Annotated in this window: 47 protein-coding genes, 1 tRNA gene and 3 pseudogenes (1 of these 51 running past the window's edge); 33 read left to right on the forward strand and 18 right to left on the reverse strand. The window is 65.6% G+C overall.

All coding sequences use genetic code 11. From position 1 onward, the window contains the following. A partial coding sequence (locus tag FFS13_RS09720; RefSeq protein ID WP_305956017.1) for a multicopper oxidase family protein occupies positions 1 to 1,657 on the forward strand: 1,657 nt, incomplete at its 5' end. 38 nt (positions 1,658 to 1,695) lie between these two features. Then, positions 1,696 to 2,322, forward strand: coding sequence for an SCO family protein (locus FFS13_RS09725; RefSeq protein ID WP_137818908.1), 627 nt, complete (start codon positions 1,696 to 1,698; stop codon positions 2,320 to 2,322). 150 nt (positions 2,323 to 2,472) lie between these two features. Here the strand turns inward: FFS13_RS09725 and FFS13_RS09730 are convergent. After that, a pseudogene (locus FFS13_RS09730) lies at positions 2,473 to 2,610 on the reverse strand (IS4 family transposase); the annotation flags it as partial. 352 nt (positions 2,611 to 2,962) lie between these two features. Between FFS13_RS09730 and FFS13_RS09735 the strand changes: the two are divergent. The 8 genes and pseudogenes from FFS13_RS09735 (at position 2,963) to FFS13_RS09770 (ending at position 8,308) form a co-directional block, all read left to right on the forward strand. Continuing rightward, positions 2,963 to 3,736, forward strand: a complete 774-nt coding sequence (locus FFS13_RS09735) for an ABC transporter ATP-binding protein (protein WP_137818909.1) — start codon at positions 2,963 to 2,965, stop codon at positions 3,734 to 3,736. A gap of 17 nt (positions 3,737 to 3,753) precedes the next feature. Beyond that, on the forward strand, positions 3,754 to 4,506 hold the full coding sequence (locus FFS13_RS09740) for an ABC transporter substrate-binding protein (protein ID WP_137818910.1): 753 nt from the start codon (positions 3,754 to 3,756) through the stop codon (positions 4,504 to 4,506). 56 nt (positions 4,507 to 4,562) lie between these two features. Continuing rightward, positions 4,563 to 5,258, forward strand: a complete 696-nt coding sequence (locus tag FFS13_RS09745; RefSeq protein ID WP_137818911.1) for an ABC transporter permease — start codon at positions 4,563 to 4,565, stop codon at positions 5,256 to 5,258. Beyond that, a complete protein-coding gene (locus FFS13_RS09750) occupies positions 5,255 to 5,944 on the forward strand; it encodes an ABC transporter permease (protein WP_137818912.1) in 690 nt (229 codons plus the stop codon). The genes FFS13_RS09745 and FFS13_RS09750 overlap by 4 nt, the downstream gene beginning before the upstream one ends. Positions 5,945 to 6,041: 97 nt before the next feature. After that, complete coding sequence (locus tag FFS13_RS09755) at positions 6,042 to 7,283, forward strand: methyltransferase (protein ID WP_137818913.1); 1,242 nt, start codon at positions 6,042 to 6,044, stop codon at positions 7,281 to 7,283. A gap of 270 nt (positions 7,284 to 7,553) precedes the next feature. Then, positions 7,554 to 7,629, forward strand: a tRNA-Thr gene (locus tag FFS13_RS09760). A gap of 231 nt (positions 7,630 to 7,860) precedes the next feature. Further along, positions 7,861 to 7,989, forward strand: a pseudogene (locus FFS13_RS20080) (restriction endonuclease subunit S); the annotation flags it as partial. After that, entirely contained in the window at positions 7,982 to 8,308 is a 327-nt protein-coding gene (locus tag FFS13_RS09770; RefSeq protein ID WP_137818914.1) for a hypothetical protein, read from the forward strand. The pseudogene FFS13_RS20080 and the gene FFS13_RS09770, both read left to right, overlap by 8 nt. Positions 8,309 to 8,523: 215 nt before the next feature. Here FFS13_RS09770 and FFS13_RS09775 read toward each other — a convergent pair whose 3' ends face one another. The 3 genes from FFS13_RS09775 to FFS13_RS09785 all read right to left on the reverse strand — a co-directional run bounded on the left by FFS13_RS09775 (position 8,524) and on the right by FFS13_RS09785 (position 11,924). Beyond that, the gene (locus tag FFS13_RS09775; protein WP_256657859.1) at positions 8,524 to 9,219 is read right to left on the reverse strand and encodes a TetR/AcrR family transcriptional regulator; all 696 of its coding nucleotides are present in this window, start codon (positions 9,217 to 9,219) and stop codon (positions 8,524 to 8,526) included. Positions 9,220 to 9,361: 142 nt separating this feature from the next. Beyond that, entirely contained in the window at positions 9,362 to 10,690 is a 1,329-nt protein-coding gene (locus FFS13_RS09780) for an OprD family porin (RefSeq protein WP_137818915.1), read from the reverse strand. Between the two features lie 61 nt (positions 10,691 to 10,751). Continuing rightward, the gene (locus FFS13_RS09785; protein ID WP_171006461.1) at positions 10,752 to 11,924 is read right to left on the reverse strand and encodes an aromatic ring-hydroxylating dioxygenase subunit alpha; all 1,173 of its coding nucleotides are present in this window, start codon (positions 11,922 to 11,924) and stop codon (positions 10,752 to 10,754) included. Positions 11,925 to 12,425: 501 nt separating this feature from the next. Between FFS13_RS09785 and FFS13_RS09790 the strand changes: the two genes are divergently transcribed. The 8 genes from FFS13_RS09790 (at position 12,426) to FFS13_RS09825 (ending at position 22,695) form a co-directional block, all read left to right on the forward strand. After that, positions 12,426 to 13,595, forward strand: coding sequence for an acyl-CoA dehydrogenase family protein (locus FFS13_RS09790; RefSeq protein WP_137818917.1), 1,170 nt, complete (start codon positions 12,426 to 12,428; stop codon positions 13,593 to 13,595). Positions 13,596 to 13,691: 96 nt separating this feature from the next. After that, complete coding sequence (locus FFS13_RS09795; protein WP_137818918.1) at positions 13,692 to 14,819, forward strand: ABC transporter ATP-binding protein; 1,128 nt, start codon at positions 13,692 to 13,694, stop codon at positions 14,817 to 14,819. Next, entirely contained in the window at positions 14,816 to 15,733 is a 918-nt protein-coding gene (locus tag FFS13_RS09800; protein WP_137818919.1) for an ABC transporter permease subunit, read from the forward strand. Before FFS13_RS09795 ends, FFS13_RS09800 begins: the two co-directional genes overlap by 4 nt. Next, a complete protein-coding gene (locus FFS13_RS09805) occupies positions 15,730 to 16,659 on the forward strand; it encodes an ABC transporter permease (RefSeq protein WP_137818920.1) in 930 nt (309 codons plus the stop codon). The genes FFS13_RS09800 and FFS13_RS09805 overlap by 4 nt, the downstream gene beginning before the upstream one ends. Further along, positions 16,656 to 18,080, forward strand: a complete 1,425-nt coding sequence (locus FFS13_RS09810; RefSeq protein WP_137818921.1) for an aminotransferase — start codon at positions 16,656 to 16,658, stop codon at positions 18,078 to 18,080. The genes FFS13_RS09805 and FFS13_RS09810 overlap by 4 nt, the downstream gene beginning before the upstream one ends. 17 nt (positions 18,081 to 18,097) lie before the next feature. Then, complete coding sequence (locus FFS13_RS09815; protein WP_137818922.1) at positions 18,098 to 19,588, forward strand: aldehyde dehydrogenase; 1,491 nt, start codon at positions 18,098 to 18,100, stop codon at positions 19,586 to 19,588. A 27-nt stretch (positions 19,589 to 19,615) separates the two neighbouring features. Further along, a complete protein-coding gene (locus tag FFS13_RS09820; RefSeq protein WP_137818923.1) occupies positions 19,616 to 21,679 on the forward strand; it encodes an acetate--CoA ligase family protein in 2,064 nt (687 codons plus the stop codon). Between the two features lie 140 nt (positions 21,680 to 21,819). After that, the gene (locus tag FFS13_RS09825) at positions 21,820 to 22,695 is read left to right on the forward strand and encodes a DMT family transporter (RefSeq protein ID WP_137818924.1); all 876 of its coding nucleotides are present in this window, start codon (positions 21,820 to 21,822) and stop codon (positions 22,693 to 22,695) included. A gap of 48 nt (positions 22,696 to 22,743) precedes the next feature. On the opposite strand, the gene FFS13_RS09830 is transcribed toward FFS13_RS09825, so the two are convergent. The 3 genes from FFS13_RS09830 to FFS13_RS09840 form a co-directional block, all read right to left on the reverse strand. Beyond that, positions 22,744 to 23,373, reverse strand: coding sequence for a TetR family transcriptional regulator C-terminal domain-containing protein (locus FFS13_RS09830; RefSeq protein ID WP_171006462.1), 630 nt, complete (start codon positions 23,371 to 23,373; stop codon positions 22,744 to 22,746). 158 nt (positions 23,374 to 23,531) lie between these two features. After that, positions 23,532 to 24,626: an extracellular solute-binding protein gene (locus tag FFS13_RS09835; protein ID WP_137818926.1), complete on the reverse strand. Its 1,095-nt coding sequence runs from the start codon at positions 24,624 to 24,626 to the stop codon at positions 23,532 to 23,534. Between the two features lie 249 nt (positions 24,627 to 24,875). Continuing rightward, positions 24,876 to 25,415, reverse strand: a complete 540-nt coding sequence (locus FFS13_RS09840; protein ID WP_137818927.1) for a helix-turn-helix domain-containing protein — start codon at positions 25,413 to 25,415, stop codon at positions 24,876 to 24,878. Positions 25,416 to 25,674: 259 nt separating this feature from the next. Here FFS13_RS09840 and FFS13_RS09845 point away from each other — a divergent pair, with 259 nt between their 5' ends. The 4 genes from FFS13_RS09845 (at position 25,675) to FFS13_RS09860 (ending at position 30,596) form a co-directional block, all read left to right on the forward strand. After that, on the forward strand, positions 25,675 to 27,735 hold the full coding sequence (locus tag FFS13_RS09845) for an FAD-dependent oxidoreductase (protein WP_137818928.1): 2,061 nt from the start codon (positions 25,675 to 25,677) through the stop codon (positions 27,733 to 27,735). Between the two features lie 16 nt (positions 27,736 to 27,751). Beyond that, complete coding sequence (locus tag FFS13_RS09850) at positions 27,752 to 28,117, forward strand: cupin domain-containing protein (RefSeq protein WP_171006463.1); 366 nt, start codon at positions 27,752 to 27,754, stop codon at positions 28,115 to 28,117. Between the two features lie 51 nt (positions 28,118 to 28,168). After that, positions 28,169 to 29,374, forward strand: coding sequence for an NAD(P)/FAD-dependent oxidoreductase (locus FFS13_RS09855; protein WP_137818930.1), 1,206 nt, complete (start codon positions 28,169 to 28,171; stop codon positions 29,372 to 29,374). Positions 29,375 to 29,492: 118 nt separating this feature from the next. Continuing rightward, a complete protein-coding gene (locus FFS13_RS09860; protein WP_137818931.1) occupies positions 29,493 to 30,596 on the forward strand; it encodes a polyamine ABC transporter substrate-binding protein in 1,104 nt (367 codons plus the stop codon). A gap of 13 nt (positions 30,597 to 30,609) precedes the next feature. Here the strand turns inward: FFS13_RS09860 and FFS13_RS09865 are convergent, their stop codons facing one another. The 4 genes from FFS13_RS09865 to FFS13_RS09880 form a co-directional block, all read right to left on the reverse strand. Then, positions 30,610 to 31,575 carry a helix-turn-helix transcriptional regulator gene (locus FFS13_RS09865; protein WP_218568609.1) on the reverse strand — a complete coding sequence of 322 codons (966 nt, stop codon included), beginning with the start codon at positions 31,573 to 31,575 and terminating at the stop codon, positions 30,610 to 30,612. A 137-nt stretch (positions 31,576 to 31,712) separates the two neighbouring features. After that, positions 31,713 to 32,684, reverse strand: a complete 972-nt coding sequence (locus FFS13_RS09870; protein WP_137818932.1) for a PDR/VanB family oxidoreductase — start codon at positions 32,682 to 32,684, stop codon at positions 31,713 to 31,715. Between the two features lie 70 nt (positions 32,685 to 32,754). Continuing rightward, the gene (locus FFS13_RS09875; RefSeq protein WP_137818933.1) at positions 32,755 to 34,203 is read right to left on the reverse strand and encodes an NAD-dependent succinate-semialdehyde dehydrogenase; all 1,449 of its coding nucleotides are present in this window, start codon (positions 34,201 to 34,203) and stop codon (positions 32,755 to 32,757) included. Between the two features lie 64 nt (positions 34,204 to 34,267). Then, a complete protein-coding gene (locus tag FFS13_RS09880; RefSeq protein WP_137818934.1) occupies positions 34,268 to 35,389 on the reverse strand; it encodes an aromatic ring-hydroxylating dioxygenase subunit alpha in 1,122 nt (373 codons plus the stop codon). A gap of 348 nt (positions 35,390 to 35,737) precedes the next feature. Between FFS13_RS09880 and FFS13_RS09885 the strand changes: the two are divergent. From FFS13_RS09885 to FFS13_RS09900, 4 genes and pseudogenes are all read left to right on the forward strand, one after another. Continuing rightward, a pseudogene (locus tag FFS13_RS09885) lies at positions 35,738 to 35,860 on the forward strand (IS110 family transposase); the annotation flags it as partial. 225 nt (positions 35,861 to 36,085) lie between these two features. Then, positions 36,086 to 37,894 carry an ATP-binding protein gene (locus tag FFS13_RS09890; protein ID WP_137818935.1) on the forward strand — a complete coding sequence of 603 codons (1,809 nt, stop codon included), beginning with the start codon at positions 36,086 to 36,088 and terminating at the stop codon, positions 37,892 to 37,894. Then, on the forward strand, positions 37,891 to 39,300 hold the full coding sequence (locus FFS13_RS09895) for a sigma-54 dependent transcriptional regulator (protein ID WP_137818936.1): 1,410 nt from the start codon (positions 37,891 to 37,893) through the stop codon (positions 39,298 to 39,300). The genes FFS13_RS09890 and FFS13_RS09895 overlap by 4 nt, the downstream gene beginning before the upstream one ends. Positions 39,301 to 39,674: 374 nt before the next feature. Continuing rightward, positions 39,675 to 41,582 carry a beta-ketoacyl synthase gene (locus tag FFS13_RS09900; RefSeq protein WP_137818937.1) on the forward strand — a complete coding sequence of 636 codons (1,908 nt, stop codon included), beginning with the start codon at positions 39,675 to 39,677 and terminating at the stop codon, positions 41,580 to 41,582. An 86-nt stretch (positions 41,583 to 41,668) separates the two neighbouring features. Here FFS13_RS09900 and cysQ read toward each other — a convergent pair whose 3' ends face one another. Together cysQ and nudE are read right to left on the reverse strand one after the other, a co-directional pair. Next, entirely contained in the window at positions 41,669 to 42,505 is an 837-nt protein-coding gene (gene cysQ / locus FFS13_RS09905) for a 3'(2'),5'-bisphosphate nucleotidase CysQ (RefSeq protein WP_137818938.1), read from the reverse strand. Continuing rightward, a complete protein-coding gene (gene nudE / locus FFS13_RS09910; RefSeq protein ID WP_137818939.1) occupies positions 42,502 to 43,080 on the reverse strand; it encodes an ADP compounds hydrolase NudE in 579 nt (192 codons plus the stop codon). The genes cysQ and nudE overlap by 4 nt, the downstream gene beginning before the upstream one ends. A gap of 146 nt (positions 43,081 to 43,226) precedes the next feature. Between nudE and yrfG the strand changes: the two genes are divergently transcribed. The 6 genes from yrfG (at position 43,227) to FFS13_RS09940 (ending at position 49,376) form a co-directional block, all read left to right on the forward strand. After that, entirely contained in the window at positions 43,227 to 43,919 is a 693-nt protein-coding gene (gene yrfG, locus FFS13_RS09915) for a GMP/IMP nucleotidase (protein WP_137818940.1), read from the forward strand. Between the two features lie 35 nt (positions 43,920 to 43,954). Beyond that, positions 43,955 to 44,851: a LysR family transcriptional regulator gene (locus FFS13_RS09920; protein WP_137818941.1), complete on the forward strand. Its 897-nt coding sequence runs from the start codon at positions 43,955 to 43,957 to the stop codon at positions 44,849 to 44,851. A 131-nt stretch (positions 44,852 to 44,982) separates the two neighbouring features. Further along, complete coding sequence (gene fdhD / locus FFS13_RS09925) at positions 44,983 to 45,843, forward strand: formate dehydrogenase accessory sulfurtransferase FdhD (RefSeq protein ID WP_137818942.1); 861 nt, start codon at positions 44,983 to 44,985, stop codon at positions 45,841 to 45,843. Next, a complete protein-coding gene (locus FFS13_RS09930; RefSeq protein ID WP_137818943.1) occupies positions 45,840 to 48,170 on the forward strand; it encodes an FdhF/YdeP family oxidoreductase in 2,331 nt (776 codons plus the stop codon). The genes fdhD and FFS13_RS09930 overlap by 4 nt, the downstream gene beginning before the upstream one ends. 275 nt (positions 48,171 to 48,445) lie before the next feature. Next, positions 48,446 to 48,937, forward strand: a complete 492-nt coding sequence (locus FFS13_RS09935; RefSeq protein WP_137818944.1) for a hypothetical protein — start codon at positions 48,446 to 48,448, stop codon at positions 48,935 to 48,937. Between the two features lie 19 nt (positions 48,938 to 48,956). Continuing rightward, entirely contained in the window at positions 48,957 to 49,376 is a 420-nt protein-coding gene (locus FFS13_RS09940; protein ID WP_137818945.1) for a glycine zipper domain-containing protein, read from the forward strand. 131 nt (positions 49,377 to 49,507) lie between these two features. Here the strand turns inward: FFS13_RS09940 and FFS13_RS09945 are convergent, their stop codons facing one another. Genes FFS13_RS09945 through FFS13_RS09960 form a run of 4 tightly spaced genes read right to left on the reverse strand, consistent with a single transcriptional unit; the run spans position 49,508 to position 54,730 of the window. Beyond that, a complete protein-coding gene (locus FFS13_RS09945; protein WP_218568610.1) occupies positions 49,508 to 49,750 on the reverse strand; it encodes a formate dehydrogenase subunit delta in 243 nt (80 codons plus the stop codon). A 34-nt stretch (positions 49,751 to 49,784) separates the two neighbouring features. Continuing rightward, positions 49,785 to 52,628, reverse strand: a complete 2,844-nt coding sequence (fdhF, locus tag FFS13_RS09950; RefSeq protein WP_137818947.1) for a formate dehydrogenase subunit alpha — start codon at positions 52,626 to 52,628, stop codon at positions 49,785 to 49,787. Positions 52,629 to 52,643: 15 nt separating this feature from the next. Next, positions 52,644 to 54,233 (reverse strand): NADH-quinone oxidoreductase subunit NuoF, encoded by a 1,590-nt coding sequence (locus tag FFS13_RS09955; protein ID WP_137818948.1) that lies wholly within the window; start codon positions 54,231 to 54,233, stop codon positions 52,644 to 52,646. Beyond that, positions 54,230 to 54,730 carry a formate dehydrogenase subunit gamma gene (locus tag FFS13_RS09960; RefSeq protein ID WP_137818949.1) on the reverse strand — a complete coding sequence of 167 codons (501 nt, stop codon included), beginning with the start codon at positions 54,728 to 54,730 and terminating at the stop codon, positions 54,230 to 54,232. The genes FFS13_RS09955 and FFS13_RS09960 overlap by 4 nt, the downstream gene beginning before the upstream one ends. Positions 54,731 to 54,927: 197 nt before the next feature. Between FFS13_RS09960 and FFS13_RS09965 the strand changes: the two genes are divergently transcribed. After that, a complete protein-coding gene (locus FFS13_RS09965; protein WP_137818950.1) occupies positions 54,928 to 56,016 on the forward strand; it encodes a substrate-binding domain-containing protein in 1,089 nt (362 codons plus the stop codon). A 211-nt stretch (positions 56,017 to 56,227) separates the two neighbouring features. On the opposite strand, the gene FFS13_RS09970 is transcribed toward FFS13_RS09965, so the two are convergent. Continuing rightward, a protein-coding gene (locus tag FFS13_RS09970) for an AMP-binding protein (RefSeq protein WP_137818951.1) crosses the window boundary here: on the reverse strand, positions 56,228 to 57,155 show its end. It continues 1,907 nt past the right edge of the window; the window shows 928 of its 2,835 coding nt (coding positions 1,908–2,835); its start codon lies beyond the right edge, outside the window; the stop codon is at positions 56,228 to 56,230.

Genomic DNA, 57,155 nt, shown 5'->3' on the forward strand with positions numbered 1-57,155 from the left:
CACCAGGCCCTGGCTGGAGGAGCTGCCCAGGCAGATCGTGCCGATCGAAAGCGTCAGCACCCTGAGCCCAAGCCCCACGGTGGCGCCGAATGTCGCCGGCGGCGAAGCCGGGCGAGCGCCGCACCAGCGTTACGCCGAGCTCACCGGCGTGCTGGGCGCGCCGGAACTCTATGAGTTGAGGGCCGTGGAGAACACCGCATGGGTGACCCATCCGGATCTGCCCTTACAGACCGTTTGGGCTTACCGAGGCGCCACACCGGGCGCGACCGTGCCCGCCACCATCTTCGCGCACTACGGCAAGCCAGTCCTCTGCCGCATCCACAACGACCTGCCGCAGGATCACGTCGGCTTCGGCAGCCCGGAGATCTCCACCCACCTGCACAATCTGCATTCGCCCTCGGAGAGCGACGGCTTCCCGGGCGACTTCTATAGCCCGAATATCGCGGGCCCGACCCTGGACGACTCAGGGCCAAGGCAAGGGGCCGGGGAATTCAAGGACCACTTCTACCCCAACATCTATGCCGGCTACGATCAGCTGCAAAACGGCATCGGCGACTTTCGCGAGGCCCTGGGCACGCTGTTCTACCATGACCACACCCTGGACTTCACCGCGCCGAACGTCTACCGCGGCCTGGTCGGCTTCTACCTGCTGTTCGACCACATCGACTCGGGCGACGAGCGTGATCCGAACCCGAGTGCGCTGCGGCTGCCGAGCCATCCCTACGACTACCCGCTGGCCTTTGGCGACCGGCGCTTCGCCCCGCTGCCGGACGGCAAGCTGTTCTTCGACCAGCTCCACGCCGAGGGCGTGCTGGGCGACAAGGTGGTGATCAACGGCAAGGTCGAGCCGGTGTTGCGCGTGGATGCCCGCAAGTACCGCCTGCGCCTGCTCAACAGTGGGACCAGCCGCATGTACGAGTTCTATCTGGTCACCCCGGGCAACGTCGTGCAGCGCTTCACCTATATCGCCAACGACGGCAACCTGCTGCCGGCCCCGCTGCGCAACCAGACCAAGGTGCGGCTCGGCGTGGCCGAGCGCGCCGACATAGTGGTGGACTTTTCCAAGTACCCGGTCGGCACCGTGCTCTACCTGGTCAACCGCCTGCGCCAGGACAGCACCCGTGGGCCCAAGGACGTCAAGGCGCCGGGCACCCGCGTGCTCAAGCTCATCGTCGATCGCTTTCCGCCGGAGCAGGACCTGAGTCAGGTGCCGGACCAGTTGCGGGAGTTGCCGGACCTACCCCCCCCTGAAGAAATCGCGGCATTGCCGGTGCGGCGCTGGGAGTTCGATCGCAAGAATGGCCTGTGGGTGGTTAACCAGCAGCTGTTCGACGTGGACAACCCGCGGGCCAAGATCAAGCAGGGCGGCGCCGAGGTCTGGGAATTGGTGGATGACGGCGGCGGCTGGACTCATCCCATCCACATCCACTTCGAGGAAGGCCGCATCCTCAGCAAGACAGTCGATGAGATCGAGGTGCCCGTGCCGCCGCACGAGCGCGGCCGCAAGGACGTCTACGTGCTGGAAAAAACCATGAGCATGCGGGTGTTCCTGCGCTTCCGCGACTTCAAAGGCAAGTACGTCATGCACTGTCACAACGTGATCCACGAGGACCACGCGATGATGGTGCGCTGGGACATCGAGGGCGAGGACGACTAGTGCGCGACAACGAGGCCCATGAGCCCGGAGGAATGCAGATGAACACCCGCAGAGATCTACTGGCCGGCCTCGGCGCCCTGGGCGCCGCCGCGCTCGGCTGGGCCGCCTGGCACGGGGTCGGCGCAGCACCGCGGTTCGTTCGCGGCGCTACTGCCGCAGACGGCCGCTTGCCAAACACGCCGCTCTTTACCCACGAAGGCAAGGCGGTGCGGTTCTACGACGACCTGGTGCGCGGCAAGGTGGTCGCCATCAACATGATGTATGCCTCCTGCGCCGGGATCTGCCCGACCGCGACGGCCAACCTGCGGCTGGTGCAAAAGCTGTTGGGCGAACGCCTGGGCCGCGACGTCTTCATGTACTCGATCACCCTGCAGCCCGAGCTGGACACGCCGCAGAGCCTGAAGGCCTACGTCGAACTGCACCGTATCGAGCCGGGCTGGCTGTTCTTGACCGGCGCGCCCGCCGACATCGAGCAACTGCGCTATAGCCTCGGCTTCTACGATCCCGACCCGTTGGTCGATGCTGACAAGGCGAGCCACTCAGGCATGCTGCGCATCGGCAACGACGCCTACCAGCGCTGGACCATGGCGCCAGCGCTGGCCTCGCCCAGGCAGATCCTCGCCACCATCAATCATGTGGACAGCACCGTCGTGCGCAGGGTTTAGGGCGACAGGGCGCCGCGGGTACGCGCAGGGTTGAGAGCGGCGCGGTGGCTAGTCCCTGGCGCGCGGCTTGATGCGCTCTGCAACCACGCTGCCGTCCGCCCGGATGCGGCCACGCACTTGCACAGAGTCCCCCTCAACCGGCAATGCTGTTCACTTAAGCGGTGCGGCCTCGCGGTTGACGGGAAAGCGGGTCTTGGAAGTCTTCACCGCCCTGGGGCTTGATGGCCTGGGGCGGCGAACGATGAACAGGGCTGCGATACTGCCGCGCAGCTCAGCCAGTCGCTGGGGATGTGCGCGGTCAGGGCCGCCAATCGAGTGAGTGGCTGCTCGGTTATTTCGAGGACAGCCGCAAAATCTTCCGTGAGGGACATAAAAAATCCGGAGCCTGTGAGGGCTCCGGATTTTCGTGCCCGGCGCTAGTTGGAGCAATGAGTCCTTAAACGAACAGCATTGCGCCAATCGGCGGGTTTTTTTGTGTCTGCGCGACAGGCAGCTGTAGCGATGCGACAACCTCGCCATCGTGCCCCATTTACCCGTGTTCGCCTGCTTGGCGCCCATCTAAGCGCTATGCTAGCTTGGCGCCTCGCCAGGAAGGCCACCCTAAAGCCTGAGCGCATTCGAATAAGAAAGAGGACACCCCATGGCCGAGGCCACGCCCGCGCTGGAAATTCGCAATCTGCACAAACGCTACGGCGACCTTGAGGTGCTCAAGGGCATTTCCCTCACCGCCCACGACGGCGCTGTGATCTCGATCCTCGGCTCTTCCGGTTCCGGCAAGTCCACCTTCCTGCGCTGCATCAACCTGCTGGAGAACCCGCACCAGGGCCAGATACTGGTGGCCGGCGAAGAGCTCAAGCTGAAGCCGCGCAAGAACGGCGAACTGGTCGCCGCCGACAATAAGCAGATCAATCGCCTGCGCAGCCAGATCGGCTTCGTCTTCCAGAATTTCAACCTGTGGCCGCACATGAGCGTGCTCGACAACATCATCGAGGCACCGCGCCGCGTGCTCGGCCAGAGCAAAGCCGAAGCCACCGAGGTGGCCGAGGCGCTGCTGGCCAAGGTCGGCATCGCCGACAAACGTCACGTCTACCCGGCCCAACTGTCCGGCGGCCAGCAGCAGCGTGCCGCCATCGCCCGCACCCTGGCCATGCAGCCCAAGGTCATCCTGTTCGACGAGCCCACCTCGGCCCTCGACCCGGAGATGGTACAAGAAGTGCTTAACGTGATCCGCGCGCTCGCCGACGAAGGTCGCACTATGCTGCTGGTCACCCATGAGATGAACTTCGCCCGCCAGGTTTCCAGTGAAGTGGTTTTCCTCCATCAGGGCCTGGTGGAAGAGCAAGGGTCGCCCGAGCAGGTATTTGACAACCCGCAGTCGGCGCGCTGTAAACAATTCATGTCCAGCAATCGCTAATCACGGAGCAACACCGCATGAAGAACTACAAGAAGATCCTGCTAGCCGCGGCCGCCACCTTGGCTTTCGGCACCGGCGCCGTTGCCGCTGACAAACTGAAGATCGGCACCGAAGGCGCCTACCCGCCCTTCAACCTGATCGACTCAAGCGGCCAAGTCGGCGGCTTCGACGTCGAGATCGCCAAGGCCCTGTGCGCCAAGATGAAGGCCGAGTGCGAAGTGGTCACCTCCGACTGGGACGGCATCATCCCGGCGCTGAACGCCAAGAAGTTCGACTTCCTCGCCGCGTCTATGTCGATCACCGATGAACGCAAGCAGGCGGTGGATTTCACCGAGCCCTACTACACCAACAAGCTGCAGTTCGTCGCCCCGAAAGCGGGTGACTTCAAGACCGACAAGGCCAGCCTGAAAGGCAAGGTGATCGGCGCCCAGCGCGCCACCATCGCCGGCACCTGGCTGGAAGACAACCTGGCCGACGTGATCGATATCAAGCTCTACGACACCCAAGAAAACGCCTACCTCGACCTGACCTCGGGCCGCGTCGACGGCGTGCTGGCCGACAAGTTCGTCAACTGGGAATGGCTGAAGAGCGAGGCCGGCAAAGGCTTCGAATTCAAGGGCGAGCCGGTGTTCGACAACGACAAGATCGGTATCGCCGTGCGCAAAGGCGACCCGCTGCGCGAGAAACTGAACGCTGCGCTGAAGGAAATCGTCGCCGACGGTACCTACAAGAAGATCAACGACAAATACTTCCCGTTCAGCATCTACTGACCCGCCTGAGCGGCGGCGCCCAGCCGGGCGGCGCCGCTCCTTAGTAGTAGTCTCTCATGACCCTCGATCTCTACGGATTCGGCCCGGCCCTAGCCGCCGGCACCCTGATGACCATCAAGCTGGCGCTTTCGGCGCTCTCGGTGGGGCTGGTGCTCGGCCTGCTCGGCGCGCTCGCCAAGACTTCCCCGCACAAGTCATTGCAATGGCTCGGCGGCACTTATTCGACCCTGGTGCGCGGCATTCCCGAGCTGCTCTGGGTCCTGCTGATCTATTTCGGCACCGTCAACCTGATGCGCAGCCTCGGCGAGGTGATCGGCTACCCGGAACTGGAACTGAAGGCCTTTGCCGCCGGCACCATCGCCCTCGGCCTGTGTTTCGGCGCCTACGCCACCGAGGTATTCCGCGGCGCCATCCTGGCCATCCCTCGCGGCCACCGCGAAGCGGGTCAGGCGCTGGGCATGTCCAAGCCGCGGATCTTCTGGCGGATCATCCTGCCGCAGATGTGGCGCATCGCCCTGCCCGGCCTGGGCAACCTGTTTATGATCCTGATGAAGGACACCGCCCTGGTTTCGGTGATCGGCTTGGAAGAGTTGATGCGCCGCTCGCAGATCGCCGTGACCGCGAGCAAGGAGCCCTTTACCTTTTTCCTGGTCGCCGCCTTTATCTACCTCGGCCTGACGATCATCGCCATGATCGGCATGCACTTTCTTGAGAAGCGCGCCGGCCGCGGCTTTACCCGGAGCACGTCATGAACTGGGAAGTCATCCTCAAACACCTGCCTCGCCTGCTGGATGGCGCGGCCCTGACTCTCGAGCTGGTCGCCATTGCGGTGGCCGCCGGCCTGATTCTCGCCCTGCCCATGGGCATCGCCCGCGCCTCGCGCCACTGGTATGTGCGCGCCGTGCCTTACGGCTATATCTTTTTCTTCCGCGGCACACCGCTGCTGGTGCAGCTGTTTCTGGTGTATTACGGCGTGGCGCAGTTCGAAGCGATTCGCCAGGGCCCGCTCTGGCCTTACCTGCGCGACCCGTACTGGTGCGCGATCCTGACCATGACCATGCACACCGCCGCCTATATCGCCGAAATTCTGCGCGGCGCGATTCAGGCCGTGCCACCGGGCGAGGTGGAAGCCGCACGGGCGCTGGGCATGGCGCGCTGGCAGGCGATGTTCTACATCATCCTGCCCCGGGCCGCGCGTATCGGCCTACCGGCCTACAGCAATGAGGTGATACTGATGCTCAAGGCCAGCGCCCTGGCCAGCACCATCACCCTGCTGGAACTGACCGGCATGGCCCGCACCATCATCGCCCGCACCTACCTGCCGGTGGAAATCTTCTTCGCCGCCGGGATGTTCTACCTGCTGATCGCCTTCCTGCTGGTCAGAGGCTTCAAGCTGCTGGAACGCTGGCTGCGGGTCGACGCTACCCAGGCTCGTTAAACCCTGGCCACCCCTCTCTCGCGCGAGAGAGGGGTGGCGCAGCAATCACCGACGCCCGCGCTATAATCGGCAGCCGTTTTCACAGCTACAAAGCCCAGTGCCCAACCCTATCCCACTCCATGGCCCCCAACTGCTAGAGCGCTTCCAGGCACTGGATAGCTTTCTGCTGGCCCATCAATATCTCTGGCGCCCCAGACCCTTCACCTATCTAGATGTGCCTTGGGAAGCCCAGCATCCACAACTGGCGACCTGGCTACGACAACGCTCCCTCGCCGACGCCGAGGCCGCGCACAACCCGCCCGAGCGACTCCAGGCGCCGCCACCCTTTCCCGAGTTGGCCGCACAAGCCGCCGCACTCAGCGCCATTGGCGACCTGCCGCATAAGGTTCTGGCGAAGCTGCCCGCGCGTTTTGCCGTGGATGTACCGGGGCGTAAGTGGGAGCAAATCCAAGCCTTCGCCAGCCGCCTGCAGTTTCGCCAGCAACCACAGCACTGGCTCGATTGGTGCGCAGGCAAAGGCCACCTCGGCCACCTGCTGGCCCATGGCGGTAACGCCCTCACCTGCCTGGAATACAACCCGGAGTTGGTACAAGCCGGCCAGCACCTGAGCCAGCGCCTCGGCCTACAGACCCAGCACCTGCAGCAGGATGTGCTGGCCGTCGATGCCGGACCACAGCTCCGCGCCGCACACACAGCTGTCGCTCTGCATGCCTGCGGCGACCTGCATGTCCGCCTCATTCAGCTAGCCAGCGCCGCCGGTTGCGCGCAACTGGCCATCGCACCCTGCTGCTACAACCGGATCAGCACGCCTAGCTATCAACCGCTCTCAGCAGCTGCACAAGCTTCATCCCTCGCGCTGTCAGTGGACGACCTCGCTCTGCCCCTCAGCGAAACCGTCACCGCCGGCGCACGCGTGCGTCGCCAACGCGACAGCTCAATGGCGCGCCGGCTGGCCTTCGACCTGCTGCAGCGTGAGCTGCGCGGAGCCGACGACTACCTGCCCACCCCCTCACTACCCCCAGCCTGGCTGAACAAAGAGTTCGCCACTTACTGCACCGATTTGGCCGCACTGAAGAACCTGGCAACCCCCACTCCGCGCGACTGGTCGCAACTGGAAGCCCAGGGCTGGCAGCGCCTGGCCGAAGTCCGCAATCTCGAACTGGTTCGAGGCCTGTTTCGCCGCCCACTGGAGCTCTGGCTGCTACTGGATCGCGCCCTATACCTGGAGCAGCAGGGCTACCAGGTGCAGCTAGGCGGCTTTTGCCCCAGCCAACTCACCCCACGCAACCTCATGCTGCTCGCCGAACGCAATCAAGTTGCCCACACAAACTGTGGATAACTGTGTTGATAGTTTCTGGGCAATCCCACACAAAGCCGGCACAGCAAGGCTCAGCGGCAGTTGATGATTTTTTAACCAGAAGTAAAAATGCAATAAAACCATATAGTTACGAATAACCGAGAAGTACCGCACAAAATTTGAGCACGCCGGTCCTACACACCTCCCCATTGTGCATAAACCTTTTGCTGCTGATGCCCAAGCCATCCTCAAACTGCTCTGCGCAGGGCCTTTACTCGCGCGAACTAATGGATATAATGGCGGCCCTGAAATGCCGGTATAGCTCAGCTGGTAGAGCAACTGACTTGTAATCAGTAGGTCCCGAGTTCGATTCTTGGTGCCGGCACCATACAAAACAACGAATTAGGCTCACCGCAAGGTGGGCCTTTTTCGTTTCTGGGTTTCTGAAGCCGTAGCTTTCCCCGTTCGTTCCCCGTTTCGTTGACGTCCCCCTCGCTTGCCTGTTGTGCACCCGCTCCTTTCTATTCGGTTTCACGACGGGATGGTTGAGGTTTTACGATATATCACCTCGTCTTCCGCGATCTTCGAGCAAGGAATATCCGATTGCGAGCACGCAGCTGGACTGCTTCAAGAACGCTGCTCCGCCCTAATCTCCGCCGCCGTCACCGGCAAAATCGACGTACGCGGCTGGCAGCCACCGGCCAGCGCGCAAGCCCCTGCCCCAGTACATGAGGTCGTATATGGCTGACAGCAAGGAAGCCGTATTCCAGCAGGACATCATTGACGCCCTGGCCGCCCGGGGCTGGCGGGTCGGCAAGGCCAGCGGTTACGACCGGCGCACGGCCTTGTATACCGAGGATCTGCTGGGCTACTTCAAGGACGCCTGGCCTTGGGTTGTATCCGCGATCTGCAGAAGATGGAAGACACCCTGCTGTCGGGTGATGCCCCCCTTGCGCAGCACCTGGGAGGAGATCTGCGTCCAACAGCAATGCGAAGAGTCGCTTTATTGGGATGACCGCAGAACAGCATTAGCTATAGGCCGGGGATGTCTATCGTTCCGGGGGTAGTCCAAGGACGGGGAAGTAAGGTATACGGGCGGATTTCTGGGTTGGGGATTTGCGCAATCAATCAGGCATTACCTGCCCCATGCAGATAAAAAAGCGCGACTCCCCGCAACGGAGCCGCGCTACACGCTCAATCGACAGACCAACCAGGGCTTATGCATGCCCTGCCCCGCTCCCGAATCAGGGGTCGCAGGATTTGCTGAAGCAGCGTGGCAGGATCACGGGCCGGAGCCTTTGGCCCGTAATGGCGCAAGGGTGTCGATGCCCTGGTCGCAAGGCGGCTTGTTGAGCACGCCGGCCAGTGCGCCATGGACGATCCCGACTATCACCTGTTGTCGCTCGGTCGGAGGCAGGCTGGACTCTGTCAACCAGTTCGGCAGGTTGTTGAGCCAGGCGATGACCCCCTGGACAGTAGCCCTGAGCAGCGGCAGATGAGCCGTTGCGCCGCCGGCGAGCAACAGAGCCAGCACATGATCCTCGTAGCGCAGGCGCATCTGCCGGATGCGCTGCTGGTGTTGCGGCGAGAGGCAGCAGAACTCACGCTCGGCGACCATAAACTGCAGGCTCAACCGTTCGTGCAGGGCTATATGGGTACGCAACAGCGCCGGCAGACGGGCATCGCCCCTGTCCTTGGCTGCATACTCAGCCGCTTCGAGCAGCTCGTCATAGAGTTCCTCGATCAACTCGAACAGCAGACTCTCCTTGCTCTGGAAGTGGTGATACAGGGAGCCGGCACGGATGCCCAGGTGCGCAGCGAGTTCGCGCATGCCGACCTGCGCGAAGCCGCGCTCGGCGAACAGCTCCAGTGCCTTGTAGCGGGCCTGTTCCAGCCGCGAGGCCGGTGTCGCGCCCGAGCTTGCGGCCGGTGCACTGGCCGGGCGGCTGACGGGTGAGCAATGGCTGTTCAATTTCACACACTCGCGGAAAAGAATGATCGACCTGCACGCAGAGGGACATCAGGGCCCTGAAGCCCTGACATCGAGATAGTCGGCAATCACCAACCCGCCCCACTCAGGCAGCGGGTCGATGGCCGCCAGTACCAGTCACAGCGTTGTTTCAGAGCACTTCCAGCGGGTACTCGATGATCAGCCGCACTTCATCGATATTGCCCTCGCCCTGATCGCTGTTGGCCCGGTGCGTGGCCTGGCGAACACGCAAAGACAGGTCCTTCGCCGCGCCGGCCTGCACCACATAACTGACCTCCAGGTCGCGCTCCCAGTGCTTGCCGTCGGCGCCCTGCAGCGGCACGAAATCTCCGGTTTCCTCGTCGAAGGGGTTGTAGGCGCCCCCTTGCTCGGCGTGGGTGCCATCGATGTCGGCGCCGCTGATGTAACGCGCCATGAAGCTCAGGCCGGGTACGCCGAAGCTGCTCATATCGAGGTCGTAGCGCGCCTGATAGGACTTTTCGTTGGCGCCGTTGAAATCGGAGTACTGCACCGAGTTGGCCAGGTAGATGGCGTCGCCGCCGACGTAATCGAAGGGGGTATCGCCGTTCACCCGCTGGTGCGCCAGGGTGAAGGTCTGCGCGCCGAGGCTGTAGGCCAGCGCCAGGCTGTAGGTGGTGTTGTCGATCTCGCCGGCCAGCGCATCGCCATGGTCGTTGGTGCGGTAGAGGTTGGCGTCGAAGTTGAGGCTCTGCTCGTCGCCGATCGGCAGATTGTAGTTGAAGTTGCCGTAGTACTGCCGCCAGGTTTGCGCGAGCTCCGAGGCGAACAGCGAGACGCTGAGGTTGTCGTTGACGGTATAGCTGCCGCCGGCGAAGTCGATGCCGCCGGCCGAGGTGTCGACCCCGTAGCCGAAGAACTCGTCCCCGCGGTTGGTCGAATCGCGGTTATTGAAGGCGGTGAAGTGGCCGGCGGTCAGGTCCAGCCCCTCGATCTCGCTGCTGGTCAGCAGGAAGCCGGTGGCGGTTTCCGGCAGCAGGCGCAGATCGGCCGTGTCGAAGACCGGGGTCGCGACCTGCATTTCACCGTATTTGAGCACGGTACTGGACAGGCGCAGCTTCACCACGCCGCCCGCTTCCGAGTAGTCGTCCTCGGCACGCCCCTCGCTATCCAGGGGCAACAGGCCGGTGCCGGCGCGGCCACGGCCGCTGTCCAGCTTCAACCCGAGCATCCCGTAGGCGTCGACGCCGAAACCGACGGTGCCCTGGGTGAAGCCGGACTCGAAGGTGCCGATGAACGCCTGACCCCACTCTTCCTGGTAGCTCTGCTCGCCGGGCGCGGCATCGCGGAAATCGTGGTTCATATAGAAGTTGCGGTTGAGCAGGACCAGGCTGGCGTCCTCGACGAAGCCCTGGGCCTCATCCTGCTGGCCAGCCACGGCCAGCTGCACCCCGACCGCGGAAACGGCCAGGGCGAGGGCACTCCACTTCATTGCATGCATGTCGCAGGTTCCTTTTTTGTTGTTGTCATGCGTGGGGGAATTGCGCTGCTAGCGCTCGGCCTCAGCCGAGGCGCACCAGGTGCTGCGACGGCCGCGCCTCTTCGCGGGCGATCGGCAGGCGCTGGCGGATCCAGTCGCGGAAGGCGCGCACGCCGGTTTCCCGCGGCGACAGGTAGCCGAACTGGTAGACAGAGCCTTGCAGCCCTTGCTGCACGGAGGCGGTGAGCTGGTTGTCCTCTTCCTGCACCTCGGTCCAGATGCGCCCGGCGGCCACCCGCGCGGCCTGCACTTCGGGGCTGGCGTTGGGCAGGGAGAAGCTGGCGGTGCGGAAGGTCGCCTTGCCCGGACCCTGCGGGTAGAAGATGAAGTAGTCGATGCTGTCCGGCTGCAGGCCAATATTCACGTTGGGGAAGATCGACAGGTAGCTCCAGCGCCGGCCGTGGTCGCCCGGCAGGTGGTCGCCGGCGGAGCGGATGCTCAGGTAGGCGAACTCGTCCGGGCCGCCGGCCGGGTAGTCCTTGAGCAGGTGGGTGGCGTAGCTGGTGCCGCGCTCGACATCGGCCGTGACGTCGTAACCGCCCTCGACCATCTGGTTCAACCCCGGATGGCCCATGGCGACGTGATAGCCCTCCAGGTAGTTGTCCATCATGTTCTTCCAGTCGATCGGGTGCTCTTCGACGCACAGGTCGTCGTTGGGCACCATCTCCTCGATGCGGTAGGCCGCCAGCAGCTCGGCGAACGGCGCCAGGCGCTCGGCCACCGAGGGGCCCTCGGCCTTCAGGCGAACCCAGACGAAGCCCAGGTAGACCTCGTGATCGACCGGCAACAGGCCATGGCCGACCTGCTTCAGGTCCTCTTCGCTGCCGCCGGGGATGCCGCGGATGGCGCCGTCCTGGCCATAGGTCCAGCCGTGGTAGGGGCACACATGCACGCGTTTACAGGTGCCGCGCTCACCGCTGATGACCTGGTGCGCGCGGTGCCGGCAGGTGTTGTGGAAGGCGCTGATGCTGCCGTCCTGCAGGCGCGCCACGGCGATCCGCTCGCCGAGAAAGGTCAGGGTGATGTAGTCGCCGGGCTGGGCGATTTCGCTGACATGGCAGGCGATGTGCCAACTGCGCGAGAAGATCTCCTCGCGCTCCAGCTCGAAGAAGCGCGCGTCGTTGTAGATCCAGCTCGGCAGGGTGTGGTTGTCGCTGTCGTCGGCGACTGGATGGGAGGCGCTGCGCTCGTACATGGCTATTTCCTTCTTGTTATCGACTGCACATGGATGCCTGCCAGGCCCGCCTCGGGACTGGCTCGCCGCCTTGCGGCCTGCACGGGCAGGTCGGGTGGCGACTCGATCACTGCTATATGATCGTTCAACAAACGATAAAACGATCATTCAATAAGCGTCAAGCGTTATCGACCAAGCGGTCACAGCCAGCCAGCCGAGCCATAAAAGCCCGCCAAGGCCCAGCAAACACGGCGCGCAGCCCAACTCGAAGCGCGACCTCACCCGGCATGTTCCGACCAGCGGCAGGCGCCGCTCGCGAACCTGTCGAGGCCGAGCTTAGACGGCACTCGTGAAAAACGAAATATATTTTTCACAAGATAAAAAGACTTATATTTCAATTAGATAATTAAATAACGCAGCCTCCTTACGCTAGATAGACGGCTAGATCGCTGTTGACCACGCGACCTTGCTGTATTAGCGTTCAATAACACCTGACAAGTACAACAAGACAGGAGACCCGTAATGTCGTACGCCCTCTCTACCGAAACCCTGGAATGGCAACGCAAGGCGCGCGAGTTCGCCGAAGTGCTGATTCCCCACGAAGAAACCGCCGAGTTCAACGACGGCCTGCTGCCCAAGGAGCTCACCGCCAAGCATCGCGCCATGGGCATCGAACTGGGTTTCAGCCGCCTGGACGTGCCCCGCGACCAGGGCGGCCTGCAGCTGCCGATGCTCGACCAGGTGATCGTCTGGGAGCAGCTCGGCCGGGTCACCAACGCGCTGAGTTGGTGCATCTCCGAAGCCCACTCGTGGATGTACGAAGCCTGCGACGCCGCGCAAATCGAGGCCTATATCAAGCCGATCTGGACCGGCGAGAAGACCGAGTGCTATGCCATCACCGAGCGCGAGGCCGGCTCCGACACCCATATCGAGACCACTGCCGTGCGCCACGGCGAGCACTACCTGATCAATGGCGAGAAGTGGTTCGTCACCAGCGCCAACAAGGCCCAGTTCATGTTCGTCCAGGCGGTGGTGCCGAATGCCGACGGAGGCCAGGAAGATGCGTTGTTCTTCGTCGATATCGACAGCCCGGGCATCGAGATCATCGACAACCCGCTGTTCGGCCATAACTTCGCCTCGCACCACCCGACCTATACTTTCACCGACGTCCGCGTGCCGGCGGCCAACCGCATCGGCGCAGAAGGGGCCGGCATGGGCTATACCCGCAGCTGGTTCCGCCGCGAACGCCTGATGATCGCCGCCCGCTCCCTCGGCGCGGCCCAGCGCATGCTGGAGATGGCCAGCGAGTTCGCCCAGCAGCGCGTGGTCGGCGGCCAGCCGATCAGCGAGCACCAGATGATCCAGTCCATGCTCGCCGACTGCGTCACCGATATCTGGGGCGCGCGCCTGATGACTTACGAAGCGGCCAAGATGCAGGACCGCGGCGAAGACCTGTCGGTGATCCACGCCCACTGCTCGATGGCCAAGCTGGTCGCCTCGGAGATGGTCAACCGCGTGGCCGACCGCGTGGTGCAGATCTTCGGCGGCCGCGGCTACATGCGCAGCAACGCCGCGCAGCGCTTCTACCGCGAAGTGCGGGTCGACCGCATCTGGGAAGGCACCAGCGAGATCCAGCGCCTGATCATCGCCCGCAGCCTGTTCAAGCGCGGTGCCGAGCGCCTGATCGGCTGACCCCGTCGCAACGGCAGGGCCGCGCGCCCTGCCTGGCGGCCTGCAGCTCCGTGGCTGCAGGCCATTCCGCCAGCCTGAATAAAGCAGAACGCCAAGATGAACAACACAACCAGCGTGCAGAAATCGCCCAGCGATATCGGCCGACCCGACTTCCTCCAGGTGGTCGACGTGGTCAAGGATTTCGAGGGCAATACCGTCGTCAAGAGCCTCAGCCTGTCGGTGGCGAAGAACGAGATGTTCGCCCTGCTCGGCAGCTCCGGCTGCGGCAAATCCACCCTGCTGCGGATGATGGCCGGCCTGGAAACCCCGACCTCCGGACGCATCATCCTCGACGGCGAGGACATCACCGACCTGCCGCCGCACCGCCGCCCGGTGAACATGATGTTCCAGTCCTACGCCCTGTTCCCGCACATGACGGTGGCCGACAACGTCGCCTACGGCCTCAAGCGCGAAGGCGTGGCCAAGGCAGAAATCCACGAGCGGGTCGCCGACGTGCTGCAACTGGTGCAGATGCAGGACTACGCCAAGCGCAAGCCGCACCAGCTGTCCGGCGGCCAGCAGCAGCGCGTAGCCCTGGCCCGCACGCTGATCAAGCGGCCGAAACTGCTGCTGCTCGACGAACCGATGTCGGCGCTGGACAAGAAGATCCGCCAGCAGACCCAGTTCGAGCTGGGCAGCATCCTCTACAAGGTCGGCGTGACCTGCGTGATGGTCACCCACGACCAGGAAGAGGCCATGACCATGGCCGATCGCCTGGCGGTGATGGATGCCGGCTGCATCGTCCAGCTCGGCTCGCCGGAGGAAGTCTACGAGTACCCCACCTCGACCTTCTGCGCCGGTTTCATCGGCTCCACCAACATGCTCCAGGGTGAACTGCGCGGCGATTACCTGACGCTGGACTGCGCGGAGATGCCGGCGCCGCTGGAGCTGTGCAGCGCGCTCAACAGCTATCCCGGCATGCCCGTCAGCCTGTCGCTGCGCCCCGAGCGCATCGCCATTTCCAGCCGCCCCTTCGCCCAGACCAGCAACACCTGCAATGGCCGCCTGGAACAGATCGCCTACATGGGCAGCTACACCCTGTTCTACGTGCGCCTGGACAGCGGCCGCCTGCTCGGCGTGCACGTCTCGCACCACGCCCTGCACGCCCTGGAACAGCGCCCCACCTACGGCGACCGCCTGCACCTGGCCTGGCAGCCGGACAGCCTGGTGATGGTCAACCAATGACCAGCCAAGCCCTCGCCCTCCGTCTGCAGAGATGGGTTCCGTCGGGCCGGACCCTGGTCATCGCCATTCCTTTCGCGTTCCTCACGCTGTTCTTCCTGGTGCCCTTCATCGCGGTACTGAAGATCAGCCTGGCCGACCAGCAATTCTCGATTCCACCGTACAGCGACCTGACCTCGGTCGAGGACTACGCGCTGAACATCCGGGTCAACTTCGAGCACTACCGGACCATCTTCACCGACAACCTGTACCTGGCGTCCTACCTCAGCTCGCTCAAGGTGGCGGCGATCAACACCCTGATCTGCCTGCTGATCGGCTACCCGACGGCCTACCTGATCGCCCGCGCCAACCCGCGGCACCGCAACGTCCTGCTGATGGCGATCATCCTGCCGCTGTGGACCAGCTACCTGATCCGCGTGTACGCCTGGATCGGCCTGCTCAAGGACCAGGGTCTGATCAACCAGTTCCTGCTCTGGCTCGGCCTGATCGACTCGCCGCTGCGCCTGTATCGCAACGACATCGGCCTGCATATCGGCCTGGCCTACTCCTACCTGCCCTACCTGATCCTGCCGCTCTATGCGCACCTGGTGAAGATGGACATGCGCCTGCTGGAGGCCGCCCACGACCTCGGTGCCAAGGCCTGGCAGAGCTTCCTCACCATCACCCTGCCGTTGTCCACCCGCGGGATAGTCGCCGGCTCGCTGCTGGTGTTCATCCCCACCGTCGGCGAATACGTGATCCCGGAAATTCTCGGCAGCTCCGACTCGATGATGATCGGCCGGGTGATGTGGGACGACTTCTTCAACAACACCGACTGGCCCGTGGCCGCCGCCGCCACCTGCGTCATGGTGCTGCTCCTGCTGCTGCCCATGGCCTGGTTCCAGACCGTCCAGAACAAGGAGCTGAAGCGCATATGAAACGCCCCGGCAAGATTTTCGGCGCCATTTTCCTCGGCCTGGTGCTGCTGTTCCTCTACGGCCCGCTGCTCAGCGTGATCGTCTACTCGTTCAACGAGTCGAAGATGGTCACCCTGTGGACCGGCTTCTCCCTCAAGTGGTACGGCGAACTGTTCCGCGACCAGGAACTGCTCGACGCCGCCTGGTTGAGCTTCAAGCTGGCCATGGCCACCGCCTTCGCCGCGGTATTCGTCGGCACCTGGATCGGCTTCGTCCTGGCCCGTTACCGCAAGTTCAAGGGCTCGACCCTGTTCACCGCGATGGTCAGCGCACCTATGGTGCTGCCCGAGGTGATCGCCGGTCTGTCCATGCTGCTGCTGTTCCTCACCATGCAGCAGTTGCTCGGCTGGCCCAGTGGGCGCGGCATGCTGACCATCTGGATCGGCCACATCATGGTCTGCCTGTCCTACGTCGCCATCACCATCCAGTCGCGCCTGGCGTCGATGGACCAGTCGCAGCTGGAGGCCGCGCAAAACCTCGGCGCCACGCCATTGCGGGCCTTCTTCGACATCACCCTGCCGCAGATCTCCCAGGCGCTGCTGGCCAGTTGGCTACTGTCCTTCACCATCTCGCTGGACGACGTGATCATGTCGGCCTTCCTCTCCGGCCCGGGCTCCACGCCGCTGCCGCTGGTGGTGCTGTCCCGTGTGCGGCTGGGGCTGAACCCGGAAATCAATGCCCTCGGCACCCTGTTTATCGCCGTGGTGACCGTGCTGGTGCTGGTCAACAACCACTACATGCTCAAGCGCGAACGCCGCCGCGAGCAGGAAATCCGCCAGGCTCTGAGCGCCGGCGACGCGCCCGCCGCTAGCCAGCCGGCCGCACGCAGCGTGGCCGCCAGCCAGCCGGTCGGCACTGCCACGCCACTGCGCCAGGAGCCCGCATGAACCGTCGAGAAAGCAGCCTCGACGCCGTCGAGCAGATTCGCCACGCCGACAACCACACCTGGTTCCACCCCTGGGAATACCTGGGCGATGCCGGCCAGGCCAACCGCACTCAGGTGCAGCGCGCCGAAGGCATCCATGTCTATGACGAGCAGGGCCAGCGCCTGATCGACGGGCCCGGCGGCATGTGGTGCATGCAGATCGGCTACGGCCGCCACGAGATGGCCGAGGCCATCGCCGCACAGGCCCTGCAGCTGCCCTACATGAACCCCTTCTCGCTGACCAGCGCGACGCCGGTGCGGCTGGCCGCCAAGCTGGCCGAGCTGGCGCCGGGCGACCTCAACCACGTGTTCTTCACCACCGGTGGCTCCACCGCGGTGGATACCGCCCTGCGCTTCGTGCACTTCTACAACAACCTCAAGGGCCGCCCGCAGAAGAAGCACATCATCTCCCGCGAACTGGCCTACCACGGCAGCACCTACCTGTGCGCCACCGTCACCGGCAAGGATCGCGACCAGAACTGGTTCGACATCCAGAGCCCGTTCAGCCACTTCCTGCCCGCGGTCAATCCGGCGCGCCGCCCTGCCGGCATGAGCCTGGAGGCGTTCTGCGACGCGCGGGTCGCCGACCTGGAGAACAAGCTCCGCGAGCTCGGCGCGGAGAACGTCGCGGCCTTTATCGCCGAGCCGGTACAGGCCTCCGGCGGCGTCATAGTGCCGCCGGAGGGTTACCTCAAGCGCTGCTGGGACATCTGCCGCCAGCACGACGTGCTGTTCATCGCCGACGAGGTGGTCACCGGCTTCGGTCGCCTCGGCCACTGGTTCGCCTCGGAGGCGGTGTTCGGCATCCAGCCGGATATGCTCACCTGCGCCAAGGGTCTCACCTCCGGCTACCTGCCGCTGGGCGCCCTGCTGATTTCCGAGCGGCTGTTCCAGGAGGTTTCCGGCGACAACGCCAAGGGCGCCAGCTTCGGCCACGGCTTCACCTACTCAGGGCACCCGGTGTGCTGCGCCGCGGCGCTGAAAAGCATCGAGATCATCGAGCGGGAGAACCTGCTGCAGCACGTGCGCGAGGTCAGCCCCTACTTCCTCGAACGCCTGCACGCTCTGCGCGAGATCCCGCTGGTATTCGATACCCGCGGCATGGGCCTGGTCGGCGTGGTCGAGTGCACGGTGCGGCAGATGCTCGAGTCCGGCGTGCCGGAGGCGGAGCTGTACGCCTTCGAGACCGAACTGGGCCTGCGCATCGACCAGCACTGCCACGAGCTGGGCCTGATGGTGCGACCACTGACCAACCAGTGCGTGTTCTCCCCGCCGCTGGTGATCAGCCGCGAGGAGATCGAGCAGATGTTCGACATCCTCCACGAAGCCATCCTGCGCACCCAGCGCGACCTCGAGCGCGAACTGGGCCTGGCCCTGCGCTGAACACAGGAAGACTCCCCATGACCGACACCCGCGACACCTGGGCCGCCCGCGCGGCGACCCTGAATATCGAAGGCCGCGCCTTTATCGCCGGCGAATACTGCCAGGCGGCGGACGCTGCACTGTTCGCCTGCCACAGCCCGCTGGACAACCGTCTGCTGCAACAGGTGACGCGCTGCTCGGCCGAAGAGGTCGAGCGCGCCGTGGGCAGCGCGCGCAGAAGCTTCAACAGCGGCGCCTGGGCGCAGGCCACCGCGCGCGAGCGCAAGGCCGTGCTGCTGCGCTGGGCCGCGCTGATCGAGGCGCACAACGACGAGCTGGCGCTGCTGGAAACCCTGGATGCCGGCAAGCCGATCACGGACACCTGCGAGGGCGATATCCCGGCCGTGGTCTATTGCCTGCAATGGTTCGCCGAGGCCATCGACAAGCTGCACGACGAGCTGATCCCCAGCGAGCGCGACTTCCTCGGCATGGTCAGCCGCGAGCCGATCGGTGTGGTGGCGGCCATAGTGCCGTGGAACTACCCGCTGCTGATGGCCGCGTGGAAGTTCGCCCCGGCCCTGGCCGCCGGCAACAGCCTGATCCTCAAGCCCTCGGAGAAGTCGCCGCTGACTGCCATCCGCGTCGCCGAACTGGGTCGCCAGGCCGGCCTGCCGGCCGGGGTGTTCCAGGTGCTGCCGGGCTTTGGCGACGTCGGTCAGCGTCTGGCCGAACACCCGGACGTGGACTGCCTGGCCTTCACCGGCTCGGGGCCGACCGGCCGGCGCATCCTGCATGCCGCCGCCGACTCCAACCTCAAGCGGGTGTGGCTGGAACTGGGCGGCAAGTCGCCGAACATCGTCCTCGCCGACTGCCCGGACCTGCCGCGTGCGGCCAAGGCCGCCGCCGCCGCCATCTACAGCAACATGGGCGAGGTGTGCAGCGCCGGCTCGCGCCTGCTGGTGCAGCGCGGCATCCAGGCCGAGCTGAGCGCGCTGATCCGCGCCGAGCTGGCCGACTACCAACCCGGCGACCCGCTGGACCCGGCCACGCGCATGGGCGCGCTGATCGACCAGGGCCAACTGCAACGGGTGCTGCAGTTCGTCGACAGCGGCCGCGACGAAGCCGAGCTGCTCGGCGGCGGCCAGGTGGCCCGCGCGAGCAGCGGCGGCTTCTACCTGGAGCCGACCCTGTTCGCCTGCGCCGACCAGCGCCCGCGCATCGCCCGCGAGGAAATCTTCGGCCCGGTGCTGTCGATCATCCCCTTCGACGAGCCGGACGAGGCCGTGAGCCTGGCCAACACCAGCGAGTTCGGCCTGGCCGCCGCGGTGTGGAGCGCCGACTTCGCCCGCGCCCATGAGCTGTCGCGCCAGCTGCGCGCCGGCACCGTATGGATCAACTGCTACGACGAGCTGGCTGACATGAACTTCCCCTTCGGCGGCTACAAGCAGTCCGGCAACGGCCGCGACAACTCGCTGCACGCGCTGGAGAAGTACAGCGAACTGAAAACCACCATCGCCCGCCTGCGCTAGCGGCACCGCCTTTTCCCGGAGTCTCCGATGTCCCAACACACCCGTAACCTGGAACGCCTGCTGCACCCCAAGAGCATCGCCGTGGCCGGCGGCAGCGTGGCCGCCGAAGTGATCCGCCAGTGCCGCAAGATCGGCTTCCAGGGCCAGATCTGGCCGATCAACCCGCGCCGCGAGGAGATCGAGGGCCTGCCCTGCTACGCCGACGTGGCCGCCCTGCCCGGCGTGCCGGACGCCGCCTTCCTCGCCGTGCCGCGCGCAGAAACCCTCCCGCTGGTGGCCGGCCTGGCCGCGCGCGGTGCCGGCGGCGCGGTGTGCTACGCCTCCGGCTTCGCCGAAGTCGGTGGCGACGGCGTGGCCCTGCAGCAGGAGCTGCTGGCCGCCGCCGGCGACCTGGCCCTGCTCGGCCCCAACTGCTACGGCCTGCTCAACTACCTGGACGGCTGCGCCCTGTGGCCCGACCACCAGGGCGGCCAGCGCGTCGAGCGCGGCGTGGCGATCATCACCCAGAGCGGCAACCTGGCGCTCAACCTGTCGCTGCAGCAGCACCACCTGCCGATCGCCTACATCATGGCCCTGGGCAACAAGGCGGTGACCGATTTCCACCACTGCATCGAGGCCCTGCTGGAAGACCCGCGCGTCACCGCCATCGGCCTGCATATCGAGGGCCTCGGCGACGTCGCCGCGTTCTCGCGCGCGGCGCACAAGGCGTTGCAGCGCGGCGTGCCGATCATCGCCCTGAAAGCCGGCTCGTCGAGCATCGGCGCCCAGCTCACCGCCAGCCACACCAGCTCCCTGGCCGGCGCCGACGCGCTCTACGACGCGCTGTTCCAGCGCTTCGGCGTGGCCCGCGTGGAGGACCTGGCGGGTTTCCTGGAAACCCTCAAGCTCTTGCATGTCTGCGGGCCATTGCACAGTCGCCGGGTCGGCGCCCTGGCCTGCTCGGGCGGCGACGCCTCGCTGCTGGCCGACCTCGGGCAGAGCTGTGGGGTGGACTACCCGGCGCTGGACGCCGTCACCCGCGAACGCCTCGGCGCGGTACTCGGGCCGCTGGTGCCGCTGCACAACCCGCTGGACTACCAGACCTATATCTGGGGCAACGTGCCGGCGCTGACCGACTGCTTCGCCGCCATGGCCCAGGCCGACACCGACCTCAACCTGCTGGTGATGGACTTCCCCGACAGCCAGCAGGAAAGCATCGAGGGCTGGGACGAGTCGGTCAGCGGCTTTATCCAGGCCCATCGGCTACAGCCCAAGCCGGCGGTCTTCGTCAGCAGCATGGCCGAACTGATGAACCGCCCCGCCGCCCAGCGCCTGCTGGCCGCCGGCATCGCGCCGATGCAAGGCATGCGCGAAACGCTGCGGGCGATCGCGGCCGCCGCCGCTATCGGCCAGCGCCGCGCCCAGCTGGCCGCGGTCGATCCGCTGCCGGCGCCGACGGCCCTGCGCCAGGGCGAGGCCGGCATGCTCGACGAGTACAGCGCCAAGCGGCAGTTGGCCGCCTGCGGTCTGGCGATTCCCGCCGGGCATCTGGTGGTCACGCTTGAGGCAGCGCTGCAGGCCGCCGAGCTGATCGGCTACCCGGTGGTGCTCAAGGCGGTGTCCAGCGAGCTGGCGCACAAGACCGAGCTGGGCGCGGTCAAGCTCAACCTGCGCGATGCGCAGCAGCTGGCCGGCGCATTCAGCGAGCTGGCGGCGAACTTCGCGCAGTTCCTGGTGGAGAAGATGGCCGCCGGCGTGGTCGCCGAGCTGCTGGTCGGGGTCACCCGCGACCCGCAGTTCGGCCTGGCCCTGACCCTGGGTGCCGGCGGCATCCTGGTGGAGCTGCTGGCCGACGCGCGCACCCTGCTGCTGCCGGCCTCGCGCGGCGAGATCGAACAGGCGCTGCGCGAACTGCGCTGCTTCGCCCTGCTGGACGGCTACCGCGGCAAGGCCAAGGCCGATATCCCGGCCCTGGTGGACGCCATCGAAGCCATCGCCCGCTACGCCCAGCGCAACGCCGAGCGCCTGCTGGAACTGGACGTCAACCCGCTGCTGGCCCTGGAGCAAGGCGCGGTGGCGGTGGATGCGTTGGTGCGCCTGGTGCAGGACTGAGCAGCCGCCTCCACGGCTTTGCGCTCGGTGCCGACAGAGCCCCTCTCCCTCTCCCTCTCCCGTAAACGGGAGAGGGAGAGGGAGCAGACCGCGCCAGGCATAGGCCATGCACGGCCTCCTCCCCAGACCGCAGGCCCTCCATGCATTCGATCTCCCTCGAACAACGCCAGGGCATCCTGCTACTGCTGCTGGCCTATTTCGTCTACGCCTGTGGCGATGCCGCGGCCAAGTGGCTGGTGGCAAACATCAGCGTGTGGCAGATACTCGCCATGCGCAGCCTGTTCGGCCTGACCTACGGCCTGGCGCTGGGACGCCGCGCCACCCTCGCCCGCCTGGGCGATGCCGGGGTGCAATGGCGGCTGCTGCCGATGAACCTGTGCAACCTGGCCGGCTGGGCCTGCTTCTACAGCGCCGCCAGCGGCCTCGACCTGACCCAGCTGTACAGCCTGTATTACCTGACCCCGCTGATCAGCACCCTGCTGGCCGGTCCCATGCTCGGCGAACGGGTGGCGCCGCTGGCCTGGTTCAGTTGCGCCCTGGGCCTCGTCGGGGTGTTGCTCGCCGGGCCGCCACTGGCCAGCCTGCCGGCCCTGCAAGTACTGCTGCCGGGACTACTGACGCCGCTGTTCTGGGCGCTGACCGCGGTGCTCTACCGGCGCAACGTGGCCAGCCACAGTGATGCGCAGCTGATGGCCAGCAATAACCTACTGATGCTGCTGGTCTGCGCCCTGCTGCTGCCTTGGGTCTGGCAACCGTTGCGGGTGTCGGACTGGCTGCTGTTGCTGCTGCTCGGTGTGCTCGGTGCGACAGCTAACCTGCTGTACATCATGGCCATCCGCCGCCTGCCGCTACCGCTGGCCAGCCCGATCTCATTCTCGTCGCTGCTCTGGTCGCTGCTGCTCGGTTATCTGATCTGGGATGCCTGGCCGAGCTGGAATCTGTGGCTAGGCGCGGGGTTGGTACTGACGGCCGCGGTGCTGTCACTGCTGGGCAGCCGCCGCCAAGCACGCGCGTAGTAGAGGAGGGGGCTTGAGCGCCCCCTCCCAGTTGGAGAGGGGAAGCGGCTAGGCGTAGAGCCGCTCGACGAAATCGGAGCAGGCCTGGGCGGCCTCTTCGCCGGTGAAGGCCGAGGGGTCGAGGTACCACTGATTCCAGAAGCCATCGATCATCGCCAGCAACGACAGGGTCGCGAGGCGGCTGTTGATGGTCTTGCCGCGCTTCTGCGCGATGGCCTCGAAGATCTTCTGGTAAGTCGCGATGTCTTCGGCGAAGAGCTCGCGGTTGAGGCGCTTGAGGGTCGGCGACTTGGCGATCACGCTGCCGAAGCCGACCCAGACGCCGATGTAGTCATGCTTGAACAGGGCCGGGCCGAAGGAGGCGCGGATGATCGAGCGCAGCTTGTCCTCCGGGTCGCGCTCGGCGCCGAGCAGCATACCCTTGGTCTGAAAGCTCCATTCCTCGCAGAGTTCCTTGTAGGCCTGGCGGATCAGCTCGTCCTTGCTCTGGAAGTGATGGTTGATCAGCCCGCGCGACACCTGGGCCTCACCGCAGATCTTGTCGATGGTGCTGCCGGCATAGCCATATTTGGCGATCGAGCGCATGGTCGCCTGGATCAGCGATTTGCGCCGTATTTCGACCACCTCGCGCACACGTGGCTCGGTGGTCCGCTTAGGCTTGGCTCGGGTGGGTTCCATGCTGGTCATAGAGTTCAATTCACTGCTGCGCCTGGGGCATGGCCGCCAGGCATATCCATTCGGGGGCGAAGACGTGGCTGGCGGCACCTTCCTGTCGGCCGCCAGTCGGCGCACATGATAGCGCGGCCGCGCTCGACAAGCGCGGCCGGCTACTCGCTTCAGCTGTCAGACTTGAAGCGCAGCCAGTACTTGTTCATCACCTTCTGCACCTTGGGGGCGATGGGCAGGAAGATAAAGGCCGAGGCGATGTCCTCGTCCTTGGGGAACACCGTGTTGCTGGCCTGCAACTCCGGGCTCACTAAGGGTTTGGCAATCAGCACAGCGGTGGTGTAGGTGATGTGGTTGGTGGTGCTGGCGGCAATTTCCTTGCTCAGCAGGTGGTTGATCCACTTGTAGGCGTTGTCCTTGTTCGGCGCGTCCTTGGGGATACCCATCAGGGTGAACCACACACCGGTCGCCCCCTTGGGCGTCAGGTAGACGATCTCGTCCGGCAGCTTGGCTTCGGCCATGCGTTGCTGGATCACCGTGGCATCGCCGGACCAGCCGGCGGCGATGCAGATGTCGCCGCTGACCACGTCGTTGAGGTAGGAGGTGCTGAACTGGGTGATGTAGGGGCGCACCTTCTTCAGTTCCGCATAGGCGGCCAGGTAGTCGGCCACGTCGGTGCTGTTGGGGTCGCGCCCCAGATGGGCGAGGACGATGGGGAACACGTCGCTGGCCGAGTCCATCAGCGAGATGCCGCACCGGCTCAGTTTCTGCGCGTTGACCGGGTCGAGAATCAGGTCCCAACCCTCGATCTTGGCATCCGCGCCGAGCACCTCGCGGACCTTGGTCATATTCACAATCAGGCCGTCGGTACCCCACACATAGGGCACCCCGTACTGGTTCTGCGGGTCCTGCTGGGCCAGCTTTTCCATCAACACAGGGTCGAGGTTGGTGCGGTTGGGAATCTTCGACCAGTCGAGCTTCTCGTAAACCCCGGCCTCGATCTGCTTGGCCATAAAGGTCGAAGAGGGATAAACCACGTCGTAGCCGGTGTTACCACCGAGCAGCTTGGCCTGCAGGGTCTCGTCGCTGTCCAACACGTCGTACTTGACCTTGACTCCACTGCTGGCCTCAAAGCTTTCCAGAGCCTCCGGCGAAACGTAGCCGGACCAGTTGACGATGTTCAGTTCGTTGGCGGCCAGCGCCGTAGCGGCGCAGGTCGACAGCAGCGCGCCGGCGAGCCAGTGGTTGAGTCGGCGATCGTTCATTGTTGTTGTCCTCGCACTTGCATCTAGTGAGCCACAGTGCCTGGCCGGCAGAACCACCAGAACACCTCGACGACCCCCTGCGCCCGAGCATTCAGCCGCGGCAAATTGGGTCTTTCATCACCCTACTACTAAATAAACGTTCAATCAATTAGCCAATTGCGACTTGCGACCAGCGTGCACAGCCCGCAGCAGCGCTGGCCTGAAGGGCGTATCAAGGGGTGCAGCGGTAGCGCAAAAAGCCCGACAGGCTCAGGAAAACACCCAGAGAATGCGCGTCGGCGTGTCGCCAGGGTTGAGGTAGTGGTGTGGCCGCGAGGAGAGAAACTGGAAGCTGTCGCCGCTGCGCAGCTCCAGGCATTCGTCGTCCACCCACAGGCGCAACTGGCCTTCCAGCACGTAGCCGCCCTGCTCGCCCTCGTGGCTGCTGGCCTCATCGCTGGAGCGCGCGCCCGGCTCCAGTTCGGTCAGCAGCATGTGGAACTTGCCGGACATCAGCGGCGACAGCAGTTGGTCGCTGATACCGCCGCGGTAGCTCAGCGAGCGCCGCTCGCTGGGGTGTACCACCAAGCTGTGGGCCGGCTCCGCGGTGGGCGTGAAGAAGAAGCGGTAGTCCACCCCGAGCAGCTCGGCGATCGCCGAGACGTCCTCGATGCTGGGGTTCGACAGGCCGCGCTCGATCTGCGAGACGAAGCCCACCGAGCGACCGATGCGGTCCGCCACCTGTTGCAGGCGCACGCCGCGCCGCTTGCGCAGATCGCGGATGCGCAGGCCGAGGCCAGAGTCAGTCATAAGGTTGTTCCACATCGGTCAGAGACCCCCATTCTAAGCCAGCAAGGGAAACTTGAAGAATTGCAAAATTTACTGAACAATCGTTCAATACAACGAAAGCAGACTCCGGACAACCCCGCCTAGCGGCCACCCCGAATCGATATGAAAATTTTATATACTTTTTCATGAAAATGTTTTTATATTTTTCATAACAGCAAAAGCGCTGCCCATAACAATAGGGTGCCTGCCTGCAGGCGCACCGCAGCCGAGGAAGCCTCACATGCCTACCGATCCGCGCTATTCCATCCTCTTCGAGCCAGTCAAGATCGGCCCGGTGACGGCGCCCAACCGTTTCTTCCAGGTGCCGCACTGCAATGGCATGGGCCACCTGCGACCGAACATGCTGGCGGCCATGCGCGGGATCAAGGCCGAAGGCGGCTGGGGTTCGATCTGCACCGAGGTCACCGACATCCACCCGACTTCGGACCAGAGCCCCTACGCCGAGGGCAAGCTCTGGGACGACGGCGACATCCCCGCGGTGACGGCCATGACCAAGGCGGTGCATGCCCACGGCGCCCTCGCCGGCATCGAGCTGGCCCACCTCGGCCTGGCCTTCGGCAACCAGGATTCGCGCATGGCGCCGCTGGCCCCTTCGCACCGCTCCATCGTCCTCGACGAGCCGATCCAGGCCCGTGGCATGTCGCTCAGCGATATCCGCGACCTGCGCAAGTGGCACCGCGACGCCGCCCTGCGCGCCAAGCGCGCCGACTTCGACATCGTCTATGTGTACGCCGCGCACAACCTGTCGATCCTCCAGCAGTTCCTCCTGCCGCGTTACAACCAGCGCACCGACCAGTACGGCGGGTCGCTTACCAACCGCGTGCGCCTGCTGCGCGAAGTGCTGGAAGACACCAAGGAGGCGGTCGGCGACCGCTGCGCCGTGGCCCTGCGCTTCGCCGTCGACGAGCTGATGGGCCCCGACGGCCTGCGCTGCGAGGAAGAAGGCCGCGAGGTGGTGGAGATGCTCGCCGAGATTCCCGACCTGTGGGACGTCAACATCAGTTCCTGGGAGAACGACTCGGGCACCTCGCGCTTCACCCAGGAGGGCTTCCAGGAGCCCTACATCAACTTCGTCAAACGGGTCACCAGCAAGCCGGTGGTCGGCGTCGGCCGCTACACCTCGCCGGACACCATGGTGCGCCTGATCAAATCCGGGGTGATGGACCTGGTCGGCGCCGCGCGGCCGTCGATCGCCGACCCCTTCCTGCCGAACAAGATCCGCGAGGACCGCCTCGACGACATCCGCGAGTGCATCGGCTGCAATATCTGCGTCTCGGCCGACTACAACATAGTGCCGCTGCGCTGCACCCAGAACCCGACCATGGGCGAGGAATGGCGCCGCGGCTGGCACCCGGAGCGGATGAACCCGAAACGCTCGGACGACTCGGTGCTGGTGGTCGGCGCCGGCCCGGCCGGGCTGGAAGCGGCCCGCGCCCTCGGCGAGCGCGGCTACAGCGTGGCCCTGGCCGAGGCCGGCGACACCCTCGGCGGCCGGGTCATGCTCGAAGGCGCGCTGCCCGGCCTGGCCGAATGGCGGCGGGTGGCCGACTACCGCATCCTGCAGTTGCAGAAATCGACCAAGGTCGACATCTACCGCGACAGCCGCCTGAGCGCCGAGGATGTGCTCGGCTTCGGCTTCGCCCATGTGCTGCTGGCCACCGGCTCGACCTGGCGCAACGACGGCATCGGCCGCACCCACCACCGCGCCATCCCCGGCCTGGAGCAGCGTCCGCTCTATACCCCGGACGACCTGATGGGCGGCAAACTGCCCAGCGGCGAGGTGCTGATCTTCGACGACGAGACCTTCTACATGGGCGGTGTGCTCGCCGAACTGCTGGCGCAGAAAGGTTGCCGGGTCACCCTGGTGACGCCCTTCCCGGTGGTCTCGCCCTGGGCGCAGAACACCATGGAGCAGGGCCGCATCCAGGCGCGCCTGCTGGAGTTGGGCGTGACCCTGCTGACCAACCAGCGCCTGCATTCGCTCGACGGCGAAGGCGCGCTGCTGGCCTGCAGTTACACCGACAAACTCAGCCGCCTGGCCACCGACGCCGTGGTGCTGGTCACCGAGCGCAGCCCCAACGAACAGCTGCTGCTGGACCTGCAAGCCAACCCCGCGGCCCTGCACGATGCCGGGATCAAGACCCTGCGCGCGATCGGCGACTGCCATGCGCCGGGCATCATCGCCAGCGCGGTGTACCACGGCCACCAGGCCGCCCGCGAGCTGGAAGAGTCGGAGGAGGCCATCGCCTTCCGCCGCGAACGCATCATCGTCCTCAGCTGAGCATCAGGAGCCACACGTGAATCAAAGCATCGACTGCATCATCGACTTCGCCGCCAGCCCGGCCCAACCCATGGCGGAAGTGGTGGATCACCCCGCCCTGCTCTCCGCGCCCTACCGGGCCACCACCTGGACGCACTACAGCACGCCGGGCGATGCCTTTGCCGCCGGCATCTGGGAGGCGGAAACCTGCATCGAGAAGTTCGTCGCGGAACATGAGGAGTACTGCCATATCCTCCAGGGCAGCGTTCGCCTCACCGATCAGCAGGGCCACTCCAAGACCTTCGGCCCCGGCAGCCACTTCACCATTCCGGCGGGTTTCAGCGGGCTGTGGGAGAACCTGGGCAACGTGCGCAAGGCCTATGTAATCGCCTCGCCCAGCTGAGTCGACAGCGGGATCGGCCGCGGCAAACAGCGGCTAAAGGTGAGGACGAGCATGCGCGTGATAGTGGTAGGTGCCGGTTTTGCCGGCTTGGCGGCGGCGGACGAGTTGCAGCGCCGAGGCGCCGAGGTGCAGGTCCTGGAAGCCCGCCAGCGGGTGGGAGGCCGGGTCTGGTCGCAACCCTTCGCCGGCGCCATAGTCGAGCGCGGCGCAGAGTTCGTGCTGGCCGAGCATCGGGTGCTGCTCGGCTTGTGCAAAAGGTTCGGCTTGCCGCTGGCGGATAAAGGCCTGGATTTCGGCAACCGGCAACCCCGCGGCGGCCTGGGCGTGAGCCAAGGCGACTACCAGGCCGGCGTGGCCGCACTGGACGCCGCGCTGAAATCCGCCCGCCCAGCGCCAGGGCTCTCCGTACAGCGGTTCCTGGCCGGAGTGCCGATGCACGAGGGCGCGCGGGAAGCCATTACCGCCCGCCTGGAAGTTACCAATGGCGCAACGGCCGACCAGCTCGACGCCCGCACCCTGGGGCAGGATGCCAGCGACTTCGCCAGCTACCCCAGCTACACCCTGGTCGGGGGCAACGATGGGCTGGCCAAGGCATTGGCGGCGACGCTGCACAAGCTGCAGCTGAACTGCGCCGTACAGCGGATCGAGCGCACGGCTGCCGGCTACAGCGTGGCGACGCCCACGCGCAGTTGGCAGGCCGATGCCGTCGTGGTGTCCGTACCGGCCAGCGTGCTGGCACAGATCGCCTTCAACCCTGGATTACCCGCCGCCCAGCGCAGCCTGATCCCGCGCCTGCAATACGGCCAGGCCGCCAAGCTGTTTATCGCGCTGAGCCAACCCGCGCCGCCGAGCGCCGTGGTGAGCGTGGCGGAGCGCTTCTGGACCGGCACGGGGACGGGCGCGCAGGCCGCCGCCCTGCCCTACTGCGTCAGTTTCGCCGGGAGCATGGCCGCGCTGGATCGGCTCGGCGTGGATCAAGGGCCTGCCACCTGGGTGGCCGCGGTGCAGCGCCTGCGCCCGGACCTCAAGCTCGATACGCGCAGCGTGCTGCTTTCCACCTGGCACGACGACCCCTGGGCACGCGGCGTCTACTGCTATGAGCCGGTCGGCCTGTCACGGTATGAGATGCAGGCCTTGGGCAGCCCCATCGACAAGCTGGTGTTCTGTGGCGAACATACCGCCGGCGACTATTTTGGCTACATGGAAGGCGCGCTAAGGAGTGGCTATGCGGCCGCCAAGGCGCTTGGCAACGCGTAACCACGGGCCAGCTAGTATCGATAGTGCCCACGCGCCATAGCCAATCGCGAATGATGCCTAAGCACCCAGGCCGGCCACCGCGCATCCCCAAGCACAATAAATAGATTCGGGAGTTTCCATGCAGTCGAGCAAAGCCGTCCTGTTGACGCTGGCCTGTAGCGCGGTAATCGCCCTGAGCAGCGTGCGGGCCAACGCCGAGGAGCAGGTGGTCAACATCTACAACTGGGCCAATTACATCGACCCCGAGGTGCTGAAAAGCTTCGAGCGGGACACCGGCATACGCCCGATCTACGACGTCTACGACTCCAACGAGACCCTCGAAGGCAAGCTGCTGTCCGGCAACACCGGCTACGACCTGGTGGTGCCGTCGAACAACTTCCTTGGTCACCAAATTCAGGCGGGCGTGTTCCGCAAGCTCGACAAGCGCCGCATCCCCAACCTGAAGGAGCTCGACCCGGGCCTGATGAGGCAGTTGGAAACCAACGACCCCGGCAACCTCCATGGCGTGCCCTACCTATGGGCCTCCACCGGCATCGTCTACAACGTCGACAAGGTCAAGGCCGCGCTCGGCGATACGCCGCCGGATTCCTGGGCCCTGCTCTTCGAGCCGCAGAACATGGAGAAACTGGCCCAATGCGGCGTCGCCTTTCTCGACTCGGCCGACGAGGTGCTGAACACCGCGCTGCTCTACCTGGGCATCGACCCCAACGCCGCCAGCGAAGCGGACTACCGCAAGGCCGAAGCGCAGTTGATGAAAGTGCGCCCGCACATCGCCTACTTCAACTCGGTGAAATACACCGCGGACCTGGCCAACGGCGATATCTGCGTGGCACTGGCCTACTCCGGCGATGCCGGCCAGGCCAGCGAGCGGGCGAACGAGGCCGGCAATGGCATCAGGATCTCTTACCTGCTGCCCAAGGAAGGTGGCAAGGTCGCCTTCGACCTGATGGCGATTCCGGCCGATGCCAGGCACCCGGAAAATGCCGAGGCCTTCATCAACTACGTGCTGGCGCCCAAGGTCATGGCACGGATCACCGATTACGTGCGCTACCCGAACGCGGTGCCGGCCTCCAGGGCCTTCATGGACCCGGCGGCAGCCCAGGACCCGATCATCCATCCGCCCCCTGAAGCCATGGGCAAACTGGTGGTACTCAAGCCCCAGCCGCAGAAGATGATGCGGTTGCAGACGCGTATCTGGAACCGGATCAAGACCGGTATCTGATCGCGCCCTGCGCCTAGCCTTGCAGCACGGAACCAAACACCTGACGGCCATCGGCGGCGACCTTGCCGGCCAGTTGCAGTGAGGCCCCACCAGCCAGGCAGCTCAAACGGAAAACCCCGGCCGGTGCCTGCTCGAGGGTCTCCTGCACGACCTGCCGGTCCTCGCCCCGCAGGCAGGCGAGCAACGCCGGCAGGTCATCCAGACGGGCATTGCCGCGCGTGCCAAGCAGCTTGCGGGTGGCCGCATCACAACTGAGCCGACGGCTTTCCCGGTCATAGCGCCAGGTACCGGCCCCGAGGGCGGTTAGCAGTTCCTCATTGGCCCGCAGGCCTTCCTCGGCGAGCCTGCGGGCCGTGTTGTCCATGCTGATACCGAGCATCTTCACTACCCGTCCTGCCGCATCGCGGATCGGTGTCGCCCGCGAGGCGATCCAACGCACGCCCCCCTCGGGGGTGCGCAGGCGGAAGTCGCTCTCGAACGGCAGACCGTCCTCGAAGGCCTGCGCGTAAACGCCCTGCAGGGACTTGGCATCCTCAGCCTCGAGCAACGCCCAAAACTCTTCGTTGCGCTTGATCACCCAGCCGTAGACCTGCTCGACGTTGCTCGAGTAGTTGACCTCATCGGTGAGCAGGTTCCACTCCCAGGTGACGATGCGGGCGTTTTCCAGCGCCTGCTGCATGCGCGCCTCACTTTCCATGATCTCGGCGGTGTATTTGCGCCGCACATCGGTCATCGGCAGGGCTACCGGCTCGGCGCTACCGGCATCGCGCTGCGCCTCTTCGCCATAACGCAGCCAGATCCAGTTGACCCGCAGCAGGTCGGCCAGGCGGCGCAAGTTGGCGTAGTCGATCTCGCCGCCGCGCGTCCACTTGTGCACGGCGGTGCGGGAAATACCCAGCACACTGGCGACTGCCTGCAGGGTCAGCTTGTTGTGTTCGAGCAATTCCTTGAGGCGGAAGGCGAAGCTGTTGGCGTCCATCGAACAACCTTGGGTAGAAGGGGCTTGGGAGTCAGGCGTGGAGCGCCCGGGAAGTGCCGGGCGCCGATTATACACAGCGCCCGTCCTCAGCCAGGCGGCAAGCCGGTAGCGAGCCCGCCCAAGTCTCGCGCACGCACTCAGAGGTCGAGCACCAGACGCCCGCCCCGGGCGCGTGAAACACAGATCATCAGCGTCTGTTGAGCGGCCTTTTCCGCGGCGCTCAGGTACTGGTCGAAGTGCTCCACTTCACCCTCGAGGATGCGTGTCTCACAGGTGCCGCAGACCCCTTCGCGGCACAGGCACTCGACCTTGGCGGCGTTGGTGTTCTCGATGGCCTGGAGGATGCTCATGCCCTCCTCCACTTGCAATTCCCGACCCGACTTGGCCAGCACCAGGGTAAAGGCGCTGCCAGTGGCCGGCGCCGCGGCGAACTGCTCCCAATGCACGCGCCGATCGGCCAGGCCCTGCTGTTTGGCCGTGGCGATCACCGCGTCGATCAGCGGCTTCGGGCCACAGACGTAGACGTGCGCCTCACTCTCCAGCCCCGCGAGCAGCGCGACCAGATCCAGACGCTGTTGCAGGCTGTCGATATAGGCCCGCGTGTGTGCGGCGTGCGGCCCGGCGGCGAGCTCGGCATGGAAGGCGCCGTGCTCGGGGCTGCGAAAAGCGTAGTGCAGTTCGTAATCGGCACCTTGCCCGTGCAGTTCGTGCAGCTGCGCGAGGAATGGCGTGATGCCGATGCCGCCGGCGATCAGGACGTGCTTGCGTGCGCTGCCGTCGATGGCGAACAGGTTGTTCGGGGTGGAGATCATCAACTCGCTGCCGACCGCCACCTGCTCATGCATAAAGGCCGAGCCGCCCTTGGACTGTTCTTCCAGGCGCACACCGATCTGGTAGCTGGCGGTGGCCTGCGGGTCGCTCATCAACGAGTAGGCGTTGCTGTGCTGGCGCCCGTCGGCGCCCCTCATCTGCACGATGATGTGACTGCCGCCGCTGAAACTCGGCAGCGACTCACCATCCTGGCGTACCAAGGTGAAACGCTTGATCAGGGGCGTTACCTGTTCGACCCCGGTGACACGAGCGGCAATCATTTCGTATGTGTTGGCCATCGCTAACCTCTGCTGCGGCAATGAGCGGCACGCCGTGCCGCTCGGATTGGAACGCTGTGTTGGGCGGTGTTCAAACCGCCAGGCACAGGTATTTCAGTTGCAAGTAATCGTCTATCCCGTACTTCGAGCCTTCGCGGCCGAGGCCGGACTGCTTGACCCCACCGAAGGGCGCGACCTCGTTGGAGATCAGCCCGGTGTTGATGCCGACCATGCCGTACTCCAGATGCTCGGCGATGTTCCACAGGTGGGCGATATCGCGGCTGTAGAAGTAGGCGGCGAGGCCATAGAGGGTGTCGTTGGCCAGGCGCAGCACCTCCGCATCGGAGGAGAAACGCAGCAGCGGTGCGACCGGGCCGAAGATTTCCTCGTCGAGCAGTTGCATGCCCGGCTTGATGTCGCCCAGCACGGTGGGCTCGAAGAAGTGCTCGCCGAGGCCATGGATCCGGCCACCGACCAGCACCTTGGCACCTTTAGCCACGGCGTCGTCGATCAGGGCGCGCACCTTGTCCACCGCCTTGGCGCTGATCAACGGGCCGATCTGGGTGGCGCTGTCATGGCCATGGCCAACCTTCAGCTCAGCCACCTTGGCGGCGAACTTGGCGGCGAACTCGGCGTACACCGCGTCATGCACGTAGAAACGGTTGACGCACACACAGGTCTGCCCGGCGTTGCGATATTTGGCGGCGATCGCGCCTTCGACGGCGGCATCGACATCGGCATCGGCGAAGACGATGAAGGGCGCGTTGCCGCCCAGCTCCAGCGAGACCTTCTTGATCGTCTCGGCGCACTGGCTCATCAGCAGGCGCCCGACCGGCGTCGAGCCGGTGAAGCTGAGCTTGCGCACCAGCGGGTGACCGGTCAGCTGCGCGCCGATGGCCTTGGCATCGCCGGTGACTATGCTCAGTACCCCAGCCGGAACCCCGGCGCGGTGCGCCAGTTCAGCCAAAGCCAGCGCCGAGAACGGCGTCTCGTTGGCCGGTTTGACCACTATGCTGCAACCTGCGGCCAGCGCCGGCGCAACCTTGCGGGTGATCATCGCCGCCGGGAAGTTCCACGGCGTGATCGCCGCGCAGACGCCGATGCCCTGCTTGATCACCAGCAGGCGCTTGTTCGCCGCGGGCGAAGGAATCACGTCGCCGTAGACGCGTTTGCCTTCCTCGGCGAACCACTCGATAAAGGCGGCGGCATAGCGGATTTCGCCCAGCGCCTCGTGCAACGGCTTGCCCTGCTCCCAGGTCATCAGCTGGGCCAGATCGTCTTCGTGTTCGAGCATCAGCTCGTACCAGCGGCGCAGGATGTGCGCGCGCTCCTTGGCGGTACGTGCGCGCCAGTCCGGCAGTGCGACATCGGCGGCCTCGATGGCCCGTACAGCCTCGGCACCGCCCATCAGCGGTACGCTACCGATGCGTTGGCCGCTGGCCGGATCAGTCACTTCGACGGTCGCGCGGCTGTCGGCATCGCTCCAGGCTCCGGCGATAAACGCCTGCTGGCGGAACAGTTGCGGGTCTTTCAGATTCACGCAGGGCACCCCTCTTGTTCTGTTTGCAAGCCACCGGAGCGAGCCGCTGCGGCGGTTGTCTTCCTCAGCTGTCCAGGTGTGCCACCGCGATCAGGTTGTGGAAGTGGGCAATGCCGTGTTCGCTGATGCCGCTGCGCTGACGGTCAGCCATGATCCGGCCCTGGCCGCGGTAGCCGCGAGACTTCAGACCCTTCTGCACGCTCTCCACCAGGCGCAGGTCTTCCGGACGGAAGACGTCGCGGTACCACTCGATCAGCGCCTGCTGCTCGGGGGTGATGTCCTGGTTGAGGAAGTAGATGTCGTAGTGCTGCAGGGTGGTCTCGGCGTCGATCGGGAACTCGTAGATCACGGTCATGAAGTTGCCGCCGGGTGGCGCATTGAACATGGTGCACGGCCAGGCCCAGAAGCCGCTGTAGGAGGCGTCTTTGAGCGACTCGTCGAACTTGAAGGACTTCTCCGAGGGCTTGGCCTGGCCGTACTGCAGCGACCAATTGGTATGCAGGGTGTGGCTGTACTGGCCGACGTCCACCGAGTCGGAAAAGCCTGGGTGCGCCGGCGCGCAGTGGTAGCACTCCATGTAGTTGTCGACGATGGACTTCCAGTTGGCCGAGGTATCGGTGACGAAGCGCGCCGCCAGGTGCAGGTCGTCGATCACCGGACAGGCTTCGCGCAGACGCTTCTCGAAGCCCGGCAGTTGCTGTTCGACTGACTCGGCCTCGGCGTTCATGTTGATAAAGATGAAGCCGGCGTATTCCTCCACCTTCAGTTGCACCAGGCTGGAGTTCTCCTTGTCGAAATTGACCACGTTATCGCAGTTGCGCGCGTGGGCCAGCTCGCCGTCGAGCTTGAAGGTCCAGGCGTGATACGGGCAGGTGATGACGTTCTTGGCCTTGCCGCTGCCGCTCAGCAGTTGGTGGCCGCGATGCGGGCAGACGTTGTAGAAGGCGCGCAGCACGCCATCACGGCCCCGCACCACGATGATGCTCTCGCCTATCACCTCGCGGGTGATGTAGGCGTTGTTCTCCGCCACTTCGCTGCGGTGCCCGAGGCAGATCCAGCTGTTGGCGAAGATCTTCTCCTGCTCGAATTCGAAAACGCTCTTGCTGGTGTAGTAGGAGGCCGGGATGGTGTAGGCCTCGTCAGCATTGGCGCAGAAGTCAGGGGCAAGCTGGGCAATCTCGTTCATCGCATTGTCCTCGGTGAACAGGGCTGTGTCCGGCCCCGTTATCCTATGTTTTTATTGTCACTACCGGTTAACAGGGCAAGCCCAGAAATAGCGAACAGTCCGGCAACCGAATCGGCTTCTACTCGTTGTCTTTCCCGGTCGCTGAACCGACCAAGCGGCTGGGATTTACAATTTTAATAACTACAAGTTAACAACAACTGTAGGTTAACAGTTTATTCCTGTATTCCAGCCCGCGCAAGACCACTGGGCAACTCGGGTTATCGTCCGTCGAAGTGAGGAGGCGGCTCGTCCGCTGGTACGCAACGGCTTGTCCTTAGGGCAGCGCTACTCGTGGGCTTCGATACCCAACTGGCTAAAGCCATGCCAGAAGCTTTTGCCGAAGCGGAAAACCAAGTGCCGGCCCTGTTGCTCGATAGCCTGCGTGAGCAGTGGCGTCGCGTGCTCAAGTTGGACGAGGCGATTCAAGCTTTGTAGTTTTTGTCGGATACTCCCGCGGTACAGTTTCGGTACAGCCCCGAGCCGCTTGACCAAGGAACGCAGTATCGCGACTACCGTAAAAACACCTTTCGGCACTGGGTAAACGGTCCTCCACAAGACGCGCTGGGCGTTCAAGCGGCCGCGCTGCTCGACTGCTTACACCACCCCCGCTAAACACCGAACGTGCATAATGCACCTGACCCACAGGCGCCTTGCACTATGACCCGATCCGCTCCCCATCGCCCGCGCTGGCGCAGCTTGCTGCTGCTGGCCCTGCTGCTGACGCCCTTGCTCTGGCCAGTGCAACAACTGGCCGAGCGCTACTACAGCAGCGAACTGCTCGAGCAAAACCGCCAGACCCTCGACCTCTACGTCGCCAACCTGCTCGGCACCCTGCACCGCTTCGAGGTGCTGCCGCAGATTCTCGGCGACCTGCCCGCCCTGCGCGGCATGCTGCTCCAGCCGCAAGAGCCCGCCGCGCTGAACGGCGCCAACCGTTTGCTGAAACGGATGCGCGAGCAGACCGGCGCCGACGTGATCTACCTGATGGACCCCAGCGGCAAGACCCTGGCCGCGTCCAACTGGGATCAGGGCGACTCCTTCGTCGGCCGCAACTTCGCCTTCCGCCCGTATTTCCGCGAGGCCATAGCCGGACGGCTGGGGCGCTTCTTCGGTCTCGGCACCACCTCCGGCAAGCGCGGCTACTTCTTCGCCGCCGCGGTGCAGGACGGCGAGCAGACCCTCGGCGTGCTGGTGGTCAAGGTCGACCTGGACGATATCGAAACGCTGTGGGGCAACACCCCCGAGCAGTTGCTGGTGACCGACGGCAACGGCGTGGTGATCCTCACCTCGCGCCCGGACTGGCGTTTTCGCGCTAGCCGCCCGCTGGATGCGGCCGAGCGCGCGGCCATCGCCATTAACCAGCCCTATCCGAGCCAGGCACCGAGCCCGTTGGCTCTCGACGAGACCGCCTGGATCACCCAGAGCCGCGCGTTGCCAGAGACCGGCTGGACCGTCAGCATCCTCGCACCCAGCGCGCAGGTCGCCCGCCCGGTGCGGACCGCCGTGGCCATAGGCGCGGCCACCCTGCTGGTGCTGATCCTGCTGCTCGGCCTGTTGCTGCAGCGCCGTCGGCATTACCTCGAGCGCATCGCCCTGGACGCCCGCGCCCGCCGCGAACTGGAAATCCGCGTGCTGGAGCGCACCCGCGATCTCGAGGCGCTGAACAGCCGCCTGAAGGATGAAGTGCTGGAGCGCGAGCACGCCCAGCAGGAACTGCTGCAGGCCCAGGACGAACTGGTACAGGCCGGCAAGCTGTCCGCCCTCGGCACCATGTCGGCGAGCATCAGCCACGAACTGAATCAGCCACTGGCGGCCATCCGCAGTTATGCGGAAAACGCCGGGGTTCTGCTCGACCACCAGCGCACCGACGAGGTGCGCGGCAACCTCAAACTGATCGGCGAACTGACCGCGCGCATGGCCTCGATCATCGCCCACCTGCGCGCCTTCGCCCGCCGCGATCGGCATGCCCCGGAAAGCGTGGCCCTGCAGCCGGCCCTGGATGACGCCCTGGCACTGCTGGCCAAGCGCCGGCGGGCGATGGAGGTGGAACTGATCCGCGACCTGCCGGATGCCACGCTCTGGGTCCAGGCCGGCGAAACGCGGCTGCGCCAGGTGCTCGGCAATCTGCTGGCAAACGCCCTCGACGCACTGAGCGAAAAGGCCCCGCCACGGCGCATCTGGCTGAGCGCCGCACAGACCGCCGATGGTATCCAACTGACCCTGCGCGACAACGGCCCGGGCTTCTCCGTCGAAGCCTTGAGCCGTGCCCGCGAACCGTTCTTCACCACCAAGACCAGCGCCCAAGGCCTCGGCCTCGGCCTGGCGATTTGCGATACCCTGATGCGCGCCCTCGGCGGTGAGCTGCTGCTGGCCAACCACCCTGAAGGCGGCGCGCTGCTGACCCTACGCTTACGCGCCGCCGCGCCGGGCGTCAACCTCCAGCCCTCCGAGGATCACTCTGCATGAGTACGGACAACGCCATCGACAGCCGCACCCAGGTCCTGCTGATCGACGACGACCCGCACCTGCGCCAGGCGCTCGGCCAAACCCTCGACCTGGCCGGGCTCAAGGTGCTCACCCTGGCCGATGCGCAGGGTCTGGCCAAACGCATCGAGCGCGACTGGCCGGGAGTGGTGGTCAGCGATATCCGCATGCCGGGGCTCGATGGCCTGCAACTGCTCGAGCAATTGCATGAGCAAGATGCCGAGCTGCCGGTGCTGCTGATCACCGGCCACGGCGACGTGCCGCTGGCCGTGCAGGCGATGCGCAGCGGGGCTTACGACTTCTTGGAAAAGCCCTTTCCCAGCGACGATCTGCTCGACAGCGTGCGCCGCGCCCTGGCGCTACGCCGTCTGGTGCTGGACAACCGCAGCCTGCGCTTGGCCCTGGCTGACCGCCAGGCCTTGAGTGTCCGGCTGCTCGGCCAATCGCCGGCGATCCTACGTTTACGTGCGCAGATTGGCGCACTCGCGGCGATCAACACCGACGTGCTGATCCTCGGCGAAACCGGCAGCGGCAAGGAAGTGGTCGCCCGTGCGCTGCACGACCTGTCCAGCCGCCGCAGCGGCCCCTTCGTCGCCATCAACGCTGGCGCGCTGGCCGAATCGGTGGTGGAAAGCGAACTGTTCGGCCACGAACCCGGCGCCTTCACCGGCGCGCAAAAGCGCCGCATCGGTAAGTTCGAATTCGCCAATGGCGGCACCCTGTTCCTCGACGAAATCGAGAGCATGAGCCTGGAGGTGCAGGTCAAGCTGTTACGCCTGTTGCAGGAGCGGGTGGTCGAGCGCCTCGGCGGCAATCAGCTGATTCCTTTGGATATCCGCGTGATCGCCGCGAGCAAGGAGGATCTGCGCCAGGCGGCCGATCAAGGGCGCTTCCGCGCGGACCTCTACTACCGGCTGAACGTCGCCCCGCTGCGTATTCCAGCGCTGCGCGAGCGCGCCGAGGATGCCTTGCTGCTGTTCCAGCACTTCGCCGACGCCGCCAGCGCCCGCCACGGCTTGCCGGCCCACCGGCTGCAACCCGGGCAACGCGCCCTGCTGTTGCGGCATACCTGGCCGGGCAATGTGCGTGAATTGCAGAACGTCGCCGAACGCTTCGCGCTAGGTCTCGATCTGGGTCTCGATTCGGACCTGGAGCCGGCGCCGAACGGCAACCGGCCCAATCTGCCGGCCATAAGCGGCGGCTTGAGCGAACAGGTCGAGGCCTTCGAGCGCGCCTTGATTGCCGCCGAACTGGCGCGCCCGCACGGCTCGCTACGCAGCCTGGCCGAAGCCCTGGGCGTTCCGCGCAAGACCCTGCACGACAAACTGCGCAAGCACGGCCTGAACTTCACCGACGCTGGCGGCCCTGCCACAGAAGAGCTGGATTGAATGAGCGGATAAGGCGAGCGCAGTGTCCGTAGGCTGGGCATCGCCTTGGGCTCAGCAGCAACCTAACTCGCTACTTCCGCACCTCTCGACATGCTCCTGCTGAGCGTTCTGCGGATATCAGAACCTCTCCCATACCCGCCCGGCAAGCAGAGCCCCTATCCGCCGTAAGGTCTTGACGCAGCGCGACCTTGGCCGCGACAGTGACTCACAAGTCACTAATCTCGTCAGCATAGTCATCTCGATCATTCGAACAGACCCCCTAACGCCGCAAACGGGTCCGACGCTCTTCAGGTTAACCAGCCGACTATCGACAAGCGTCCACAGCCTCATCTGAGCTTGTTATAGATTTTCTATTTGAAGGAGTTTTCTGAGTTATGTCTCGCTTACCCGTGATTGTTGGTTTCGGTGGTTATAACGCCGCGGGCCGCAGCTCCTTTCACCATGGCTTCCGCCGCACCGTGATCGAATCCATGGATCTCCAGGCCCGCCAGGAAACCTTGGCCGGGTTGGCGGTGATGATGAAGCTGGTGGAAGTCGTGGATGGCGACTACCTCTCGCTCGAGGGTGCGCCGCTGACCCTGGCGGAGATCGAGGCGCAGCTTGCCGAGCAGATCCTCGCCTCGACCCTGGTGCGGCGCATTGAAAAGCAGCACCTCGACGTGGATGCCGCCCATTGGCAGAAATCCATCACGGTCTACGGTACGGCCGGCAACCAGCTGAGCTTCACCACCCCGCGCAAGCAACTGCCCGAACCGATTCCGGCCAATTGGTCGGTTGAGCCGATTGACGCACTCGATGTTCGCGTGACCCTGCACGACAGCTGTGACTTCAAGGTCGATAGCTATCGCGCCTTGCCGGTGAAGTCGGCCGGGCAGTTACCGACCGGGTTCGAGCCGGGCGAGCTGTATAACTCTCGCTTTCATCCGCGCGGGCTGCAAATGACCATTGTCGGCGTGACCGACGCCCTGCGCTCCACCGGCCTGGCCTGGAAAACCATTGTCGATCGGGTCGAGCCGGATGAAATCGCCGTGTTCGCCGGCAGCATCATGAGCCAGCTCGATGAAAACGGCTTCGGCGGCCTGATGCAATCGCGCCTCAAAGGCGGCCGGGTCACCGCCAAGCAGCTGGCACTGGGCCTGAACAGCATGCCCGCCGACTTCATCAACGCCTATGTGCTGGGCAGTGTCGGCACCACCGGCAGCATCACCGGCGCTTGCGCGACCTTCCTCTATAACCTGCAAAAAGCGGTCGATCTGATTGGCTCGGGACGCACGCGGGTGGCCATAGTCGGCAACAGCGAGGCGCCGATCAACCAGGAGTGTATCGATGGCTATGGCGCCATGGGCGCCCTGGCCACCGAAGACGGCCTGCGCCACATCGAAGGCCGCGACGACGTCGACTTCCGCCGTGCCAGCCGGCCGTTCGGCGAGAACTGCGGCTTTACCCTGGCCGAATCCAGCCAGTTCGTGGTGCTGATGGACGATGCCCTGGCGCTCGAACTCGGCGCCGACATTCATGGCGCCGTGCCGGATGTGTTCATCAACGCCGACGGCTTCAAGAAGTCCATTTCCGCCCCCGGCCCGGGCAATTACCTGACCGTCGCCAAAGCCGTCGCCAGTGCCGTGCAGTTGGTCGGGCTGGAAGCAGTGCAGCAGCGCAGCTTCGTTCATGCGCACGGCTCCAGTACCCCGGCTAACCGGGTGACCGAGTCGGAACTGCTGGACCGCATCGCCGGCACGTTCGGCATTGAGCACTGGCCGGTGACTGCGGTGAAGGCCTTTGTCGGCCACTCGCTGGCCACCGCCAGTGGCGACCAGTTGATCTCCGCTCTGGGCTCGTTCAAGTACGGCATCATTCCCGGTATCAAGACCATCGATGCGGTGGCCCAAGACGTGCACCAGCAGCACCTGCAGATTGCCACCGAGGATCGGCGGGTCGGAGAAAGCCACCTGGATGTGTGCGTGATCAACTCCAAAGGCTTTGGCGGCAACAATGCCAGCGGCGTAGTGCTAGCGCCGCACGTGGTCAACAAGATGCTGCGCAAGCGTTATGGCCAGGCGGCCTTCACGGCCTACTGCGAGCGGCGCGAGCAGACCCGCGCGGCGGCGCAGCGCTATGACCAGCAGGCGCTGAAGGGGCAGCTCGATATCATTTACAACTTTGGCCAGGATCAGATCGACGATAAGGCCATCGAGATAACGCCAGAAAGTATTACCGTGCCCGGCTTTGCCCAGCCGCTGATCTTCAAGAAAGATCGGCGCTATCTGGATATGCTCGACTGAAGCGCAGCACCTCCGTGTAGGAGCGGGCCATGCCCGCGAAGCTTGGGCGTTGCCCGCTCCTACGGGATGCGTGAAGCGTTGAGCGGCTAATCCAGGGCGCGGGCCAGCTGCAGCAATTCGGCGCGCCATTCGGCAGCCGCCGGCAGGGCCAGGAAGGACGGATTGAGGAAGGACTCCCGCGCCTCGTAGGTCAAGGGCATGCCCTTGAGATCCAGCACCTCGCCGCCGGCGCCTTCGAGCACGCCTTGCGCCGCCGCGGTATCCCACTGCGAGGTGGGCGCCAGGCGCGGATAGCAATCCGCCGCGCCTTCGGCGAGCAGGCAGAACTTCAACGAACTGCCGACACTGGCCAGTTGCACATCACCGAAGCGCTCGCTCAAGCCGGCCAGTAACCGCTCCTGCGCCGGGCTGGAATGCCGGCGGCTGGCAACCAGGGTGAAGGCCTCGCTCGGCGCAGTCCGCACCGCGACCGCGGCGACCTCGCCGTCCGCCTCCGCGCGCCAAGCCCCCAGGCCGGCACCGCCGTAATAGTAGCGACCGGTGGTGGGCATGCCGACCACGCCAAACAGCACACGACCGTGCTCGATCAGCGCCACATTGACGGTGAACTCCTCGCTGCCGCCGATAAATTCCTTGGTGCCATCCAGCGGATCGACCAGCCACCAACGCGTCCACTGCCCGCGCTCGCTCAGGGGAATATCCGCCGCCTCCTCGGACAACACCGGAATGCTCGGCTCGAGCGCCGTCAGCCCAGCGACCAGCACGTGATGGGCGGCCAGATCGGCGGCGGTGACCGGCGAGGCATCGGCCTTGGCCGTGACCGCCACGCCCGAACGCCAATGCGGCAGGATGGCCTCACCCGCCCGCCGGGCCAGCTCGATGACGGGCGCTAGATAGGGGTGGCCGAGGTGTGCGGCGCTCATGCTTGCTCTCCCGGCATGAAGTCCCCGCGCTGGGTCAACAGATCCCGCGCCAGGTACAGCGCGGCCAACGCCCGGCCTTCGCTGAATTGCGGGTGCTGCACCAGGCTGGAGATTTCCCGCAGGTTGACCCGCTCCACGCCCAGCGGTTCCGGCTCATCGCCCGGCAGGCTTTCCGGGTACAGATCGCGGGCCAGCACCACCTGAATTTTCTGACTCATATAACCCGGCGATAGCGACAGCTCGGTCAGCAGCTCCAACCGCCGCGCGCCAAACCCTGCCTCTTCCTTGAGCTCACGGTTGGCGGCGGCCAGGACGTCCTCGCCCGGCTCGATCAGGCCCTTGGGCAGGGACAGCTGGTAATCGTCGGTGCCGGCGCAGTATTCCTCCACCAGCAACACATGCTCGGCATCCACCAGCGCCACTATCATCACCGCTCCATAGCCCGCCCCCTTGCCCACCAACCGCTCGTAGGTGCGCTCGACGCCATTGGCGAAGCGCAACTGCAGCTCTTCGACGCGAAACAGGCGACTACTGGCGACTATCTCGCGGGCGAGTACGGTGGGTTTCTGACGCATGGGACGGCTCCTTGGCGTGACCTGGCGGGTTATCATACCGCGACCGTTGCGCTTATCGCCGTGACAGATTTCGCCTAGGCGACCGTTGCCGGCTCAATCGCGCCACTCGCAAGCAATCCGCCATCAGAACCGCACAAGAAGCCACCATGCCGCAACTGCCTTGGGCCGACATCGACACCGTCCTCCTCGATATGGACGGCACCTTGCTCGATCTGCACTTCGACAATCACTTCTGGCTGGAACACTTGCCGCAGCGTTATGCCGAGCACCACGGCATCCCCCGCAGCCAGGCCGACGCCGAGCTGCTGCCGCTGTTTCGCGAGCACGCCGGGCAATTGAATTGGTATTGCACGGACTTCTGGAGCCGCGAGCTGAGGCTGTCGATTCGCGAGCTTAAGCGCGAGGTCGCCGACTTGATTGCCCTGCGCCCGGATGCCGACACCTGCCTCGCCGCCCTGCGCAGCGCCGGCAAGCGCGTGGCGCTGATCACCAACGCCCACCGCGACTCGCTGTCGTTGAAGCTGGAAAGGATCGAGTTGGCGCCCTACTTCGACCGCCTGATCAGCTCCCACGACTATGGTTTCCCCAAGGAAGACCAGCAGTTCTGGTTCGCCCTGCAACAGGACTTCGGCTTCGAGCCGGCGCGCAGTTTGTTTATCGACGACAGCCTGCCGATCCTGCGCAGCGCCAGGCAGTTCGGCGTGGCGCACCTGCTCGCGGTGCGCGAACCGGACAGCCAGAAAGGCCCGAAGGACACCGAGGAGTTCGCCGCGCTCGAAGATTATCGCCGGCTTATCCAGGGGCTGGCTAACTCACCACCTAGACCCTTAGCCGGATAAATAGCCATGCCGACTGCCTGCGCCGCGGAGCGATGATGGACATCAAACAGCTGAAATTCCTGATCGCCCTGGACGAGACCCGCCACTTCGGCCAAGCCGCGACGCGCTGCCACGTGACCCAACCGACCCTGTCGATGCGCCTGCGCAGCCTGGAAGACGAACTCGAACTGCCGCTGGTCAAGCGCGCTCAACGCTTCGAGGGTTTCACCGCGCCGGGCGAGCGCGTGTTGGCCTGGGCGCGCAGCGTGCTCGCCGCCTACGACGGCCTGCTGGCCGAAGCCGCCGCCTGCCGCGGCAGCTTGATCGGCACCTTGCGCCTGGGCGTGGTGCCGATGTCCAGCTTCGATCCGGTGCCGCTGCTGCAACGCCTGCATCAACGGCACCCGAGTCTGCGCTTCGCGCTGTCGGCCCTCAGCTCCGAACAGATTCTCGAACAACTGGCGAGTAACCGCCTGGACCTTGGCGTGTCTTACCTCGACCGCCTGAACACCGAACACTTCGACAGCCTGCCCTTGGCCGAAACCCGCATGGGCCTGCTGTATGACCAACGTCATTTCAGCTTCGGCGCGGCAGCGCTGAGTTGGGAAGCCTTGATCGAGCTGCCACTGGGTCTGCTGTCCGGCGGCATGCACTTTCGCCAGTCGATCGACCACGGTTTCCGCAGTCGTGGCCTGACCCCGATTCCGCTGCTGGAAACCGATGTCATCCACCAGTTGTTGCAAGCCGTGCATGGCGGCCTGTGCTGCGCGATCATGCCGCTGACCGGTGGCCTCGATGCGCTGACCGAGCACCTGTGTCTGCAACCGATCGAGGATGCCCGCACCCTGGCGCCGCTGGGGCTGATCATGCGCCGCGCCGCGCCGCGCTCGGCACTGGCCGAAGCCTGCTTCGTCGAGGCCAAGAGCCTATTGCTCGATAACCATCGCCTGTAGGCGCGCGCTCTGCTCACGCCTAACAAAGCCGCCATCATCGAGCGCATCTATCAAAGCATCAGCACTAGCGATTAGACGCGGCCTGGCAAGCGGCCTAGTCTGGTTAAATAACCACCAGCCGGTGAATCCCGATGAATGCCCCGCGCCCACCCAATGCGCCGGCAGCCAGTGCCGTCACGCCGCTTTCAACAGCCCTGACCTCGCCCCTCGCCGCCGCCAGCCAGACCTATAGCTATTGCGACCTCGAGCAAGCCCAGCCGGCCTGCGCCGAACTGGCCGAGGAGGTCGCGCTGGCCATCGCCTACAACGGCATCAGCCAGGCGGTGATGCTGGTTTCGCCCGCCGATCTGGAAGATTTCGTGGTCGGTTTCAGCCTCGGTAGCGGCATAGTCGAATCCATCGACGAAATTTATGACGTACACCTGAGTGGCACCGGCGCCGCGCGCCAAGCGCAGCTGCAGATCAGCAGTCGCGCCTTCTGGAACCTCAAGCAACAGCGCCGGCAACTGGCGGGCAGCAGCGGCTGCGGCCTGTGCGGTGTGGAAGCCGTGGAACAGGCCCTACCCGCCCTCAAGGTACTCCCCGGCGCGCCGCTGCCGCCGCTCGCTTGGCTGCATGGCCTGCGCCAACGCATCGGCAACTACCAGCCACTCGGCCAGCACTGCGGTGCCGTGCACGCCGCGCTGTTTATGGATAGCCACGGCGAACTGCGTCTGGGCCGCGAAGACATCGGCCGGCATAACGCCCTGGACAAACTGATCGGCGCCATCCAGCGCCAGCAACTACCGGTCGCCGGCGGCCTGGCCATAGTCACCAGCCGCTGCAGCCTGGAACTGATCCAGAAAGTCCTGCGCGCCGGCATTCAAACCCTGGTCAGCCTCTCCGCCCCCACCGGCCTCGCCGTGCAGTGGGCACGGCGCCACAACCTCAACTTGATCCACCTGCCGCAGCAGAGTGCGCCGCGGGTTTACAGCCCGGAGTTAGCCCAGTGAGCCACCACGCCGACCGCAACCCGACCCAACGCTACAGACCCTACAAGGGCGCGGCCGGCGGCTGGGGCGCGCTACGCAGCGTGACGCACTCCTGGCTGCAGAGTGACAACGCGCTGAAGAACATCCGCACCCTGCTCAAGACCAACCAGCACGGCGGCTTCGACTGCCCCGGCTGCGCCTGGGGCGAGTCGGCGGAAAGCGGCCTGGTCAAGTTCTGCGAGAACGGCGCCAAGGCGGTCAACTGGGAAGCCACCAAGCGCCGGGTGGATGCCGCCTTCTTCGCCAAACACAGCGTCAGCACATTGCGCGAGCAGAGCGATTACTGGCTGGAATACCAAGGCCGGCTGACCGAGCCGCTGTGCTACGACCCGGACAGCGACCACTATCGGCCGATCAGCTGGGACGCCGCCTTCGCCCTGATCGCCAAGCACCTGCACAACCTGGAAAGCCCGAACCAGGCCGAGTTCTACACCTCCGGACGCGCCAGCAACGAAGCCGCCTACCTCTATCAGCTGTTCGTCCGCGCTTACGGCACCAACAACTTCCCCGACTGCTCGAACATGTGCCACGAGGCCAGCGGCGTGGCGCTCGGTCAGAGTGTCGGGGTCGTCACCGGCAGCGTGACCTTCGAAGACTTCGAACACGCCGATGCGATTTTCGTGCTCGGCCAGAACCCCGGCACCAACCACCCGCGCATGCTCGAACCGCTGCGTGAAGCGGTCAAACGTGGCGCCCAGGTGGTCTGTATCAACCCGTTGAAAGAGCGTGGCCTGGAGCGTTTCCAGCACCCGCAGCAGCCGCTGGAAATGCTCAGCAACGGCGCTAAGCCGACCAGCACCGCCTACTTCCGCCCGGCCCTGGGTGGTGACATGGCGGTGCTGCGCGGCATGGCCAAGTTCCTCCTGAAATGGGAGCGCGAGGCCCTGGCCAAGGGGCACTCGAAGGTCTTCGACCACGCCTTTATCGAGCAGCACACCGCCGAGGTCGAGGCCTATCTGGCCGTGGTGGACGCCACGACCTGGGAGCAGCTAGTCGAGCAATCCGGCCTGGCAAAAACCCAGATCGAACGGCTCGCCCACCTCTACCGCAACGCCGAACGGGTGATCATGTGCTGGGCCATGGGCATCACCCAGCATCGCCATTCGGTGGCGACCATCCAGGAAATCGCCAACCTGATGCTGCTGCGCGGCAACCTCGGCAAGCCCGGCGCCGGCCTCTGCCCGGTGCGTGGCCACAGCAATGTGCAAGGCGACCGGACCATGGGCATCAACGACCGGCCACCGGCCTTCTTTCTCGATGCGCTGGAGCGCCGGTTCAAATTCCCGGCGCCGCGCGCCGACGGGCACAACACCGTGGAAGCCATCCACGCCATGCTCGAAGGCCGCGCCAAGGTGTTTATCGGCCTCGGTGGCAACTTCGCCCAGGCCACGCCCGACACCAACCGCACCGCGCAAGCCCTGCAAAATTGCGAGCTGACCGTGCAGATCAGCACCAAGCTCAACCGCAGCCACCTGACCCAGGGCAAGCAGGCGCTGATCCTGCCGTGCCTCGGCCGCACCGACATCGACCAGCAAGCCAAGGGCCCACAAGCCGTGACCGTGGAAGACTCCTTCAGCATGGTGCATGCCTCCCATGGCCAACTGCAGCCGCTAAGCCAACAGATGCGCTCGGAGCCGGCCATAGTCGCCGGCATCGCCGCCGCCACCCTGGGCAAGAAACCGGTGGACTGGCTCTGGCTGATCGAAGACTACGACCGCATCCGCGAGCTGATTTCCGAGACCATTCCCGGCTTCAACGGCTTCAACCAGCGGGTCCGCGAACCCGGCGGCTTCTACCTCGGCAACGCGGCGGCGCAACGACGCTGGAACACCCCGTCCGGGCGGGCCCACTTCAAAGCCAACCGCCTGCCGGCCGACCTGGTCCACGAGGGCATCCGCGCCCGTGGCGAAGTGCCGGATCTGATCCTGCAAACCCTGCGCTCCCACGATCAGTACAACACCACCATCTACGGCCTCGACGACCGTTACCGCGGGGTCAAAGGCCAACGCAAGGTGCTGTTCGTCAACGAAGCCGACATCCTCCGCCTGGGCTACAAGCCGGGGCAGAAGGTCGACGTGCTGTCGTTATGGGGCGACGGGCGCGAGCGCCGGGTCAGCGGCTTCACCCTGCTGGCCTTCGACATCCCGGCCGGCCAGGCCGCGGCCTACTACCCGGAGACCAACCCCTTGGTGCCGCTGGAAAGCGTGGGGGATGGCAGCTTCACGCCGACCTCGAAGTTCATCGCCATCCGCTTCGAGGCGGCGCGCGATAACGGACGGATTGTCTAAAAACCGCTGCCGTAACTCACGGCCTACAAATATGCGATAGGTAAACGAAGCAACCGCTCGGGCTAGTTAGCAAGCGGCCTCGCGACACAGGGGTAAGCACGCGAAAAACTCGTCCTACAAGGCGCCTAAGACCGCCCCAAAACCTGCAAGTTCTCCCCGTAAAACAAATATTTACGAAGCGTGAAAGAACCCGTGCTACTCGTCGGCAAGCGCTTGTCAGAGGGGTTGCGGCAGGACAGGATCGCGCCGTCATCCCTACATAGGTTCGTCTGGACATGAAGTACTCCTCGATGCTCTTGCTGTCCCTTAGCCTGGTCGGCGGTGCAGCCCTCGCCGGCGGTAATACCGAAGCCGGCGTGGGTGGCGCGCTGGGCGGGGTGTTGGGTTCGGTGGTTGGCCAACAGGTTGGCGGCAGCACCGGCGCGGCCATCGGTGCCGGTGTCGGCGGCGCGGCCGGCGGTGCGGTCGGCGCACGCCGCGGCAACAAGACCGAGGCGGCCATCGGCGGTGGCCTCGGCGCGGCCGGCGGCAACGTCATCGGCAACAAGATGGGCGGCACCACCGGCGGCCTGATCGGCGCAGCCCTCGGCGGCGGCGCCGGTGGTGCACTCGGCAACAACTACGGCGACGCCAACCGCGACTACGATGACGACGACCGTCGCCGCTATCGCCGCGGCTACGATGACGACGATTGGCATGACAATGGCTACCATCGCGGCCACGGCAAGAAGCGCCATAAGCACCGCAGACACCACGACGACGACTGATTAGCCTGAGATCTCCAACATGCGTAAACCCCTAATACTGCTCGCCTTCAGCCTGATCGCGGCCCAGCCGGCGCTGGCCGGCGACAATACCAAAGCGGCGATCGGCAGCGGTCTCGGCGGCGTGCTCGGCAATGTGGTCGGCCAGCAGCTCGGCGGCAGCACCGGAGCCGCCGTCGGCGCAGGTCTCGGCGGTGCCGCCGGCGGCGCGATCAGCGCCAAAAACGGCAACAAAACCGAAGCCGCGCTCGGCGGTGGCCTCGGTGCTGCCGGCGGCTCGATAGTCGGCGGCAAGCTGGGCGGCAGCACCGGCTCCACCATCGGCGCCGGCCTGGGCGGTGCCGCCGGCGGCGCCCTCGGCAACAACATCGCGGATGACAATAATGGTCATAGCTACAGCTATGGCCACGGCAAGAAGCATAAGAAGCACAAACACGACTGAGTGTTAGCTCGCTGAACCAGAAAGCCCGCGGTCTGCTGCGGCACGAGGTCTTCCTGGCCGACGGGCTGCTGGCTGATCCTATCCTCGCCAGCGTCTGACCCAGGTGACGCCCCCGCCCAAGAGCGTTGGCCTCAGGCGCGCTGGGTGGCCGGCCTGACCAACTCGCGGTGGGCCTGCAGCGCGTCGCGGACGATAGCGCTCAGCTCTTCCCCGCCCCCGGCATCGAGGTACCCATAGAGTTCCTCGCGCATCTGCGGGTCCCAGAAACGCTTGAGGTGCTGGGCGAGGTCTTCCCGCGCCTGCAGCGGATCCGGCTGGGAGGCGAAGAAGGCGCCGATCTGGTTGGCCATCTTGATCAGTTGCGCGATGTTCATGGCGATCTACGGACCCCTGTGAGGTTGAGGGCGTTCACAGCTGCACCACCTTGATCGGCGGCAGCAGGTCGAGCTGCTCGCTGGTGAAGGCCTGGAACTCCTGTTGCCAGTCGGACGGGACCTCGACCTTGCGCACCTGCACGGCGGTGACCTTGTACTCGGGGCAGTTGGTCGCCCAGTCGGAGTTGTCGGTGGTGATCACGTTGGCACCGGATTCCGGGTGGTGGAAGGTGGTGTAGACCACCCCCGGCTGGACCCGCTCGGTGATAGTCGCACGCAGCACCGTCTCGCCGGCGCGGCTGTTGATGCCGACCCAGTCGCCGTCGGCGATGCCGCGCTGCTCGGCGTCGAACGGATGCAGCTCCAGGCGGTCCTCCTTGTGCCAGGCCTCGTTGGCGGTACGCCGGGTCTGCGCGCCGACGTTGTACTGCGAGAGGATGCGGCCGGTGGTGAGGATCAGCGGACGCTTGCGCGAGGTGCGCTCCTCGCTGGCGATGTACTCGGTGACCATGAAGCGGCCCTTACCGCGCACGAAGCTGTTGCGGTGCATGATCGGCGTGCCTTCCGGGGCCTCGTCGTTGCACGGCCACTGGATGCTGCCCAGACGCTCGAGCTTGGCGTAGCTGACGCCGCTGAAGGTCGGGGTGAGGCGGGCGATCTCGTCCATGATCTCGGACGGATGCGAGTAGTTCATCGGGTAGCCGAGGGCATTGGACAGCGCCATGGTCACCTCCCAGTCCTCCTTGCCGGCCAGCGCCGGCATCACCTTGCGCACCGGCGAGATGCGCCGCTCGGCATTGGTGAAGGTGCCGTTCTTCTCCAGGAAGGAGGCGCCGGGCAGGAACACATGGGCGAACTTGGCGGTTTCGTTGAGGAACAGGTCCTGCACCACCACGCATTCCATGGCCTGGAGCGCGTCGGTGACGTGCTGGGTGTCCGGGTCGGACTGCGCCGGGTCCTCGCCTTGGATGTACATGCCCTTGAAGGTGCCGGCATGCGCCGCGGCGAACATGTTGGGAATGCGCAGGCCGGGTTCGGCCAGCAGCTTGACCCCCCAGGCCTCCTCGAACAGCAGCCGGCTCACCGGGTCCGAGACGTGCCGATAGCCCGGCAGCTCGTGGGGGAAGGAGCCCATGTCGCAGGAGCCCTGCACGTTGTTCTGCCCGCGCAGGGGGTTCACCCCGACGCCCGGGCGGCCGATGTTGCCGGTGGCCATGGCCAGGTTGGCGATCGCCATCACCGACGAGGAGCCCTGGCTGTGCTCGGTCACGCCGAGGCCGTAGTAGATCGCGGCGTTGCCGCCGCTGGCGTACAGCCGCGCCGCGCCGCGCACTTCCTGGGCCGGCACGCCGGTAGCGGCCTCCAGTGCCTCGGGGCTCTGCCGCGGGTCGGCGACGAAGCTGCGCCAGTGCTCGAAGGCCTCAGCCTCGCAGCGCTCGGCGACGAAGGCCGCGTTGACCAGGCCCTCGGTGACTATGACATGGGCCAGGCTGTTGAGCAGCGCGACGTTGGTGCCGGGGCGCAGCTGCAGATGATGCTGGGCCTTGATGTGCGGCGAACGCACCAGGTCGATGCCCCGCGGGTCGACGACTATCAGCTTGGCGCCCTCGCGCAGGCGGCGCTTGAGCTGCGAGCCGAACACCGGGTGGCCGTCGGTGGGGTTGGCACCTATGACCAGCACCACGTCGGCGGCCAGCACCGAGTCGAAGTCCTGGGTCCCGGCCGACTCGCCGAGGGTGACCTTGAGGCCATAGCCGGTGGGCGAATGGCAGACCCGCGCGCAGGTATCGACGTTGTTGTTGCCGAAGGCCGCGCGCACCAGCTTCTGCACCAGGTAGGCCTCTTCGTTGGTGCAGCGCGAGGAGGTCAGGCCGCCCACCGAGTCGCGGCCGTACTGCGCCTGGATCTGGCGGAAACGCTCGGCGGCGTAGCCGATCGCCTCGTCCCAGCCGACGGTGCGCCAGGGTTCGTGGATGCTGTCGCGGATCATCGGCGCGGCGATGCGGTCCGGGTGAGTGGCGTAGCCCCAGGCGAAACGGCCCTTGACGCAGGAATGGCCGTGGTTGGCGTGGCCGTCCTTGTTCGGCACCATGCGCACCACTTCGTTGCCCTTGACCTCGGCCTTGAACGAGCAGCCGACCCCGCAGTAGGCGCAGGTGGTGACCACGCTGCGCTCGGCCTGGCCGAGCTCGATCACCGTTTTTTCCATCAGGGTGGCGGTCGGACAGGCCTGCACGCAGGCGCCACAGGAGACGCATTCGGAGTCGAGGAAGTCCTCGTTCTGCCCGGCGGCGACCCGCGAATCGAAACCGCGGCCGTCGATGGTCAGGGCGAAGGTGCCCTGCACCTCCTCGCAGGCACGCACGCAGCGGTTGCAGACGATGCACTTGGAGGGGTCGTAGCTGAAGTAGGGGTTGGACTCGTCCTTGCTGTCGGCCAGGTGAGTCTGCACCGGGTCGTAGCGCACCTCGCGCAGGCCGACCACGCCGGCCATGTCCTGCAGCTCGCAGTTGCCGTTGGCCGAACAGGTCAGGCAGTCCAGCGGGTGGTCGGAGATGTACAGCTCCATGGTGCCGCGGCGCAGTTCGGCGAGCTTCGGGCTCTGGGTGTGCACCTTCATCCCGGCTTCTACCGGGGTGGTGCAGGACGCCGGGAAACCCCGCCGCCCCTCGATTTCCACCACGCACAGGCGGCAGGAACCGAAGGGTTCCAGGCTGTCGCTGGCGCAGAGTTTCGGCACCGCGATGCCGGCTTCCTGGGCGGCGCGCATCAGCGAGGTGCCGGCGGGCACGGTGATCTGCAGTCCGTCGATTTCCACGCTTACCGGGGCACCGGTGCGGGCGGGGGTTCCGTAGTCGAGGTCGCGCGACAAGGCCATGATTGCGTCTCCGGATCAGCGAGCCACGGTGGTGTCGGCCGACACCCCGAAGTCTTCGGGAAAATGGTTGAGGGCACTCAGCACCGGGTACGGCGTCATCCCGCCGAGGGCGCAGAGCGAGCCGCCGAGCATGGTGTCGCAGAGGCTCTTGAGCAGCTCGATACGGCCCGGCTGCGGACCTTCGGAGCGCGCCACTATGATCTGTTCGAGCAGCTCCTCGCCGCGGGTCGAGCCGATCCGGCAGGGCGTGCACTTGCCGCAGGACTCGATGGCGCAAAACTCCATGGCGTAACGCGCCATCTGGGCCATGTCGACCCCGTCGTCGAACACCACTATGCCGCCGTGGCCGAGCACCGCGCCGAGGGCGGCGAAGGCCTCGTAGTCCAGCGGCGTGTCGAACTGCGACTCCGGCAGATAGGCGCCCAGCGGGCCGCCAACCTGCACCGCGCGGATCGGCCGGCCGCTGGCGGAACCGCCGCCGTAATCGTAGAGCAGCTCGCGCAGGGTGATGCCGAAGGCCTTCTCGATCAGGCCGCCGCGGGCGATGTTGCCGGTCAGCTGGATCGGCAGGGTGCCGAGCGAGCGGCCCATGCCGAAGTCGCGGTAATGGGCGCCGCCCTTATCCAGGATGATCGGCACCGAGGCCAGCGAGATCACGTTGTTGATCACCGTCGGCTGGCCGAACAGACCCTCGATCGCCGGCAGCGGCGGCTTCGGCCGTACCGTGCCGCGGCGGCCCTCGAGGCTCTCCAGCAGCGCGGTTTCCTCGCCGCAGATATAGGCGCCGGCGCCGCGGCGCAGGTGCAGGTGGAAGGCGCGGCCGCTGCCGAGCACGTCGTCGCCCAGGTAGCCCTCGGCATAGGCCGTGGCGATGCACTGCTTGAGCGCCGCCTCGGCATGCGGATATTCCGAGCGCAGGTAGATATAGCCCTGGGTCGCACCGACGGCCAGACCGGCGATGGTCATGCCCTCGATCAGCACGAAGGGGTCGTCCTCCATCACCATGCGGTCGGAGAAGGTTCCGGAGTCGCCCTCGTCGGCGTTGCAGACGATGTACTTCTGCGCCGCCTCGCACTGGGCCACGGTGCGCCATTTGATCCCGGTGGGGAAGGCCGCGCCGCCACGGCCGCGCAGGCCGGAGTCGAGCACCTCGGCGACTATCGCCGCGGGCTCCATGCTCAGCGCGCGCCTGAGCCCGCGGTAACCGGCATGTTCGAGATAGTCGGCCAGCGACAGCGGATCGGTGATGCCGGCGCGGGCGAAGGTCAGGCGCTCCTGACGCTTGAGGTAGTCGATCTCCTCGGTCAGGCCGAGGCCCAGCGGGTGGGCGCCGCCCTGCAGGAAGCCGGCGTCGAACAGCCCGGGCACGTCCTTGGCCTTGACCGGGCCATAGGCGATGCGCCCGGCCGGGCTGGCGACTTCCACCAGCGGCTCGAGCCAGAACAGCCCGCGCGAGCCGTTGCGCACCAGGCGCAGCTCGAGATTGCGCGCCTTGGCCTCGGCCACGATGGCGCGGGCCACCGCATCGGCGCCGAGGGACAGGGCGCTGGCGTCGCGCGGCACGTAGACGGTCAGCGTACCCTGGGCGTTCTTCAGCTCGCTCATGGGCGCGCCTCCTGTTCTTGTTCTTGCAGCAGGGCCAACAGCCCCTGGGCATCGACCCGGCCGTGCAGCTCGCCGTTGAGCATGGCATTCGGCGCGCAGGCACAGTTGCCCAGGCAGTAAACCGCCTCCAGGGTCAGGCTGCCGTCCGCGCGGGTCTCGCCCAGGGCCAGGCCCAGTTCTTGTTGCAGTTGTTCGCTCAGCGCCTTCGCCCCCATCGACTGGCAGGCCTCGGCCTGGCACAGACGCAGGTGCTGGCGGCCGGGCGGGCTGGCGCGGAAATCATGGTAGAAGCTCACCACGCCATGCACCTCGGCGCGCGACAGGCAGAGGTCCTCGGCGATCAGCGGCAACACCTCCGGCGGCACGGCGCCGAGGCGATCCTGGATGTCATGGAGGATGGGCAGCAGGGCACCCGGTTCGTCCCGGTGCGCCGCCAACACCTCACGGGTGACGGCCTGGCACTGCTCGGGGTCGAAGCGCTGGGGGAGATTGACCATGTTCGATGCTCCAGCCGGCGGGCGCCGTCGGTGTGGGAGATAACCTGATCCGCTCACGGCGGGCGGACCGATTGTCTCTGGCGCCACTCTGTGGAGGCGCCACATATGAAATGAAGTTCTTATTCTCAGGTTGAGAATCTCCTGATGGCGCAAGCTATCATGGCAACCTCCCCGATCAAATATGAAGCCAAGCACATATGCTCAGAATCGAAATCCAGCCGCGCTGGCGCTTTCACCAGGCCGACGGCAGCAGCCTCGACCCCCAGGGGCTGGCGCTGCTGCAGGCGGTGCACGAGACCGGCAAGCTCACCGAGGCGGCCGCCCGCACCGGCTACTCCTATCGGCATGCCTGGAACCTGCTGGCCAAGTGGGAAGCCTTCTTCGGCAGCCCGCTGATCACCCTGGCGCGCGGCAAGGGCGCCCGCCTGGCGCCGCTCGGGGAAAAGCTGCTGTGGGCCGACCAGCGGATTCGCGCGCGCCTCTCGCCGCAACTGGACAACCTCGCCGGCGAACTGGAAGTCGAGCTGAACCGGGCCCTGCAGGAAACCCGCCCCGGCTTGCGCATCCATGCCAGCCATGGCTTCGCCGTGGCGGCGCTGCGCGAGTGGCTGGAACAGGACACCCGCTGGCAATGGGAGGTGCAGTTCCGCGGCGGCATCGAGGCGGTGGTTGCCCTGCATCGCCAGGACTGCGAGGTGGCCGGCCTGCACGTGCCGGCGGGGCCGCTGGGCAGCCTGAGCATGAGCCGCATCCAGCCCTGGTTGCGCCCGGACCAGCGGGTGATCACCTTCGTCGTGCGCACCCAGGGGCTGATGCTGGCGCCCGGCAACCCGCGCGGCATCGGCGGGCTCGCCGACCTGCTGCGTAGCGATCTGCGCTTCGTCAACCGTGAGAGCGGTTCCGGCACGCGGATGCTGCTGGAGAGCCTGCTGCGGCGCGACAACCTGGACAGCGCGGCGATCGCCGGCTTCCACAACGAGGAGTACACCCACGCCGCGGTGGCGGCCTATGTCGCCAGCGGCATGGCCGACGCCGGCTTCGGCGTCGAGGCGGCGGCCCGGCAGTTCGGCCTGACCTTCATCCCCATGGCCCGCGAACACTACTGCCTGCTCTGCCGCGCGGACAGCCTCCAGCTACCGGCCATGGGCGCCCTGCTCAAGGTGCTGCAGAATCCCGAGTTCCAGGCCCGCATCGCCCGCCTGCCGGGCTATGCCCTGAGCCGCCCCGGCGAGGTGCTGCCGCTGGCGCAGGCGCTGGATCAGTGGCGCAAGGAGAGCCTGCTCTAGGGTGTGTTGACGAAAGCGAGCATGCCGCGGCGGCCAGGGGATGGCCGCGCACCCGCCGCGGGACCGGCTAACAGGCCGTTGAAAAATGTAGGCGAGGCAGCCGAGACAAGGCAAAAGCGGCCGAAAAAGCGCAGTTTACGTGTTGTAAATGAGCATTTTGAGGCCGTTTTTAACGCCGTATCGGCAACGTAGGTAGTTTTTCAACGGCCTGCTAACCGCTGATCGGCCCCTCCGTCTCATCCAGTTGCGCCAGCAGCGCTGCCCGCACGGCATCCCGCAGCTTGATCGCCTCCAGCCAACCCGGCCCTTCCGCCCACAGCGGGGCGCCGACGCTGACACCGATCGCGCCGTGGTGCGGGAACCACTGGCCGTCGCGCAGCACCATGCGCGTGCCGCGGATGGCCACCGGCAGCAGCGGCACGCCGGCCCGCGCGGCGAGCACGAAGGCGCCCATCTGAAACTCTTGCAGGCCCGGCGCCCGGCTGAGGGTGCCTTCCGGGAAGAACAGCAGGGATTGCCCTTGCGCTATGGCGCCGGCCAGGGCTTCGGCGTCTTCGGCGCTGCGCTGCGGGTCGAAGCGTTCGACGAAGTGGGCGCCGATCTTGCGCAGGAACAGGCCGGCGATCCATTGGCCGGCCAGCTCGCGTTTGGCGACGAAGCCGAACTCGGCCGGCAGGGCCGCGCAGAGGATGATGCCGTCCAAATAGCTGGCATGGTTCGCGGCCAGCACGCTCACCGCCTTGCCGGGCAGGTGTCCCAGGCCCTCGACGCTAAATGGCACGCCGGCTAGGCGCACGAACAACCGCGCGGCCGCCCGGGTAAAGGCGCGGCACCAACTCAGGCGCGGCAGGGCCGCCACCGCCAGCCAGGTCAGCGGGGTCATGCTCCAGAACAGCAGCCAGATATAGACGGCATAGAGCGCCGCACTGCTGGCCCGCCACCAGCGGCCGAATTGCCCGCGCCCGGCCAACAGCCCCAAGCGCAGCAGTTGCCGCCACACCGCGCGCCGCTGCAGCCCCAGCTCACCGCGTTCGTACAGCTCGCGGCTGGCGGCGCGGCGAATCTTGCCACTGGAGGTCTTCAGCACGCTGTGCGGCGGCGCCAGGACTATATCGTCCGGCGGCACGCCGGTGAGATCG

Source organism: Pseudomonas sp. 2FG (assembly GCF_005502935.1).
Taxonomy (GTDB): domain Bacteria; phylum Pseudomonadota; class Gammaproteobacteria; order Pseudomonadales; family Pseudomonadaceae; genus Aquipseudomonas.

Excerpts from the sequence above, each read along its gene's own strand:
- FFS13_RS09960 (WP_137818949.1), bottom strand. The coding sequence starts at position 54,730 with ATGGTCAATCTCCCCCAGCGCTTCGACCCCGAGCAGTGCCAGGCCGTC.
- FFS13_RS09965 (WP_137818950.1), top strand. The coding sequence starts at position 54,928 with ATGCTCAGAATCGAAATCCAGCCGCGCTGGCGCTTTCACCAGGCCGAC.
- nudE (WP_137818939.1), bottom strand. The coding sequence starts at position 43,080 with ATGCGTCAGAAACCCACCGTACTCGCCCGCGAGATAGTCGCCAGTAGT.
- FFS13_RS09820 (WP_137818923.1), top strand. The coding sequence starts at position 19,616 with ATGTCCCAACACACCCGTAACCTGGAACGCCTGCTGCACCCCAAGAGC.
- FFS13_RS09835 (WP_137818926.1), bottom strand. The coding sequence starts at position 24,626 with ATGAACGATCGCCGACTCAACCACTGGCTCGCCGGCGCGCTGCTGTCG.
- FFS13_RS09860 (WP_137818931.1), top strand. The coding sequence starts at position 29,493 with ATGCAGTCGAGCAAAGCCGTCCTGTTGACGCTGGCCTGTAGCGCGGTA.
- FFS13_RS09770 (WP_137818914.1), top strand. The coding sequence starts at position 7,982 with ATGGCTGACAGCAAGGAAGCCGTATTCCAGCAGGACATCATTGACGCC.
- FFS13_RS09840 (WP_137818927.1), bottom strand. The coding sequence starts at position 25,415 with ATGACTGACTCTGGCCTCGGCCTGCGCATCCGCGATCTGCGCAAGCGG.
- FFS13_RS09940 (WP_137818945.1), top strand. The coding sequence starts at position 48,957 with ATGCGTAAACCCCTAATACTGCTCGCCTTCAGCCTGATCGCGGCCCAG.
- FFS13_RS09865 (WP_218568609.1), bottom strand. The coding sequence starts at position 31,575 with ATGGACGCCAACAGCTTCGCCTTCCGCCTCAAGGAATTGCTCGAACAC.
- FFS13_RS09935 (WP_137818944.1), top strand. The coding sequence starts at position 48,446 with ATGAAGTACTCCTCGATGCTCTTGCTGTCCCTTAGCCTGGTCGGCGGT.
- FFS13_RS09780 (WP_137818915.1), bottom strand. The coding sequence starts at position 10,690 with ATGCATGCAATGAAGTGGAGTGCCCTCGCCCTGGCCGTTTCCGCGGTC.
- FFS13_RS09890 (WP_137818935.1), top strand. The coding sequence starts at position 36,086 with ATGACCCGATCCGCTCCCCATCGCCCGCGCTGGCGCAGCTTGCTGCTG.
- FFS13_RS09745 (WP_137818911.1), top strand. The coding sequence starts at position 4,563 with ATGACCCTCGATCTCTACGGATTCGGCCCGGCCCTAGCCGCCGGCACC.
- FFS13_RS09845 (WP_137818928.1), top strand. The coding sequence starts at position 25,675 with ATGCCTACCGATCCGCGCTATTCCATCCTCTTCGAGCCAGTCAAGATC.
- FFS13_RS09870 (WP_137818932.1), bottom strand. The coding sequence starts at position 32,684 with ATGGCCAACACATACGAAATGATTGCCGCTCGTGTCACCGGGGTCGAA.
- FFS13_RS09810 (WP_137818921.1), top strand. The coding sequence starts at position 16,656 with ATGAACCGTCGAGAAAGCAGCCTCGACGCCGTCGAGCAGATTCGCCAC.
- FFS13_RS09920 (WP_137818941.1), top strand. The coding sequence starts at position 43,955 with ATGGACATCAAACAGCTGAAATTCCTGATCGCCCTGGACGAGACCCGC.
- FFS13_RS09800 (WP_137818919.1), top strand. The coding sequence starts at position 14,816 with ATGACCAGCCAAGCCCTCGCCCTCCGTCTGCAGAGATGGGTTCCGTCG.
- FFS13_RS09750 (WP_137818912.1), top strand. The coding sequence starts at position 5,255 with ATGAACTGGGAAGTCATCCTCAAACACCTGCCTCGCCTGCTGGATGGC.
- yrfG (WP_137818940.1), top strand. The coding sequence starts at position 43,227 with ATGCCGCAACTGCCTTGGGCCGACATCGACACCGTCCTCCTCGATATG.
- FFS13_RS09725 (WP_137818908.1), top strand. The coding sequence starts at position 1,696 with ATGAACACCCGCAGAGATCTACTGGCCGGCCTCGGCGCCCTGGGCGCC.
- FFS13_RS09900 (WP_137818937.1), top strand. The coding sequence starts at position 39,675 with ATGTCTCGCTTACCCGTGATTGTTGGTTTCGGTGGTTATAACGCCGCG.
- FFS13_RS09945 (WP_218568610.1), bottom strand. The coding sequence starts at position 49,750 with ATGAACATCGCGCAACTGATCAAGATGGCCAACCAGATCGGCGCCTTC.
- FFS13_RS09790 (WP_137818917.1), top strand. The coding sequence starts at position 12,426 with ATGTCGTACGCCCTCTCTACCGAAACCCTGGAATGGCAACGCAAGGCG.
- FFS13_RS09735 (WP_137818909.1), top strand. The coding sequence starts at position 2,963 with ATGGCCGAGGCCACGCCCGCGCTGGAAATTCGCAATCTGCACAAACGC.
- FFS13_RS09795 (WP_137818918.1), top strand. The coding sequence starts at position 13,692 with ATGAACAACACAACCAGCGTGCAGAAATCGCCCAGCGATATCGGCCGA.
- fdhF (WP_137818947.1), bottom strand. The coding sequence starts at position 52,628 with ATGGCCTTGTCGCGCGACCTCGACTACGGAACCCCCGCCCGCACCGGT.
- FFS13_RS09895 (WP_137818936.1), top strand. The coding sequence starts at position 37,891 with ATGAGTACGGACAACGCCATCGACAGCCGCACCCAGGTCCTGCTGATC.
- FFS13_RS09855 (WP_137818930.1), top strand. The coding sequence starts at position 28,169 with ATGCGCGTGATAGTGGTAGGTGCCGGTTTTGCCGGCTTGGCGGCGGCG.
- FFS13_RS09815 (WP_137818922.1), top strand. The coding sequence starts at position 18,098 with ATGACCGACACCCGCGACACCTGGGCCGCCCGCGCGGCGACCCTGAAT.
- FFS13_RS09880 (WP_137818934.1), bottom strand. The coding sequence starts at position 35,389 with ATGAACGAGATTGCCCAGCTTGCCCCTGACTTCTGCGCCAATGCTGAC.
- fdhD (WP_137818942.1), top strand. The coding sequence starts at position 44,983 with ATGAATGCCCCGCGCCCACCCAATGCGCCGGCAGCCAGTGCCGTCACG.
- FFS13_RS09955 (WP_137818948.1), bottom strand. The coding sequence starts at position 54,233 with ATGAGCGAGCTGAAGAACGCCCAGGGTACGCTGACCGTCTACGTGCCG.
- FFS13_RS09825 (WP_137818924.1), top strand. The coding sequence starts at position 21,820 with ATGCATTCGATCTCCCTCGAACAACGCCAGGGCATCCTGCTACTGCTG.
- FFS13_RS09785 (WP_171006461.1), bottom strand. The coding sequence starts at position 11,924 with ATGTACGAGCGCAGCGCCTCCCATCCAGTCGCCGACGACAGCGACAAC.
- FFS13_RS09830 (WP_171006462.1), bottom strand. The coding sequence starts at position 23,373 with ATGGAACCCACCCGAGCCAAGCCTAAGCGGACCACCGAGCCACGTGTG.
- cysQ (WP_137818938.1), bottom strand. The coding sequence starts at position 42,505 with ATGAGCGCCGCACACCTCGGCCACCCCTATCTAGCGCCCGTCATCGAG.
- FFS13_RS09740 (WP_137818910.1), top strand. The coding sequence starts at position 3,754 with ATGAAGAACTACAAGAAGATCCTGCTAGCCGCGGCCGCCACCTTGGCT.
- FFS13_RS09805 (WP_137818920.1), top strand. The coding sequence starts at position 15,730 with ATGAAACGCCCCGGCAAGATTTTCGGCGCCATTTTCCTCGGCCTGGTG.